At 67.6% G+C, this 57,671-nt stretch carries 44 protein-coding genes and 2 tRNA genes (2 of these 46 cut by a window edge); 20 read left to right on the top strand and 26 right to left on the bottom strand.

What is annotated here, in order from left to right; all coding sequences use genetic code 11:
• On the top strand, positions 1-189 hold the 3' portion of the coding sequence (locus J3A66_RS09470; RefSeq protein WP_031394022.1) for a hypothetical protein. 102 nt of this gene lie to the left of the window's left edge; only the last 189 of its 291 coding nucleotides appear in the window; the start codon falls outside the window, past its left edge; the stop codon is at positions 187-189.
• Between the two features lie 100 nt (positions 190-289).
• Here the strand turns inward: J3A66_RS09470 and J3A66_RS09475 are convergent, their stop codons facing one another.
• From J3A66_RS09475 to hisS, 4 genes are all read right to left on the bottom strand, one after another.
• Positions 290-1,522 (bottom strand): DUF4167 domain-containing protein, encoded by a 1,233-nt coding sequence (locus tag J3A66_RS09475; protein WP_209568472.1) that lies wholly within the window; start codon positions 1,520-1,522, stop codon positions 290-292.
• A 260-nt stretch (positions 1,523-1,782) separates the two neighbouring features.
• Positions 1,783-2,634, bottom strand: coding sequence for a peptide chain release factor N(5)-glutamine methyltransferase (prmC, locus tag J3A66_RS09480; RefSeq protein ID WP_209568475.1), 852 nt, complete (start codon positions 2,632-2,634; stop codon positions 1,783-1,785).
• A gap of 117 nt (positions 2,635-2,751) precedes the next feature.
• A complete protein-coding gene (prfA, locus tag J3A66_RS09485) occupies positions 2,752-3,825 on the bottom strand; it encodes a peptide chain release factor 1 (RefSeq protein WP_107045050.1) in 1,074 nt (357 codons plus the stop codon).
• Between the two features lie 106 nt (positions 3,826-3,931).
• Complete coding sequence (hisS, locus tag J3A66_RS09490) at positions 3,932-5,176, bottom strand: histidine--tRNA ligase (protein WP_107045049.1); 1,245 nt, start codon at positions 5,174-5,176, stop codon at positions 3,932-3,934.
• 49 nt (positions 5,177-5,225) lie between these two features.
• Here hisS and J3A66_RS09495 point away from each other — a divergent pair, with 49 nt between their 5' ends.
• The 3 genes from J3A66_RS09495 (at position 5,226) to ppa (ending at position 8,670) form a co-directional block, all read left to right on the top strand.
• On the top strand, positions 5,226-5,876 hold the full coding sequence (locus J3A66_RS09495) for a DUF1345 domain-containing protein (RefSeq protein WP_037531656.1): 651 nt from the start codon (positions 5,226-5,228) through the stop codon (positions 5,874-5,876).
• A 224-nt stretch (positions 5,877-6,100) separates the two neighbouring features.
• Positions 6,101-8,014: a M61 family metallopeptidase gene (locus J3A66_RS09500; protein WP_107931320.1), complete on the top strand. Its 1,914-nt coding sequence runs from the start codon at positions 6,101-6,103 to the stop codon at positions 8,012-8,014.
• Between the two features lie 77 nt (positions 8,015-8,091).
• On the top strand, positions 8,092-8,670 hold the full coding sequence (ppa, locus tag J3A66_RS09505) for an inorganic diphosphatase (protein ID WP_031393175.1): 579 nt from the start codon (positions 8,092-8,094) through the stop codon (positions 8,668-8,670).
• Between the two features lie 125 nt (positions 8,671-8,795).
• On the opposite strand, the gene egtD is transcribed toward ppa, so the two are convergent.
• The 4 genes from egtD to J3A66_RS09525 form a co-directional block, all read right to left on the bottom strand.
• The gene (egtD, locus tag J3A66_RS09510) at positions 8,796-9,773 is read right to left on the bottom strand and encodes an L-histidine N(alpha)-methyltransferase (RefSeq protein WP_192141161.1); all 978 of its coding nucleotides are present in this window, start codon (positions 9,771-9,773) and stop codon (positions 8,796-8,798) included.
• Positions 9,773-11,050 carry an ergothioneine biosynthesis protein EgtB gene (egtB, locus tag J3A66_RS09515; RefSeq protein ID WP_209568477.1) on the bottom strand — a complete coding sequence of 426 codons (1,278 nt, stop codon included), beginning with the start codon at positions 11,048-11,050 and terminating at the stop codon, positions 9,773-9,775. The genes egtD and egtB overlap by 1 nt, the downstream gene beginning before the upstream one ends.
• A gap of 67 nt (positions 11,051-11,117) precedes the next feature.
• The gene (locus tag J3A66_RS09520; protein WP_031395689.1) at positions 11,118-11,684 is read right to left on the bottom strand and encodes a cob(I)yrinic acid a,c-diamide adenosyltransferase; all 567 of its coding nucleotides are present in this window, start codon (positions 11,682-11,684) and stop codon (positions 11,118-11,120) included.
• 19 nt (positions 11,685-11,703) lie between these two features.
• Complete coding sequence (locus J3A66_RS09525) at positions 11,704-11,931, bottom strand: twin transmembrane helix small protein (RefSeq protein WP_031395690.1); 228 nt, start codon at positions 11,929-11,931, stop codon at positions 11,704-11,706.
• A 137-nt stretch (positions 11,932-12,068) separates the two neighbouring features.
• On the opposite strand from J3A66_RS09525, the gene J3A66_RS09530 reads away from it, so the two are divergent.
• Positions 12,069-13,544 carry a S41 family peptidase gene (locus tag J3A66_RS09530; RefSeq protein WP_244180484.1) on the top strand — a complete coding sequence of 492 codons (1,476 nt, stop codon included), beginning with the start codon at positions 12,069-12,071 and terminating at the stop codon, positions 13,542-13,544.
• A gap of 224 nt (positions 13,545-13,768) precedes the next feature.
• Here J3A66_RS09530 and gluQRS read toward each other — a convergent pair whose 3' ends face one another.
• The gene (gluQRS, locus tag J3A66_RS09535; protein WP_348634025.1) at positions 13,769-14,644 is read right to left on the bottom strand and encodes a tRNA glutamyl-Q(34) synthetase GluQRS; all 876 of its coding nucleotides are present in this window, start codon (positions 14,642-14,644) and stop codon (positions 13,769-13,771) included.
• 89 nt (positions 14,645-14,733) lie between these two features.
• Between gluQRS and J3A66_RS09540 the strand changes: the two genes are divergently transcribed.
• The 3 genes from J3A66_RS09540 (at position 14,734) to ppc (ending at position 18,514) form a co-directional block, all read left to right on the top strand.
• Positions 14,734-15,300, top strand: coding sequence for an HNH endonuclease (locus J3A66_RS09540; protein WP_031440448.1), 567 nt, complete (start codon positions 14,734-14,736; stop codon positions 15,298-15,300).
• Between the two features lie 37 nt (positions 15,301-15,337).
• Positions 15,338-15,715: an EF-hand domain-containing protein gene (locus J3A66_RS09545; RefSeq protein ID WP_056409745.1), complete on the top strand. Its 378-nt coding sequence runs from the start codon at positions 15,338-15,340 to the stop codon at positions 15,713-15,715.
• Positions 15,716-15,820: 105 nt separating this feature from the next.
• Complete coding sequence (ppc, locus tag J3A66_RS09550; RefSeq protein WP_209568481.1) at positions 15,821-18,514, top strand: phosphoenolpyruvate carboxylase; 2,694 nt, start codon at positions 15,821-15,823, stop codon at positions 18,512-18,514.
• A gap of 94 nt (positions 18,515-18,608) precedes the next feature.
• On the opposite strand, the gene J3A66_RS09555 is transcribed toward ppc, so the two are convergent.
• The 3 genes from J3A66_RS09555 to J3A66_RS09565 form a co-directional block, all read right to left on the bottom strand.
• Positions 18,609-19,007 carry an acyl-CoA thioesterase gene (locus J3A66_RS09555; RefSeq protein WP_192069237.1) on the bottom strand — a complete coding sequence of 133 codons (399 nt, stop codon included), beginning with the start codon at positions 19,005-19,007 and terminating at the stop codon, positions 18,609-18,611.
• The gene (locus tag J3A66_RS09560; RefSeq protein WP_209568483.1) at positions 19,004-19,567 is read right to left on the bottom strand and encodes a DedA family protein; all 564 of its coding nucleotides are present in this window, start codon (positions 19,565-19,567) and stop codon (positions 19,004-19,006) included. The genes J3A66_RS09555 and J3A66_RS09560 overlap by 4 nt, the downstream gene beginning before the upstream one ends.
• A gap of 169 nt (positions 19,568-19,736) precedes the next feature.
• A complete protein-coding gene (locus J3A66_RS09565; protein WP_245336758.1) occupies positions 19,737-21,824 on the bottom strand; it encodes a S9 family peptidase in 2,088 nt (695 codons plus the stop codon).
• Positions 21,825-22,072: 248 nt separating this feature from the next.
• Between J3A66_RS09565 and J3A66_RS09570 the strand changes: the two genes are divergently transcribed.
• Positions 22,073-23,884: an aminopeptidase P family protein gene (locus tag J3A66_RS09570; RefSeq protein ID WP_209568487.1), complete on the top strand. Its 1,812-nt coding sequence runs from the start codon at positions 22,073-22,075 to the stop codon at positions 23,882-23,884.
• 5 nt (positions 23,885-23,889) lie between these two features.
• Here the strand turns inward: J3A66_RS09570 and J3A66_RS09575 are convergent, their stop codons facing one another.
• On the bottom strand, positions 23,890-24,039 hold the full coding sequence (locus tag J3A66_RS09575; protein ID WP_168427513.1) for a hypothetical protein: 150 nt from the start codon (positions 24,037-24,039) through the stop codon (positions 23,890-23,892).
• 89 nt (positions 24,040-24,128) lie between these two features.
• On the opposite strand from J3A66_RS09575, the gene J3A66_RS09580 reads away from it, so the two are divergent.
• Positions 24,129-24,203, top strand: a tRNA-Thr gene (locus J3A66_RS09580).
• A gap of 188 nt (positions 24,204-24,391) precedes the next feature.
• Positions 24,392-26,377 (top strand): beta-N-acetylglucosaminidase domain-containing protein, encoded by a 1,986-nt coding sequence (locus tag J3A66_RS09585; protein WP_245336767.1) that lies wholly within the window; start codon positions 24,392-24,394, stop codon positions 26,375-26,377.
• 25 nt (positions 26,378-26,402) lie between these two features.
• Here J3A66_RS09585 and mdoH read toward each other — a convergent pair whose 3' ends face one another.
• From mdoH to J3A66_RS09600, 3 genes are all read right to left on the bottom strand, one after another.
• Positions 26,403-28,271, bottom strand: a complete 1,869-nt coding sequence (gene mdoH / locus J3A66_RS09590; RefSeq protein ID WP_209568490.1) for a glucans biosynthesis glucosyltransferase MdoH — start codon at positions 28,269-28,271, stop codon at positions 26,403-26,405.
• A 3-nt stretch (positions 28,272-28,274) separates the two neighbouring features.
• A complete protein-coding gene (locus J3A66_RS09595; RefSeq protein WP_209568492.1) occupies positions 28,275-29,822 on the bottom strand; it encodes a glucan biosynthesis protein in 1,548 nt (515 codons plus the stop codon).
• 113 nt (positions 29,823-29,935) lie between these two features.
• Positions 29,936-30,511 (bottom strand): helix-turn-helix domain-containing protein, encoded by a 576-nt coding sequence (locus J3A66_RS09600; protein ID WP_330219045.1) that lies wholly within the window; start codon positions 30,509-30,511, stop codon positions 29,936-29,938.
• Positions 30,512-30,639: 128 nt separating this feature from the next.
• On the opposite strand from J3A66_RS09600, the gene J3A66_RS09605 reads away from it, so the two are divergent.
• From J3A66_RS09605 to J3A66_RS09615, 3 genes are read left to right on the top strand one after another with little or no spacing between them, the layout of a single operon-like run.
• The gene (locus J3A66_RS09605) at positions 30,640-31,842 is read left to right on the top strand and encodes an efflux RND transporter periplasmic adaptor subunit (RefSeq protein WP_031395481.1); all 1,203 of its coding nucleotides are present in this window, start codon (positions 30,640-30,642) and stop codon (positions 31,840-31,842) included.
• A 6-nt stretch (positions 31,843-31,848) separates the two neighbouring features.
• Complete coding sequence (locus J3A66_RS09610; RefSeq protein WP_209568494.1) at positions 31,849-35,046, top strand: efflux RND transporter permease subunit; 3,198 nt, start codon at positions 31,849-31,851, stop codon at positions 35,044-35,046.
• Positions 35,047-35,050: 4 nt separating this feature from the next.
• Positions 35,051-36,544 carry an efflux transporter outer membrane subunit gene (locus J3A66_RS09615; RefSeq protein ID WP_183937543.1) on the top strand — a complete coding sequence of 498 codons (1,494 nt, stop codon included), beginning with the start codon at positions 35,051-35,053 and terminating at the stop codon, positions 36,542-36,544.
• A 59-nt stretch (positions 36,545-36,603) separates the two neighbouring features.
• On the opposite strand, the gene J3A66_RS09620 is transcribed toward J3A66_RS09615, so the two are convergent.
• A complete protein-coding gene (locus J3A66_RS09620; protein ID WP_056672933.1) occupies positions 36,604-37,227 on the bottom strand; it encodes an NAD(P)H-dependent oxidoreductase in 624 nt (207 codons plus the stop codon).
• 121 nt (positions 37,228-37,348) lie between these two features.
• Here J3A66_RS09620 and J3A66_RS09625 point away from each other — a divergent pair, with 121 nt between their 5' ends.
• The 3 genes from J3A66_RS09625 to J3A66_RS09635 all read left to right on the top strand — a co-directional run bounded on the left by J3A66_RS09625 (position 37,349) and on the right by J3A66_RS09635 (position 41,585).
• Positions 37,349-39,538, top strand: a complete 2,190-nt coding sequence (locus tag J3A66_RS09625; protein WP_209568496.1) for a PBP1A family penicillin-binding protein — start codon at positions 37,349-37,351, stop codon at positions 39,536-39,538.
• A gap of 116 nt (positions 39,539-39,654) precedes the next feature.
• On the top strand, positions 39,655-40,656 hold the full coding sequence (locus J3A66_RS09630) for a beta-eliminating lyase-related protein (RefSeq protein ID WP_209568498.1): 1,002 nt from the start codon (positions 39,655-39,657) through the stop codon (positions 40,654-40,656).
• Entirely contained in the window at positions 40,653-41,585 is a 933-nt protein-coding gene (locus tag J3A66_RS09635) for an EamA family transporter (RefSeq protein ID WP_209568500.1), read from the top strand. Before J3A66_RS09630 ends, J3A66_RS09635 begins: the two co-directional genes overlap by 4 nt.
• Here the strand turns inward: J3A66_RS09635 and J3A66_RS09640 are convergent.
• Positions 41,498-42,334, bottom strand: a complete 837-nt coding sequence (locus J3A66_RS09640) for an NAD(P)-dependent oxidoreductase (protein ID WP_183937546.1) — start codon at positions 42,332-42,334, stop codon at positions 41,498-41,500. The genes J3A66_RS09635 and J3A66_RS09640 overlap by 88 nt on opposite strands.
• Complete coding sequence (locus tag J3A66_RS09645) at positions 42,331-44,073, bottom strand: M28 family metallopeptidase (protein ID WP_209568502.1); 1,743 nt, start codon at positions 44,071-44,073, stop codon at positions 42,331-42,333. Before J3A66_RS09645 ends, J3A66_RS09640 begins: the two co-directional genes overlap by 4 nt.
• 119 nt (positions 44,074-44,192) lie before the next feature.
• Here J3A66_RS09645 and pepN point away from each other — a divergent pair, with 119 nt between their 5' ends.
• On the top strand, positions 44,193-46,805 hold the full coding sequence (gene pepN, locus J3A66_RS09650) for an aminopeptidase N (protein WP_209568504.1): 2,613 nt from the start codon (positions 44,193-44,195) through the stop codon (positions 46,803-46,805).
• Between the two features lie 34 nt (positions 46,806-46,839).
• On the opposite strand, the gene J3A66_RS09655 is transcribed toward pepN, so the two are convergent.
• The 7 genes from J3A66_RS09655 to J3A66_RS09685 all read right to left on the bottom strand — a co-directional run bounded on the left by J3A66_RS09655 (position 46,840) and on the right by J3A66_RS09685 (position 56,734).
• Complete coding sequence (locus tag J3A66_RS09655) at positions 46,840-47,184, bottom strand: tRNA-binding protein (RefSeq protein ID WP_209568506.1); 345 nt, start codon at positions 47,182-47,184, stop codon at positions 46,840-46,842.
• 2 nt (positions 47,185-47,186) lie between these two features.
• The gene (locus J3A66_RS09660; RefSeq protein ID WP_031396481.1) at positions 47,187-47,861 is read right to left on the bottom strand and encodes a glutathione S-transferase family protein; all 675 of its coding nucleotides are present in this window, start codon (positions 47,859-47,861) and stop codon (positions 47,187-47,189) included.
• Between the two features lie 323 nt (positions 47,862-48,184).
• On the bottom strand, positions 48,185-52,699 hold the full coding sequence (gene gltB / locus J3A66_RS09665; protein ID WP_166746678.1) for a glutamate synthase large subunit: 4,515 nt from the start codon (positions 52,697-52,699) through the stop codon (positions 48,185-48,187).
• A 2-nt stretch (positions 52,700-52,701) separates the two neighbouring features.
• Positions 52,702-53,283 carry a DUF2059 domain-containing protein gene (locus tag J3A66_RS09670; RefSeq protein ID WP_209568508.1) on the bottom strand — a complete coding sequence of 194 codons (582 nt, stop codon included), beginning with the start codon at positions 53,281-53,283 and terminating at the stop codon, positions 52,702-52,704.
• The gene (locus J3A66_RS09675; protein WP_209568510.1) at positions 53,280-54,722 is read right to left on the bottom strand and encodes an NAD(P)-dependent oxidoreductase; all 1,443 of its coding nucleotides are present in this window, start codon (positions 54,720-54,722) and stop codon (positions 53,280-53,282) included. Before J3A66_RS09675 ends, J3A66_RS09670 begins: the two co-directional genes overlap by 4 nt.
• A 152-nt stretch (positions 54,723-54,874) precedes the next feature.
• Positions 54,875-55,684, bottom strand: a complete 810-nt coding sequence (locus J3A66_RS09680) for an undecaprenyl-diphosphate phosphatase (RefSeq protein WP_031441542.1) — start codon at positions 55,682-55,684, stop codon at positions 54,875-54,877.
• A 72-nt stretch (positions 55,685-55,756) separates the two neighbouring features.
• A complete protein-coding gene (locus tag J3A66_RS09685) occupies positions 55,757-56,734 on the bottom strand; it encodes a complex I NDUFA9 subunit family protein (RefSeq protein ID WP_209568512.1) in 978 nt (325 codons plus the stop codon).
• Positions 56,735-56,836: 102 nt separating this feature from the next.
• Between J3A66_RS09685 and J3A66_RS09690 the strand changes: the two genes are divergently transcribed.
• Positions 56,837-56,923, top strand: a tRNA-Leu gene (locus J3A66_RS09690).
• A gap of 582 nt (positions 56,924-57,505) precedes the next feature.
• Positions 57,506-57,671, top strand: the start of a protein-coding gene (locus J3A66_RS09695) for a MucR family transcriptional regulator (RefSeq protein WP_031394198.1). 326 nt of this gene lie beyond the right edge of the window; 166 of the gene's 492 nt are visible here — the first part of the coding sequence; it begins with the start codon at positions 57,506-57,508; its stop codon lies beyond the right edge, outside the window.

The raw sequence follows: 57,671 nt of genomic DNA on the forward strand, positions 1-57,671 counted from the left end.
GCGGCGGCGATCTGCGCCGCGGGCGTCATCGTCGCGATGGCGCATCTTCAGGGGGCGCTGCACCTCGTGACGATGCTCGCGATTCTTGGTGGGGTCGGCGGATCGGTGATCATGGCCGGGTTGTTGATGGGGCTCGTCTTCCTGAGTTCGGGCAGCGGCCATGACGAGGACGTGACTCGGATCGACTAGCCGTCCGGGCGATGCGCGCGGCCGAGCGATGACACGAAAAAGGCCGGTACCGCAGCGTCGCGATACCGGCCTTTTTCGATTTTGCCGTCTGGCGCGACGGTCAGCCCGCCTCGACCTCGTCGGTGGCGACGCGGACGCGACGGCGGCGCGGCTTTTCCGCGGCTGCGCCGTCCGCCGAGGCGTCGGCGGCCGGTGCGGGTGCCGACGCCGAAATGCCGAGCGATGGCGGCAGGCGATCTGCGTCGAATGCCGCGGGTGCGGCATCGTCCGTGGCGACCGGCGCGTCGAGACTGCGGTCGCGACGCGGGCGACCACGACGGCGGGGCTGCTCCTCGCCCGAACCGTCCGACGCGGGCGCCGGGGCGCTCGCGGTCGCGACGTCGACCGGCTCGACCATGGACTGCGGCGCGGACGACCGGTCATCGGGCGTGGCGGCGTCGGGCGTGACCGGTGTTACGCTGCGGGCGGCGACCTCTTCCATGCGCTCGCCCTGCTGCTCGGACTCGGCCTGGACCGGCCGCGCGGCGCGTGGCGTGCGACGGATGGTGTCGCGGCGCGGGGCATCGCGATAGTCGTCACGGCCCTGGTTTTCGCGGGGCTGGCTCTCGCGCTGCTGGGCCTGCTCGTCACCGGGCTGCTCGTCGCGCGACTGCGTCGTCCGCGGGCCGCGGGCCTCGCCACGCTGACCGTCGTTACGCTGACCATCGCTGCGCTGACCCTCGTTGCGGTTCGCTTCGTAGCGTGGGCGATCGTCGCGCTGCGAGCGGTCGTCACGGCCCTGGTTTTCCCGGCCCTGGTTCTCACGGGGCGCGCGGGCGTTGGAATACTGGCCATTGGACTGGCCGCCATTCGCCATCGCCGCCTGATCGCCGGATCCCTGCTGGCCGTGCTGCTGCCCATGCTGCTGCCCGTTTTGCTGGCTGCCCTGCTGCTCGCCCGAGCGGATCGGTTCGCCCTCGTCGCCATAATCGTCGTCGCCGTCGAGATCGAACGGCTGCTGGCGACGCGGCTGCTGCTGCGCCTGGGGCTGGCTCTCTTCGAAGCGCGCGCGGGTCTCGCTCAGCACGCGGAAATAATGATCCGCGAACTGGAGATAATATTCGATGTTGACGCGGTCGCCCTGCATCTGCGCGTCGCGCGCCAGGTTCTTGTACTTCTCGTACAATTGGCTCGCGTTGCCGCGCGCGCGGCTGTCGATGCGGTTGCCGGTGTCGCGGCCACCCTGGCCACCCCCACCGCCGCCGCCCTGACGTTGACCGCCACCGCCGCCACCGCCGCCATTATTATTGTTGCCACGACCGCGACGGCGGCCGGCTTGCCGGTTGTTGATCAAGCTTGTGTCCTCAGTCGTCGAACCAAAATCTGGTCGTGCTCCGAAATGCGGTGCAAACCCCCCGCCGCGCACCGATGACGATGCGTCGGACTTGCCAGGGCCGCCGGACTGCAGCGACTTTAAGGCGAAGGATGCGGGTCAACGCTCAAAAACGACCAAGTTGTCGAGATTGCGTGCCCCTGCCCACGTGATAGCGGCCCGGAAGGGCCTCCCACAAGCGAAATATGCGGCGGCAGGCCATAATCGTCAAGTCGCGCCGGTCATCGCGCGAGCAGGACGCGCGGGTTTCCGCCATAATCATGATGTAGCGCAACGTGCAGCCCCGCCGCCTCGAGCAGCGCCGAGACCGGTCCCGCCTGCGTCGCGCCGATCTCGATCACCGCCGCGCCGCCGGGTGCGATCAGCGCGGGGAGCTGCGTCGCGAGGATCCGGTAATCGTCGAGCCCGTCCGCACCTGCGAACAGCGCCGCGTGCGGTTCGTGATCGCGGACCTCGGGCGGCAGCGTCTCGGCGGTACCGATATAGGGCGGGTTGGCGAGGATCAGGTCGAACCGCCCCTCGATCGCGTCCGCCCAGTTACCGCGCAAAAACTGCGCACGGTCCGCCATCCCCAGCGCCGCCGCATTGGCGCGCGCATAGCCGAGCGCCTCCGCCGAAAAGTCGATGCCGAGACCGCGCGCGGGCCATTCGTCGAGCGCGGCGAGCAGCAGCGTGCCGGGGCCGGTGCCGAGATCGAGGATGGTCGCGGGCGCACCGCCGGCAAAATGCGCCTGCGCGGCGATCAGCAGCGTCTCGCTGTCGGCGCGGGGCACCAGCGCCCCCGGCCCGACCGCGAGATCGATCGACCAGAAGCCGCGCGTGCCGGTGATATAGGCGATCGGCTCATGCCGCAGACGGCGCTCGACCAGCGCCGCGAAACCGGCGGGAACGGCGTAGCGGTCGGGATCGAGCAGGATCGCGTTCCGCTCGACGCCCAGCGCGTGCGCCATCAGCAGTTCGGCGTCGAGGCGGGGGGTGGCGGAGAAGGCGAAGCGCGCGGCCGCCGTGGCGAGGGCCTGACTTACCCCCCCGCCCGCTTGCGGGAGGGGGTTGGGGGGTGGGCTCGCGCTCACCGCGGTCGCACCGTCGGCGATGTGTCGAACAACTCCAGTGCCCCGCCCGTTTGGAACCGGCCGCGCGCCCACCCCCCGGCCCCCTCCCGCTTGCGGGAGGGGGGGAAGAAGGCAACCTCAGCCATCCAGCTGCGCCAGCCGGTCCGCCTCGTCCTGCGACACCAGCGCACCGATCAGCTCGCCCATATCGCCCGCGACGATTTCCGGCAGGCGGTGCAGCGTCAGGTTGATGCGGTGATCGGTCACGCGGCCTTGCGGGAAATTATACGTCCGGATCCGCTCCGATCGATCGCCCGACCCGACCATCGATTTGCGCGCGCCCGCGCGCTCGGCATGCAGCCGGTCGCGCTCCGCCTCGTAGAGCCGCGTCCGCAGCACGCGCAAAGCCTTGGCCTTGTTCTTGTGCTGCGACTTCTCGTCCTGCTGGATCACCGTCAGCCCGGTCGGGATGTGCACGATCCGCACGGCAGAGTCGGTCGTGTTGACCGACTGACCGCCCGGCCCGGACGAGCGATAGACGTCGATGCGCAGGTCCTTGTCGTCGATCTTGACGTCGACCTCCTCAGCCTCGGGCAGCACCGCGACGGTCGCCGCCGAGGTGTGGATCCGGCCGCCCGCCTCGGTCGCGGGCACGCGCTGGACGCGGTGGACGCCGCTCTCGAACTTCAGCTTCGCGAACACGCCCTGCCCCGTGACGCTGGCGACGACTTCCTTGAAGCCGCCCGCGTCCGACGACGATCCCGAGATCATCTCGACCCGCCAGCCCTGCGATTCGGCATAACGCTGGTACATCCGGAACAGGTCGCCAGCGAACAGCGCCGCCTCGTCGCCGCCGGTCCCGGCGCGCACCTCGAGCATCGCCGAGCGCTCGTCCGCGGAATCGCGCGGCAGTAACGCGAGCGCGAGCTTGCGGTCCGCGGTCTCGAGCAGCGTGCGATTCTCGTGCAATTCCTCCGACGCCATCGCGCGCAGTTCGTCATCGGCATCCTCGGCCATGAAGGCGAGGCTTTCGGCCTCCTGCCGCAGCCGTCGCACCTCGGTGGCGGCCTGCGCGACGGGTTCGAGCTCGGCATATTCCTTCGACACCGCGACGAAGCGATCCGACGGCAGGTCGCCGGTCGACATCAGCGCCTGCAACTCGTCCCGCCGCGCCTCGATTGCGCGGATGCGGTCCGGGGAGATCTGGGTCATGCGGACGCTCCCTCCTGCGTCATCCCAGCGAACGCTGGGATCCAGGGTGACCGGGCGCAGCCTTCATGGCGCTGGATCCCGGCCTGCGCCGGGATGACGGGGAGGCTCAACGCAGCGCCTCCGCCAGATCGGCGAACGCGACCTCGGTCTGCGTGCCGGTCGCGAGCGCTTTCACCGCGCCCACGCCCTTGGCGAGCTCGTCATCGCCAAGGATGATCGCGAACCGCGCGCCGAGCGCATCCGCCTTCGCCATCCGCGCCTTCATCTTGCCCTTGTACGCCATCTCGACCGCCACGCCCGCACGGCGCAGATCCGCGACGATGCCGGTCGCGCGTGCTTCGGCCGCGGCACCCATCGGCACGACCACCGCGTCGATCCCCGCCGCCGCCGGCTCGTCGAGCAACATCGCCAGCCGTTCGACGCCCGCGGCCCAGCCGACACCCGCCGTCTCGGGCCCGCCCAGCGACCCGATCAACCCGTCATAGCGCCCGCCGGCCAGCACCGTCCCCTGCGATCCCAGCCGATCGGTCACGAACTCGAACGCGGTGTGGCGGTAATAATCGAGCCCGCGCACCAGCCGCGCATTGCGCTCCCACGCGACGCCCGCGGCATCGAGCCCCGCAGTCACCGCGTCGAAGAACGCGCGCGCCTCGGGCGTCAGATACGCGTCGATATCGGGCGCGCTGTCCGCGATCGGGCGGTCCTTCGGGTCCTTCGAATCGAGGATCCGCATCGGGTTCTTCTCGAGCCGGGTCAGGCTGTCTTCGGAGAGCTCGCCGCGATGCGCCTCGAAATGCGCGACCAGCGCCGCGCGCCATGCCTCGCGCGTCTCGGCATCGCCCAAAGTGTTCAGCTGCAACGTCACGCCGTCGGCAATGCCGAGTTCGCGCAGCAACTGGTCCGCCAGCACCAGCAGCTCGACATCCGCCGCGGGTTCCGCCGCGCCGATCACCTCGGCGTCGATCTGGTGGAACTGCCGGAACCGCCCCTTTTGCGGGCGTTCGTAGCGGAACACCGGGCCGCTCGTCGTGATTTTCAGCGGCGCGAACTGCTGCCAGCCCTCGGTCAGATAGGCACGCGCGATGCCCGCGGTGAATTCGGGCCGCAGCGTCAGCGAATCTCCGCCGCGATCCTCGAACGTGTACATCTCCTTCGACACGACGTCGGTCGTCTCGCCGAGCGAGCGCGCGAACACCGCGGTGGATTCGAACACCGGGATGTCGATCCGCTGAAAGCAATAGAGCGCGCGCACGCGTTCGAAGGTGCTGAGAACATGCGCGAAACGGCGCTGCTCGTCGCCGAAGATGTCCTGAGTGCCGCGGATGCGACGCGGGGTTTCTGTTCTGGCCATGATGCGCGCGTATCTAGGCGACGTGCCCGCGAAGCGCTAGCGCCGTCACATGAGCAACGACGTCCGCTATTGGGGGCTCGGCCGGCGCATCGCCCCGCCGCGCTTCGTGCTGTTTGCATGCGTCTTCGCGATCGGCCTCGTCGCGCTGATCCCCCGACTGGGGCTGGGCCGCGGCACGATGGCGGCGTTCGATATCGCCGCGGTCCTGTTCCTCGCCACCGTCGCGACCTTGTTCGGCAACGCCACCGCGGAGCGGATGCGGCGCTATGCGGACGAGAACGACGCCAACCGCGCGGTGCTGCTCGCGTTCAGCGGGACGATCCTGATCGTCGTGCTCGTCGCGGTGGCGAAGGAATTGCAGGGCAAGACCGATCTCGTCGCGGTCCTGATCTCGGTCACGACCCTGGTGCTCGCCTGGCTGTTCTCGAACATGGTCTACACGCTGCATTACGCGCATCTGTTCTACAGCGACGCCGCGGATGGCAGCGACGCGGGCGGGCTGGACTTCCCCTCCTGCGCCGAGCCCGATTACTGGGACTTCGCCTATTTCGCCTTCACGCTCGGCATGACCTTCCAGACCTCCGACGTCGAGATCACGTCGCGGCGCGTGCGCAAGGTCGCATTGGGCCAGTGCATGGCCGCGTTCGTCTTCAACATCGGCGTGCTCGCCTTCACCATCAACGTGCTCGGCAGCAGCTGACCCTGCCCCTTCCGTCATCCTGACGAAAGTCAGGATCCAGAGCCATAAACACCACCGCCCGTAACCCTGGATCCTGACGTTCGTCAGGATGACGGCGCATGTGGCAAAGCGCGACGCACCAAACGCCTGCGACGCGAAACTATACCCCCCGGCAAAGGGCTGGACGACTGCCCTTTCTGCCGCTTACACCTTGACCATCGTCTCTCTGCCGGAAGGCCTTTTCCTTGATCCGCAAGCTTCTCGTCGCATCCCTGCTCGCGTCTGCACTTCCCGCGGTCGCGCAAGTCCCCGCCGGCAACACCGCACCACAGCCGGTGCCGTTCGTCGACACGATCCCCGCCGCACAGGACACGCCCTATCCCGGCACGATCCTGCTCGACATCGACGCGACCGATACCGAGCGCGGCATCTTCCGCGTCAAGGAGACGATCCCCGTCGCCAAATCGGGCAAGATGGCGCTGCTTTTCCCGAAATGGCTGCCCGGCAACCATGCGCCACGCGGCGAGATCGAGAAGCTCGCCGGGCTGGTGATCCGCGCGAACGGCCGGATCCTGCCCTGGACGCGCGATCCGGTCGACGTCTACGCCTTCCACATCGACGTCCCCGCGGGCACCAAACAGCTCGACGCGACCTTCCAGTTCATCTCCGCGACCAAGGCGGACCAGGGCCGTGTCGTCATGACCCCGACGATGATCAGCCTCCAGCCGAACTCGGTCAGCCTCTATCCCGCCGGCTATTATACGCGTCAGATCCCGGTGAAGATGACCGTCACCTACCCGACCGGCTGGACCGCCGCGGGTGCGGTCCCCGCCAAGGTCTCGGGCGCGACCTATGCCTATGACCGGACCAATTACGAGATCCTCGTCGATTCGCCGATCCTCGCGGGCAAATACGGCAAGGTCTGGCCTTTGAGCCCGAAGGTCGACCTCAACGTCTTCGCCGACACCCCCGACCAGCTCGCCGCCAAGCCCGAACAGATCGACGCGCACAAGCGGCTCGTCGACCAGGCCGCGCGCACCTTCGGCGCCGAGCATTATGATCACTACGAGTTCCTGCTCTCGATCACCGACCAGCTCGGCGGGATCGGGCTCGAACATCATCGCAGCTCGGAAAACGGCGTCCGCCCCGGCTATTTCACCGAATGGGAGACGGGCGCGTCGGCGCGCAACCTGTTGCCGCACGAATTCACGCACAGCTGGGACGGCAAGTTCCGCCGCGGCGCCGACCTGTGGACCCCCGATTTCCGCACGCCGATGCGCAACTCGCTGCTCTGGGTCTATGAGGGCCAGACGCAGTTCTGGGGCTATGTGCTCCAGGCGCGCTCGGGTCTGGTCAGCAAGCAGGACACGCTCGACGGCTATGCCTCGATTCTGGGCACCTACGACACCGCGCAGGGTCGCCAGTGGCGCCCGCTGATCGACACCACCAACGATCCGGTCATCTCGTCGCGCCGTCCCAAGGGCTGGACCAGCTGGCAGCGGTCGGAGGATTACTACAATGAAGGGCTGATGGTCTGGATGGAGGTCGACGCGATGCTCCGCCAGAAGTCGGGCGGCACCAAGTCGATCGACGATTTCGCGCGAGCCTTCTTCGGCATCCGCAACGGTGACTATGGCGAGGTCACCTATACGTTCGACGACGTCGCCAAGACGCTCAACGGGATCCTGCCCTATGACTGGGCCGGCTTCCTCAACACGCGGCTGACCGAGACGGGCAAGCCCGCGCCGATCAACGGCTTTGCGATGAACGGCTACAAGCTGGTCTATGGCCCCGTGCAGAGCCCGTATCTGAAGCAGGCGGAGAAGAGCCGCGGCACCGATGTCAGCTATTCGCTGGGCTTGGTGATGAACAAGGACGGCGTCGTGACTGCCTCGATCTGGGACAGCCCCGCGTTCCGCGCCGGGATCGACGTCGGCACCGAAATCGAGGCGGTCAACGGCGAGTCCTACTCGTCGGACCGCATGAAAGCGGCAATTCTGGCGGCCCAGGGCACAAAGCTGCCGATCCGTCTGACTGTAAAAAACAACGAGCGATTCCGCGACGTCTCGCTCGATTACCATGACGGCCCGCGCTATCCGCGGCTCGAGAAGGTCGGTACAGGTGACGGCGGACTGGACAAGTTGCTGATGCCGCGCTGACAGTTCCGATATTTTTCCGGTGCCGGCCGCCTCCCCAAGGGGAAGCGGCCGGCACCGCCATTTCTGAAAGGACCGCCATGCGTATCGACCTCATCCCGACGGGCAAGAACCCGCCCGAAGACCTGAACGTCATCATCGAAGTCCCGACCGGCGGCGAGCCCGTGAAGTACGAGTTCGACAAGGCATCGGGCGCGCTGTTCGTCGACCGCATCCTGCACACGCCGATGCGCTACCCCGCGAACTACGGCTTCGTGCCGCACACGCTCAGCCCCGATGGCGACCCGCTCGACGCGCTCGTGATCGCGCGCTCGCCGTTCATCCCGGGCTGCGTCGTCCGCGCGCGCCCGATCGCGGTGCTCAACCTCGAGGACGAGGCCGGCGGCGACGAGAAGCTCGTCTGCGTCCCCGTCAACGACGTGTTCCCCTATTATTCGAACGTCGGCGGCCGTGCCGACGTGCCCGAGATCGTGTTCGAGCAGATCGAGCATTTCTTCACCCACTATAAGGACCTCGAGAAGAAGAAGTGGGTCCGCGTCGGCAAGTGGGGCGATGCCGAGGAAGCCAAGCGCATCACGATCGAGGCGATCGAGCGCTACGAAGAGGCCAAGAAGCAGGGCGACGAGCCCATGAACGCGGACGACGCCGCAGGCCGCTGATCACAAGCGACCGAAGTCGAAGCGGCGCGCACCCGGCGCGCCCTTCGACTGCGCTCAGGGCGAACGGGGCCGCGAAACACCAAACCCCGTTCGTGCTGAGCGAAGTCGAAGCACCTGCCCCGCCCTTACGGCGCCGGCCGCTCCGCCTGCGCTTCCGCCAGATACAGCGAGAACAACCCCGCCGGATCGGTCCACTCGCGGATCGGCGTCCACCCGCCCGACCGCAACAGGATCCGCGCATCGCGTGACCCGTATTTGTGGCTGTTCTCGGTGTGGATCGTCTCGCCCGCGGCGATATCGAACGGCCGCCCCTCGATCGTGAATGCGGCGTCGCGCTGCGCCTCGAGATGCATCTCGATCCGCGCGCGGTCATCGTTCCACACCGCCTTGTGCCGGAACGCCTCGACCGGCACGTCGGCGTCGAGCTCGCGGTTGATCCGCTCGAGCAGGTTCATGTTGAACGCCGCGGTCACGCCCTGCGCATCGTCATAGGCGGGGACCAGCACCGCCGGATCCTTGATCCGGTCCATCCCGATCAGCAGCATCGCGCCAATCCCGAGCGACGCGCGCATCGCCTTCAACAGGTCGACCGCCATCAGCGGGATCATGTTACCGATCGTCGACCCCGGAAAGAAGCCGAGCTTGGGCGTGTCCGCGATCGTCTTCGGCAATGCCAGCGGCCGCATGAAATCCGCCTCGAACGGCAGGACCAGCAGCTCGGGGAACTGCGCCGCGAGCACGCGCGACGATTCGCGCAGGAAATCGCCCGAGATATCGATCGGCACATAGACCGACGGCGCCACCGCGCTCAGCAGGATCGGCGTCTTGCTCGACGACCCCGACCCGAATTCGACCACCGCACGTCCTGCACCGGCAATCTCGGCGACCTCGGGACAGGCGGTCTCGAGGATCGAGCGCTCGGTCCGCGTCGGATAATATTCGGGCAGGTCGGTGATCGCCTCGAACAGCTCCGACCCGCGCCGGTCATAGAACCAGCGCGCCGGAATCGCGCGCGGCCGCCGTTCCAGCCCGGCGAGCACGTCCGCCCGGAAGGCGGGATCGGCCAGGCTCTGCTCGCCGTCTTCGATTTCACGCTTCAACATCAGATATCCTTGGCGAGCCGGACGCCGGTGAACTGCCAGCGCTGGTGCGGGTAGAAGAAATTGCGGTAGCTCGCGCGCGCATGGCCGCGCGGCGTCGCGCAGCTCCCGCCGCGCAGCACGAACTGTCCGCTCATGAACTTGCCGTTATACTCGCCGACCGCACCCTCGACCGCGCGGAAGCCGGGATAGGGCCGATAGGCGCTCCCCGTCCATTCCCAGACGTCGCCGAAAAAGGCCGGGTCGCCGGCGCGTGCCGGCCGCGGCTCGACCGGGCCCGCCGCATCCATCTGATTGCCGCCATCGCCGGCATAGTCCGCCGCGACGGCCTCCCATTCGGCCTCGGTCGGCAGCCGCGCGCCCGCCCAGCTGGCATAGGCGTCCGCCTCGTAGAAACTGACATGCGTCACCGGCGCGGCGGGATCGATCGCGCGCCGCCCGTCGAGCCCGAACCGCGTCCAGCCCCCGTCGCGTTCTTCCCAGTACATCGGCGCGACGATGCCCTCCGCCTTCACCCAGGCCCAGCCATCGGCGAGCCAGTGGCGCGGCTCGCTATAGCCGCCATCGGCAATGAACGCCGCCCATTCGCCATTGGTCACCGTCCGGTCGGCGACCGCGTGGCGCGCGAGCAGCGTGTCGTGCCGCGGCGTCTCGCAATCGAACGCGAAGCCGTCGCCGTCATGCCCCATCCGCGCGATCCCGGCGTCGCGTTCGATCCAGCCGATCGCGCCCGGCATCTCGACCGGCACCTTGCGCGGCGCAGCCCAGACTGCGGGCTCGAGGGGATTTTCCGAAAACAAATGGAGGATGTCGGTCACCAGCAATTCCTGGTGCTGCTCCTCGTGATGGCAGCCGAGCGCCACGAGCTCGCGCGCCGCCTCGGGCAGATCGGGCAGAGCCGCGACCAGCGCCGCATCGACATGCGCGCGGTAGGCGCGGACCTCGTCGAGCGTCGGCCGCGTGGTCATCCCGCGCCGGTCGCGCGCATGCCGCCGGCCCTCCGCCTCGTAATAGCTGTTGAACAGGAACGGGAAGCGTTCGTCGTGCAGCCGGTAGCCGGCGACATGATCGCGCAGCACGAACGTCTCGAAGAACCAGCTGGTATGCGCCAGATGCCATTTGGTCGGCGACGCGTCGGGCATCGACTGCACCGTCGCATCCGCATCCGACAGCGGCGCGGCCAGCGCGATCGACAGATCGCGCACGGCAGCGAAGCGCCGACCGAGCGCGTCCGTGTCAGGCAGGGTCGTGGGATTATGGGTGGGGACGGGGTTCGGCATCGACTGTCCTCGTGCGGGCGATGCACGCGGCACGGCCCCTTATAAAAGGATGCAGCGATACGGAGCGCTATCCGCGCGTTGCCCCCGGTCGCCAAAGAACGTCGCTCGCCCCGTTTTGGTTCACCGCACGCGCGGCGACGAACAGGAAATCCGACAGGCGGTTAACATACGCTAATGCCAATGGATTGATCGGGTCGTCGACCGCGACCACCGCGCGCTCGGCGCGGCGCGTGATCGCGCGCGCCAGATGCAGCGCCGCGGCGCCCGGCGATCCACCCGGCAGGATGAAGCTGGTCAGCGGCGCCATCTGCGCGGTCATCGCGTCGATCTCGCCTTCGAGCCGCTCGACCTGCGAACCGATGATCCGCAGCGTCATTTCCGACGGCGCGAAATCCTCACCCGGCGTCGCGATGTCCGCGCCGAGATCGAACAGGTCGTTCTGGATCCGCTCGAGCGCTCGGCCAAGCGGATGATCGCCCAGCGCCACCGCGGCCACGCCGATCGCGCTGTTCGCCTCGTCGACATCGCCGATCGCCTGCATCCGCGGGCACGCCTTGGACACGCGCGACCCGTCGACCAGCCCCGTGGTCCCCGCGTCGCCGGTCCGCGTGTAGATCTTGTTCAGCTTTACCATGACGTTACGCCCTTCGGGCTCAGGTCCGGCCCGCGGCGAACAGGATCAGCACGACGATCAGGATCGCGATCGCCTGGAAGAAGATGCGCTGCTGCATCATCCGGTTCGATTTCAGCGACGCGGCGCTCGGCCCCCCGTCCTTCACCTGCGCCGACTGGTCCTGCAGGAACGTCACCACCCCGCGCACCAGAGCAACGAGCGTCGCGATCATCGCCGCGATCAGGAGGATGACGAGGAAGGTGTTCATGACGACAATCTAGGCATGCGCGCCCCGCCCCGCAATGGCCGTTCCGCCGGTCGTCGGACAAGCCTCGAAACGGGCGGAATTCTACGCTGACAGCCTCGATCTTCCCGGCTAGCATCGTGACAAATGGGGGAATGAGTATGCGTAACGGACGGATCGGCGCCAGCCTGGCGATGCTGGCTATGTTGAGTGCGTGCGGCGGAGACTCCGGCGCGGTGTCGGGATCGACCGGCGGTACGCCCGGGGTGTCCACCCCGACCACCGGCACGACCACCCCGACGACCGTCGCGGGGTGCAGCCTGCGCGAGCGGCAGGACTGGGCAGCGGCGCAGCTGCGCGAATGGTATCTGTTCCCCGAGACGCTGCCCGCCAGCCTCGACCCGACACCCTATACGACCGTCGACGCCTATATCGACGCGCTGACCGCGACCGCGCGCGGCCAGCGCCGCGACCGCTATTTCACCTATCTGACGTCGATCAAGGAGGAGGACGCCTATTATGAGGCCGGTTCCAATGCCGGCTTCGGCTTCCGTCTCGGCATCGATGGCAGCGGGCGCCGTGCCTATGTCATCGAATCCTTCGAAGGCGGCGCCGCGTTGGCGGCGCAGGTCGATCGCGGTGCCGAAATCGTCGCGATCGGGACCAACGCCAACACGCTGCGGACCGTCAGCGCGATCTTCGCCGCAGAGGGTAGCGCGGGCGTCTCGACCGCGCTCGGCCCGGACACGGTCGGCACCAGCCGCGTGCTGCAGATCCGCGACGCGCAGGGCACGCGCGACATCACGCTGACGAAGACCGATTTTGCGCTGCTCCCGGTCTCGAGCCGCTACGGCGCAAAGGTCATCGCCGATGGCGGGCGCAACTATGGGTATATCAACCTCCGGACGTTCATCTCGACCGCCGACCCCGCGCTGCGCGCCGCCTTTGCCAGTTTCCGCGCGCAGAACGTCACCGATATCGTCATCGACCTGCGCTATAATGGCGGCGGGCTGATCTCGATCGCGGAGCTGATGACCGACCTGCTCGGTCGCAACCGCGCGACCTCCGAAGTCTCGAGCTACACGACCTTCCGCACCGAAAAATCCGCCAACAACACGACGCGCTTCTTCGCGCCGCAGCCCGAATCGATCGCGCCGACGCGCGTCGCGTTCATCGGCACGGGCGGGACCGCCTCGGCGAGCGAACTCGTCATCAACGCGATGATCCCGTATCTGCACAGCGCTGCCGGGCTGATCGGCACGAACACCTATGGCAAGCCCGTCGGCCAGATCGGGCTCGACCGCGCCGCCTGCGACGACCGTCTGCGCGTGGTCGCGCTGTCGACGCAGAACGCCGCACGCCAGGGCGCCTATTATGACGGGCTGGCCGGCACGGTCGAGGCGAGCTGCCGGGCCGAGGACGATATCCGCTATCCGCTCGGCGACCCGCGCGAAGCCTCGACGCGGCAGGCGATCGACTTCCTCGCCGGCCGCAGCTGCCTGCCCGTCACCGCGACCGCGGCGACCGCGTCGGCCCGCACCAGCACGCCCACGCCGACGACCGACCTCCCCACGCGCGCGCTGCTCATCCCCGACCACCCCACCACCCCGCAACGCGAAGTCCCCGGCCTCTATTGACCCGCCCGGCGCGACGGGGCCGGGTCACCCCACCCACCCCGTCACCCTGACGAAAGTCAGGGCCCAGAGCCAAACACGCCGCACCCCGTAACCCTGGATCCTGACCTGCGTCAGGATGACGAGGGGCATGGCCAGCGCCCCACCGCCCCACCCGTCATCCTGACGAAAGTCAGGATCCAGAGCCGAACACGCCGCCCCCCGGTAACCCTGGATCCTGACTTTCGTCAGGATGACGGCACGTGGGGAGCATCCCGGTGAGCATCCCCCGCCAGCATCGCCCGCACCCCCGCCGCGACCGCCAACCCATCCTCCCCCCGTTCGCGCATGGCCGCGAGCGAGGGCGCGCCGGTGCGCTTGGCCAGCCGCGCACCATCCGCCCCCAGCATCAGCGGATGATGATGATAGCGCGGCGTCGGCAGCCCCAGCAGCGCCTGCAACAGCCGGTGCACGTCGGTCGCCGCGAACAGGTCGTCGCCGCGCACCACGTCGGTGACGCCCTGCGCCGCATCGTCGAGCGTCACCGCGAGATGATAGCTGGCGGGCGCATCCTTGCGCGCGAGCACCACATCGCCCTGCGCCGCCGGATCGGCACGCACCGTCCCCGCGCGCGCATCCGCCCAGTCGAGCGGTCCCGTCACGCTGAGCGCCGCTACCATGTCGAGCCGCCAGCAATGCGCCTCCCCCATCCGCGCCGCGACCTCCGCGGGCGCCAGCCGCCGGCACGTCCCCGGATAGACCGCGGCGTCTCCGGCATGCGGCGCCGACAGGCTCGCCGCGATCTCCGCGCGCGTGCAGAAACACGGATAGAGCAGCCCGCGCGCGTTCAATCCGTCGAGTGCCGCCTGATAGGATGCGAGCCGCGCCGACTGGTGGGACAGATCGTCCCAGTCCAGCCCCAGCCAGCGCAGATCCTCCACGATCCCCGCGACATGCTCGGGCCGGCTGCGGCCCATGTCGATATCCTCGATCCGCAGCAGGAACCGCCCGCCCCGCGCCCGCGCAAAGTCGTGCGCGCGGATCGCCGACAGCGCATGGCCAAGGTGCAGCCGCCCGGTCGGACTGGGCGCGAACCGCGTCGTGACGAATTCCGCGCTGTTCACTGGACTTGACCCCATGTCCCGCGCCGTGCTGTCATGACCCTGTCATGCCGGTGCGCGAAAGCGCGTCCGGGACTTTTGTGGGAGGAGCCGTGTTTCACCCCGACCTGATACGCCACCCGGATGGATGTCCGGCGCTCGTGCTCAACGCCGATTATACGCCGCTCTCCTATTATCCGCTCAGCGTCTGGCCCTGGCAGACTGCCGTGAAGGCCGTCTTCCTCGATCGCGTCGATATCGTCGCCAATTACGAACGCGAGGTGCGCAGCGCGAGCTTCGCGCTCAAGCTCCCCTCGGTGATCGCGCTCAAGCAATTCGTCAAACCGTCGCAATTTCCCGCCTTCACCCGTTTCAACCTGTTCCTGCGCGACAAGTTCACCTGCCAATATTGCGGCAAGCTGCGCGATCTCACCTTCGACCATGTCATTCCCCGCGCGCAAGGCGGGCGGACCACCTGGGAAAATGTCGTCACCGCCTGTGCGCCGTGCAACCTCAAAAAGGGCGGGCGCACCCCGCGTCAGGCGGCGATGCCGCTCCATCTCGAGCCGATCCGCCCGACCAACTGGCATCTGCACGAACATGGCCGCAGCTTCCCGCCGAATTATTTGCACGAAACCTGGCATGATTGGCTCTACTGGGACATTGAACTCGAAGCGTGACCGTCCGGCCGCGCAGCACTGTGCGGGAGACGGGTCGATGCGGGTGATGATGGGTGTGATCGCGGCAGGACTGATCGTCGCGGGTTGCGGCGACAAGGACGCGCAGCGCGCAGAGGCGGATGCCGGCGCGGTCGGCTTCGTGCCCCCCTCGGTCACCTCGCGGCTCGATTTCGGCGCCAGCATGGAACGCCGCTTCCGCACGCTCGACCGCAATGCCGATGATCGCATCACCAAGGACGAGCTGCCCTCCCCCAATGCACGGATCAAGGCGTTCGACCGCAACAAGGACGGCGTGATCACCGAGGTCGAGTGGAGCGAAGGCACGCTGCGATGGTTCGACCGGATGGACCTGAACCACGACGGCACCGTCACCTCCGAAGAGCGCGCCGAAGCCCGCAAGCGCGAGGGGCGATGATCGTCAGTAATTTTATGTCCTGACCGCACGCCTTCAGGCGCGGATTTCATCGCCGATTGCGGGTTCGGCGGTTGACCTGATCCCTGTCGCAGCGCAGCAAGGCGCATGGCCAGTCTTCCCGCAATCGCGAACAATTCCGACATCCGTTTCCTCGGCACGCTGCTCGGCGACGTCATCCGCAGCTATGGCGGACCGCGTCTGTTCGAGGCGACCGAGACGATCCGCAAGGCCTCGGTCGAGCGTCACCGTGGCCTCGCCGAGGGCCGGACCGACGATCACGCCGCGGTCGATCTCAGCCTCGAAAAGCTCAGCCTCGACGAGACGCTCGATTTCGTCCGCGGCTTCATGCTGTTCTCGATGCTCGCCAATCTGGCCGAGGACCGGCAGGGGATCGCGGCCGAACACGGCGCCGACCTCGCCTCCGCGATCGCGCAGCTCGAAGCCGAGGGGATCGACCGGACGCAGGTCCGCGCGCTGCTCGACCATGCGCTGATCGTCCCCGTGCTCACCGCGCACCCGACCGAGGTGCGGCGCAAGAGCATGATCGACCACCGCAACCGCATCGCCGAGCTGCTCGCGCTGCGCGATGCGGGTCGCGACACCACCCCCGATGGCGACCGGGTCGACGACGCGATCCTGCGCCAGATCGCATTGCTGTGGCAGACGCGCGTGCTGCGCCGCGACCGGCTCTACGTCACCGACGAGGTCGATACCGCGCTCAGCTATCTGCGCGACGTCTTCCTCCCCACCTTGCCCGCGCTCTACCAGCGCTGGGACCGCGCGCTCGGCGAACGCACGCCAAGCTTCCTCAAGCCCGGCAGCTGGATCGGCGGCGACCGCGACGGCAACCCCTATGTCACCGCCGATTCGCTCAAGACCGCGCTCGCCCGCGCGAGCGAGGCGGTGCTCGGCTATTATTGCCAGGCGGTCCACGCGCTCGGTGCCGAGCTGTCGATCTCGACCGAGCATGCCGTCGCCGACCCCGCGGTCGAGGCGCTGGCTGCGGCAAGCGGCGACGACGCCACCAGCCGCGCCGACGAACCCTATCGCCGCGCCTTGTCGGGGATCTATGCGCGCCTCGCCGCGACGCAGCAGAAACTGACCGGCAAGGCCGCGCCGCGCCCCGGCCGCCTCACCGGCGCGCCCTATGCAAGCCCCGCCGATCTGCGCGCCGATCTCGTTACGCTCGCCCACGGGCTCGGCACCGCGCTCAAGACCGGCGGCGCGCTCGGCCGGCTGATCCGCGCGGTCGAGACGTTCGGCTTCCACCTCGCCACGCTCGACCTGCGCCAGAACAGCGCAGTCCATGAACGCGTCGTCGCCGAACTGCTCAAGGTGTCGGGCGTCGAGCCGGACTATCTCGCGCTCGACGAGGCGGCGCGCGTCGCGCTGCTCCGCCGCGAACTCGCCAATGCGCGCCCGCTCACCACCCGCTTTGCCGCGTATAGCGATGAGACCGCGGGCGAACTCGCGATCCTCCAGGCCGCCGCCGACGCGCATGCCGCCTATGGCCCCGCCTGCATCACCAACTACATCGTCTCGATGGCGCAGTCGGTCAGCGACCTGCTCGAGGTGAATTTGCTGCTGAAGGAGGTCGGGCTCTACCGCCCCGGCGACACACCGACCGCCGCGATCATGGCGGTGCCGCTGTTCGAGACGATCGGCGATCTCGAGGCCGCGCCCGCGGTCATGACCGCCTGGTTCGCGCTGCCCGAGATCGCGACGATCGCCAAGGCGCGCGGTCATCAGGAGGTGATGATCGGCTATTCGGACAGCAACAAGGATGGCGGCTACCTCACCTCCACCTGGCAATTGTCCAAGGCCTCGACCGCGCTCAGGCCCGTGTTCGAACAGGCGGGCGTCGGCATGCAGCTGTTCCACGGCCGCGGCGGCGCGGTCGGGCGCGGCGGCGGCTCCGCCTTCGCGGCGATCCGCGCACAGCCCGTCGGCACCGTGCAGGGCCGCATCCGCATCACCGAACAGGGCGAGGTGATCGCCGCCAAATACGGCACGCGCGACGCGGCGATGACCAATCTCGAGGCGATCGCCTCGGCCACGTTGCTCGCCAGCCTCGAACCCGAACGCCTGTCGAACGCCGACACCACGCGCTTCTGCGCCGCGATGGACTGGCTCAGCGACACCGCGTTCCACAGCTATCGCGACCTCGTCTACGGCACGGTCGGTGGCGACGAGCGCGGCTTTCGCACCTTTTTCCGCCAGATGACGCCGATCGCCGAGATCGCCGGGCTCAAGATCGGCAGCCGTCCCGCCAGCCGCACCAAGTCCGACCGGATCGAGGATCTGCGCGCCATCCCCTGGGTGTTCAGCTGGGCGCAGGCGCGCGTCATGCTTCCCGGCTGGTACGGCGTCGGCCAGGCGCTCGCCGGGTTCGAGGACAAGGCGCTGCTGCGCGACATGGCGCAGGGCTGGCCGCTCTTCGCCTCCGCGCTCGCCAATCTGGAGATGGTGCTGGCCAAGTCGGACATGGCGATCGCCGCACGCTATGCCGGGCTGGTCGAGGATCCGGCGCTGCGCGATACCGTCTTCGGCCGGATCCGCGACGGCTGGCAGCAGACGCATGACGGGCTGCTCGACGCGACCGGCCAGTCGCGCCTGCTCGAGAAGCACCCTGCGCTCGAGGCGTCGATCCGCCTCCGCCTGCCCTATATCGAGCCGCTCAACCTGCTTCAGATCGAACTGATCAAACGCCGCCGCGCCGGCGAAGAGGATGCGCGCATCGGCGAAGGCATCCTCCTGTCGATCAACGCGATCGCCACCGGCCTGAGAAACTCAGGCTAATCTCCCTCTCCCCCGGGGGAGAGGGAAGGGGCCCGCGGCCCTTGCCGCGGGAAGGGTGAGGGCAAGTGAGGCCAAAACCCTCACCCCAAACCCCTCAGTCCGCCGCACCAAAAAACGGCGCCGCTATCTCCGGCCGCACGCGTAGCAACCGCCCGCTCGCCCGGTCGAGCAGCGCCCAGGTCGTCACCGCGTCCAGCTTCACGCGCCCGTCGTCGCCGACGAACCGCACATGCCGGTCGAACCGCGCGCCCTTCGGCCCGCCCTCGACCCAGGTCTCGCCGGTCACCGTCTCGCCCGCGACCACGCTGCCGCGATAGTCGATCTCGTGCCGCGTCACGACCCAGACATAGGCGGCCTTGTGCTCGGCGGGCGCCACCGCCTCCCAATGCGCGGTCGCGATCCGCTGGATCCACTGGACCCAGACCGCATTGTTGACGTGCCCCAGCTCGTCGATATCCGCCTCGGCCGCGGTGATCGTCATCGTGAAGGTCATGCGCTGCGCTCCCGCCATTTCCGCCACGCGAACCAGCCGCCGCCGACCGCCAGCAGCGCCGCGGCGCCGAGCAGGATCAGCCGCCCGGTGCCGATCCGCCCCAGCATCTCCTCGATGACGTTGCCGAACGCATAGCCGATCGCGCTGAACGCACAGCCCCACACGATCGCCGCGGCGAGGTTCACCGCCAGGAACAGGCGCTGCGAAATCCGGCTCGTCCCGATCGCGATCGGGCTGACGGTGCGAATCCCGTAGACGAAGCGATAGGCGAAGATGAACCGCCGCGGATAGCGTTCGAGCAGGTCGATCGCGCGCGCATAGGCCGACCGCCGCCGGATCGCCGCAACGGGGCGCGACTCGCGGAAATACCGCCCGCCCGCAAAGAACAGCTGGTCCGCGACGAACGACCCGATCACCGCCGCCGCCATCGCGCCCGCCAGCGACACCAGCCCCTGATGCGCCAGCACCCCGCCCGTCACGACCGCCGCCTCCCCCTCGACCCCTGCCCCGAGGAAGATCGCCAAGACGCCATAGCGCGCCACCAACGCCTCGATCGTCACGCGGCAGGCAGTCCTTGTTCACGCGAAGGCGCGAAGGCGCAAAGATAGGTGGTTCGCGCAGAGGCGCAGAGGACGCTGAGAATGGTGTGCATCTTCTCTCTGCGTCCTCCGCGTCTCCGCGCGAAAACTCTAAATCTTCGCGCCTTCGCGCCTTCGCGCGAAACAAGAATCACCCAGCCACGCCCAATTGCCACAGCACGAACGCATGCTCCTCCGCCGCCTCGCGCAGCGACTCGAACCGGCCCGACTTGCCGCCATGCCCCGCGCCCATGTTCGTCTTGAGCAACAGCACATTGTCGTCGGTCTTCATCAGCCGCAGCTTGGCCGCCCATTTCGCCGGCTCCCAATAGGTCACGCGCGGATCGTTGAGCCCGCCGCTGATGAACATCGGCGGATAGGCCTGCGCCTTGACGTTGTCGTACGGCGAATAGGAACGGATCAGCGCGAACGCCGCCGGATCCTCGATCGGATTGCCCCATTCGGGCCATTCCCCCGGCGTCAGCGGCAATTCGGCATCGAGCATCGTGTTGAGCACGTCGACGAACGGCACGTCGGCGATCACCGGGCCCCAGAGCGCGGGGTCGGAATTGACCACCGCGCCCATCAGCTCGCCACCCGCAGACCGCCCCGCGATCGCGATCCGCCCCGCAGACGTCCACTTTGCGTCGACCAGCGCCTTTGCCACGTCGACGAAATCGTTGAACGTGTTCTCGCGCTTCTCCAGCTTGCCGTCGAGATACCATTGCTGGCCAAGGTCATCGCCGCCGCGGATGTGCGCGATCGCATAGGCAAAGCCGCGATCAAGCAGGCTCATGCGCCCGGTCGAGAAGCCCGGCGGGATCGCATAGCCGTAAGCGCCATAGGCATAGAGGAACACAGGCGCCGACCCGTCGCGCACGAACCCCGCCGGATAGACGATCGACACCGGAATCTCGGTGCCGTCCCGCGCGGTGATCTTCAGCCGCTCGGTCGCGTATTTCGCCGCGTCGTAACCGCTCGGGATCTCCTGCACCTTGAGCATCGTCCGCTCACCGGTGTCGACGTCATAGTCGTACACCGTCCCCGGCGTGACCATCGACTCATAGCCGAGCCGCAGCACGGTCATGTCATATTCGGGATTATCGCCGAGCCCGGCGACATAGCTCGCCTCGGGAAACTCGATCCGTTTCCCCTCGGTCGGCGTCTCGTACCGGTGGATCGCGATCTGATCGAGCCCGTCCTCGCGCCCGTCGACCACGAAGAAGTCCTGATAGCACTCCACCCCGGTCATGTAGAAGGTCGGGCTGGCCGGGATCAGCTCGGTCCACGCGCCCGGCTCCTCGACCAGCGCGGTGCACAGGCGGAAGTTGGGATCGACGTCGTTGGTGTGGATGAACAGCGTCCCGTCATGCTCGTCGACGTCATATTCGCGGCCCACTTTCCGCGCCGAGACGAGGATCGGCACCGCCAGCGGCTCGTGCGCGGGCAGCAGGTAGATTTCGCTCGTCACATGGTCGCTCGTCGCGATCACGATCCACTTGCGCGAACTCGTCTCGCCGACGCCGACGCGGAAGCCCTCGTCCTCCTCGTGGAACAGCACGACGTCGTCGCTGATCGGCGTGCCCAGCCGGTGGAACCGCGCATTGTCGGTCCGCCACTGCTCGTTCGCCAGACCGTAGAGGAAGCCCGCATCGTCCGCGGTCCAGACGATCTCGCTGAGCATCCCGGGGATGACGTCGGGCAGGTGCTCGCCGGTGTTCAGGTCCTTGACCCGGACCTCGAACCGCTCGCTCCCGTTATCGTCGATCGCATAGGCGAGATAGCGCCCGTCATTGCTGACCGAGAACGCGCCGAGCCGGAAATATTCATGCCCCTCGGCCAGCGCCGGCTCGTCGAGCAGCAGCTCGTCGTCACCGCCCGCGACGGGCTTGCGCCACCATTTCTTGTACTGGCCGCCGGTCTCGTAGGCGGTCCAGTAGAGCCAGTCGCCGTCCTTTTGCGGGACCGAGGATTCGTCCTCCTTGATCCGCGCCTTCATCTCTTCGTACAACGTGTCGGTCAGCGCCTTGTGCGGCGCCATCTGCGCCTCGAAATAGGCGTTCTCGGCGGCGAGATACGCCAGCACGTCCGCGTCATCGACCTCGGGATAGTTGGGATCCTTCAGCCACGCATAGGGATCCTCGATCGTCACGCCATGCGCGGTGAAGCTGTGCGGCCGCTGCTCGGCACGCGGCGGTACGGATGGGGTCTCGGGCGAAGAGATGGCAGGGGAATTCATGGTCATCCCCCCTGTTACCGCCCCGACGACCGGAAGCCAACGCACCACGCCCGCTCCCCCGCAAGCAAACCCCGCTGTCCTACACGCCGCGTTTCTGTCACAACACGAACCATGCCCTGTCCCGGCCCCAATCGCCCGCACACGCCCCCGCCCGCGCGGCACCCGACCGGCACGCTGCCCCTGACAAAGCCGCATATTTTGCTGCCAGCGTCTCAACATTCACAACATTCAGATCGACGAAAGCCCCGATGACCCGATCCAGCCCGACCCGACTCGCTGCCCTGCGCGCCCATCTCGCCGCCGCCGGCCTCGACGGCTTCGTCGTGCCGCTGACCGACGAGCATATGAGCGAATATGTCGGCGGTTATGCACAGCGGCTCGGCTGGCTGACCGGGTTCCAGGGCTCGGCGGGCAGCGCCGCGGTGCTCGCCGACCGCGCCGCGATCTTCACCGATGGCCGCTACACGCTCCAGGTCCGCGAACAGGTCGATGGCGATCACTGGGACTACGCCCCCGTGCCGCAGACCAGTGTCGCCGCCTGGCTCGGCACCCACGTCACCGAGGGCGCGCGGATCGGCTATGACGCGTGGCTGCACACCAGCGCCTGGGTCGCCGAAGCCAGCGCGGTGCTCGCCGATCGCGGGGCTGAGCTCGTCGCGGTCGACGCCAACCCGATCGACGCGATCTGGACCGACCGCCCCGCGCCATCGCCCGCCAGGATCACCATTCAGCCCGACGCGTTCGCCGGCGCCTCGTCCGCCGAGAAGCGCGCGCGGATCGCCGACTGGCTCGCCGAACAGCGCGCCGACGCGGTCGTGCTGTCCGCGCTCGACTCGATCGCCTGGACGCTCAACATCCGCGGCGACGACGTCAGCCACACCCCCGTCGCGCTCAGCTATGCGATCGTCGGCGCGGACGGCACCACCGACCTGTTCGTCGCACCCGAAAAGCTCGACGACACCGTCCGCCAGCATCTCGGCAACGCGGTCCGCGTCCATGACCGCGCCGCGTTCCAGCCCGCGCTGCGCGACTTCGCAGGCAAGCGCGTCGCCGCCGACCCCGAACGCGCGGTCGCCGCGATTTCCGACGCACTGACCGCCGGCGGGGCCAAGGTGCTCGCGCTGCGCGATCCCGTCGTGATCGCCAAGGCGCTCAAGAACCCGGTCGAGATCGCCGGCCACCGCGCCGCCTCGGTGCGCGACGGCGCCGCGCTCGCGCGCTTCCTGCGCTGGGTCGAGACCGACTGCGCCGACGGCAGCCAGACCGAATTGTCCGCCACCGCGAAGCTGCTCGCCTTCCGCGAGGCGACCGGGCTGCTGAAGGACACGTCGTTCGACACGATCTCCGCGACCGGCGCGCACGGCGCCAGCCCGCACTACCACTGCACCGAGGAGTCGAACGTCCCCCTCGAGCCCGGCCAGCTCTATCTGGTCGATTCGGGCGGGCAATATGCCGACGGCACCACCGACGTGACGCGCGTCATGCCGATCGGCGCGCTGGCACCCGAACAGGGCAAGGAGATCCGCGACCGCTTCACCCGCGTGCTCAAGGGCCATATCGCGATTGCGACCGCGGTCTTCCCCGACGGCACGCTTGGCGGCCAGATCGACGCCTTCGCCCGCCGTCCGCTCTGGGAGGCCGGCCTCGATTTCGCGCACGGCACCGGCCACGGCATCGGCGCCTATCTGGCGGTGCACGAGGGGCCACAGCGGATCGCCTCGCCCAACTACCCCGGCGGCGCGGCGATGGAGCCGCTGCGTGCCGGCATGATGCTCTCGAACGAGCCCGGCTATTACAAGGCGGGCGAATACGGCATCCGGATCGAGAATCTGCTGCTGATCGAACCGCGCACGATTCCCGGCGCGGACCGCGCGATGCTCGGTTTCGAGACGCTGACCTTCTGCCCGATCGAGCGCACGCTGATCGAGCCGTCGCTGCTCACCCACCCCGAGCTCGCGTGGCTGAACGCCTATCACGCGGAGGTGCTGGACACGCTCTCGCCCGAAATGACCGGCGACGACCTCGCCTGGCTTCAGGCAAAATGCGCGCCGATCGGCTGACCGCCTCAGTCCACAGGCGGCTCATCCGTAGGGGGAGCCGCGGCGGGCTCGGCCGCCGCGGCACGCGCCTGCGCCTTGCGACGGCGCAGATTCTCGCGCAGCGCGGCGGCCATGCGGGCCGCTTTTTCCGCCGCCTTTTCATCGTTCGATTGCATAATAACGCTCTACATCGTCGCGCGACGCCTTGACAATCGTCCCGCCCTCGTCTCTTAGCCCCACTCCGCCGACAGCGATGTCGACGAGTGCTGCCGTAGCTCAGTGGTAGAGCGCATCCTTGGTAAGGCTGAGGTCGTGAGTTCAATCCTCACCGGCAGCACCAGCTTTTTTCATCCGACCGCCGCGTGGACCCGACGTCCCGCCGGCCCCGCGATAGCGGGCCTTGAGGTCGGTTACCCCATCCTGACCAAAGTCTGTCGGCAATGGCCGCCATGGCGGCGACGCCTTGCCGTGACGCCGTCCTGTGCCTAAACCGCTCCCATAATACCAATGAAATACCGGAGAGCTGTTATGACGCGACGCATGGCCATGACGGGGACGTACGCGGCACTGATCGCAGCGGGATTGGCGACTACGGTTTCCGCGCAGGGTGCCGCGCAGCCGGTGACGATGCCCGCCATCTTCCCCGCGCCGACGTCGGTCGCGCTGCGGACCGGCACGATAACGCTTGGCCGATCGGTGGTGCTCGTCGCCCCCGCCGACACCGACGGTGACAGCGTCGCGCTGGTCCGCGAGATCCTGCGCGCCGCCGGCGTCACGACGATCACGACCGCACGGCGGCTGCCCGCCGCCCCCGATCGCCCGCACATCCTGCTCGGCACCGGCGACACCGCGATCGTCCGCGACGCGCTGGCCCGCGCCGGTACCGTCCGCGACACGCATCCCGAAGGCTATACGATCGCCACGCTCGCAGCCGGCAACAGCGGCATCATCACGCTGGCGGGCCAGGACGCGGACGGACTGTTCCATGCCGTTCAGACGTTCCGCCAGCTCGCGGCACGCCCGGTCCTCCCCGCGCTGGTGATCCAGGATCATCCCGCGATGCCGATGCGCGGCACGATCGAGGGCTTTTACGGCAAGCCCTGGACGATGGCGGACCGGACGAAGCATCTCGACTTCCTCGCCACGGTCAAGGCGAACACCTATGTCTACAGCCCCAAGGACGATCCCTATGCGCGCGATCGCTGGCGCGAGGCCTATCCCGCGGCGACGTTGTCCGCGCTCGGCACGCTGGTCGCGACCGCACGGCGCAACCATGTCGACTTCGTCTATGCGGTCTCGCCGGGCCCGTCGGTGTGCTTCTCAGACCCCGCCGATGCTCAGGCGCTCGAACACAAGTTCGCCGCGCTGCGATCGATCGGCGTCCACAGCTTCTACGTCGCGCTCGACGACATCGAATATACCAAATGGAACTGCGAGCGGGACAAGGCCAGTTTCGGACCATCGGGCGCCGAAGCCGCAGGCATCGCGCAATCGCGCCTGCTGAACGCGGTTCAGACGGATCTGCTTGCGAAGGACGCGTCGTCGCGGCCGCTGATCATGGTGCCGACCGAATATTACGACGCGAAGGAAACCCCGTACAAGGCGGCGCTGCGCAAATATCTCGACCCCCGCGTCGTGGTGCAGTGGACCGGCACCGATGTCGTCCCGCCAGCGATCTCGATCGCCGATGCGAAGACCGCGACCAAGGCTTTCGGGCGCAAGACGCTGCTGTGGGACAATTATCCGGTCAACGACTATGCGCAGACCACCGGGCGGCTGCTGCTCGCGCCCTATGCGCGGCGCGAGGCGGGGCTGGCGGGCGAATTGACGGGGATTCTGTCGAACCCGATGAACCAGGAAGCGCCAAGCCGCGTCGCGGTGACCGGCGTTGCTGCGTTCGGCTGGAACGACAAGGACTATGACGCGGACCGCACCTGGCAGTTCGCCGCCCGCGAGCTGGCGGGCGGCGATCCGCGCGCGACCGCGGCGCTGCTGAGCTTCTTCGACACGCAGCATCTGGCCCCGACCTTCGGCAGCCAGCCCTGGCAGCCCCAGGCGCCCAGGCTCAAGGCCGAGCTCGACGCCGTCCGCCTCGCGCTGGCGGAGGGCGACGCGGCGGCCCGCAGTCTCGCGCTCGCGGATCTGGCCAGGGCAGCGGACACGCTGGCTGCCGCGCCCGACACGATCCGCTCGGGCACAATCGACCCGGGCTTTGCGGACCAGGCACGCCCCTGGCTCGATGCGATGCAGCTCTGGGGCCGCGCGTTGCAGATGACCGCCGCCGGCCTCGACGCCGCGAACCGCGAGGGCGCCGCCGCCCCCGGCTATTTCGCCGAAGCGCGGCGTCTCGCCGCACAGGCCGCGGCCGTCCAGACCATCCCCGGTGCGACGCGGTTCGACGGTGCGATCCGGGTCGCCGACGGCGTGCTCGACCGGTTCGTCGCGGATGCCCCGACGCTGATCGCCGCCGCATCCGCCCCAGCCGTTTCGGCCTCCGCCGAAGCCGTGCGGTAGCGTCGGCGGCGCCGCGCGTCGCGCGTCAGTGCGCGATCGCGTGGAGCGCCGACGCCTCTGTCGCGGGCAGCTGGTCGATGCCGCTGGCGGGCACCTGGAACAGGCCGCGCGCGTCAGCGCGGCTCCCCGCCGCGTTGCTCGCGCTCCATTTGGCGAGCCACGGCGACAGCAACAGCCCCAGCGTCACCGGCGCCAGCCACAGCGCGGTGATCGGAACGGCGGGCGAGATCAGGAGCAGGGCGACCCCCGCCGCCAGATGCCAGCGATAGCGCGGCACGACATCCGCGATCGACAGCCCGTCGCGATCCCTGTTCTGCGGGCTCCAGCCCGAGGGCTGGCCGCGGGAGATGCTGATCAGGTCCATCGTCTGCGTCAGCATGATGACCGGCGCGGACAGCATCGACAGCGGGATCTCGGCAATGGCCGACACGATGATTGCCCGCGCGCCCCCGAACGCCGCGCGCCGGCTCCGGTCGGACACCGCCCAGATGATCCCGAGCAATTTGGGACCGAACAGCAGGATGACCGTCAGCGCCAGCACGCGCGCCGAGGTCGTCGCCTCGACCAGCTTGCTTTCGCCGGCAAAGGCCTGCGCGATGGTCGTCAGGATCAGGACCAGCCAGGCGGGCGACGTCATGTACGCCGACGCCCCGATCGCCAGCTGCAGCCGGTTGACCGGATGGAACCCATCCGACCCCAGCAGTTTCAGATGCTGGATATTGCCCTGCGCCCAGCGTCGGTCGCGCACCGCCATGTCGATCAGCGTCGGGGGAAACTCCTCATAGCTGTCGTCGATCATGATCAGGTGGACCGCCCAGCCGCGCCGCCGCAGCAACGCCGCCTCGACCATGTCGTGGCTCATGATCGCGCCGCCGAACGGCGGGCCGCCGGGCAGCACGGGCAGGCCGCAGCTTTCGGCAAAGGCCCGGGTGCGGATGATCGCATTATGCCCCCAGAAGCTCGCCTCCGACCCCGACCACCAGACCAGACCGGCGGTCGAGATCGGACCGTACAACCGGCTGTTGAACTGCATCCAGCGCTGGAACAGCGTGGTCGCGCCGCGGATCGTCGGCACGGTCTGCAACAGGCCGACCGAGGGGCGGCGCTCCATCACCTGCGCCATGCCGATCATCGCGTCGCCGCTCATCAGGCTGTCCGCGTCGAGCACCAGCATGTGATCATAGCCGCCGCCGAAGCGCCGGACCCAGTCGGCGACATTGCCCGGCTTGCGCGCGACATTGTCGGTCCGGCGGCGATAATAAAGCGGAACGCGCGATCCGGGGGCGAGCACCTCCCAGGCCGCGACCTCCTGCGCGCCCGACTCTTCGCCCGAATCGCTCAGCACGAAGAAGGCGAAGCTCCCCGCCTCGCCCGCAGCCTCGATCGCATGCATCATTCGCGCGATCCGGCCGAACACCGCGTCGACGTCCTCGTTATGGACCGGGATCAGCACCGCGGTCTGCCCGGTCAGCGGCTGGCGGTTCTGCGGCACCGGCACGAAGCCGGGATGCATCCGCGTCATCAGCAGGACGAACCCGATCAGCGCATTGAGAAACCCGAACGCGATCCACGCGAACAGCGGGAAGAACAGCACGAGCAGCGCGACGTCCCACAGGTCGATGCCGTCGCCGAGCAACGAATCCTGGACAGCCGCCGAGGCGGTGGTGGCGAGCAGCATCGTCAGCAGGAACAGGAGCAGTCGCCGCGACGACATGCCCTCGGGCGAGGTCAGCGTGTCCGAGCCGTTGGACGGTCCGGCCAGCGGGTCGGGTGTCGGCCCGCCGCCGGTGCCGCGCGCCCGGAAATTCTGCAGCGGCATGTCGATCGGGACGTCGGCGGGCAATCGTGCCGGAAGTGCGGGATGACCGGGGCGGCCCGGGCTGTCCACGGTCATGGCTCAACCCACCTGCGTCAGCACGGTTTCGCTGAGCGACTGCCCGCCGCGCTTCAGGAACAGCCGGACATCGGCGAGGACGCCGCGTTCGGGGGCGACATCGAGCGTGACGCGCCAGCGGTTCGGCTGGCCGACGACCGGATAGGCGGCGCTGGCGAGGACCCGGCCACGGCTCACATCGGCCTGCACCGTCACCCCGCTCGACCGGTCGAGCCCGGCGAGCGTCGCACCAACGAAATCCACGACGACCTTCCGTGCGTCCGGCGTCGGCTCGGCGCCCGGCCGGCCGGCCGAGCCACGCCAGTTCTCGACCGCATGCGCGGGCTGCGCGACCGAGGGATCGCGCGACGACCAGGTCAGCCGATAGTCGAACTGCATCGTCTTGCCCGCGGTCGCCGGCGCGGCGGGCACCCAGAAAGCGGCGATATTGTCGACCGTCTCGCTCGCGGTCGGGAAGGCGTACAGCGTCACCGCCCCCTTGCCCCAGTCGCCCTTCGGCTCGATCCACAGGTTTGCTCGGCGATCGTAGAAGGCACCGTCGTCCTGGTAATGATCGAACGCCCGGTCGCGCTGGATCAGGCCGAAGCCGCGCGGATTGTCGTCCTGGAAGCTGTCGAGCGTGGGGGTCGCGGGATTGGCGAGCGGACGCCAGATCCGCTCGCCGGCACCGGTCGCCATCGCCAGCCCGTCTGAATCATGGATTTCGGGGCGCCAGTCGATCGCCGCGGCGCGGTTGCCCTCGCCATACCAGAACATGCTCGTCGCCGGCGCGATGCCGAGCCGCGCGACGTCCTTGCGCAGCGTGATCGTCGACGAGACATCCTGCACGACGCCGCCATCGGTCCCGTCGGTGTAGCGGCACACGAACCGGTACGCGCCGGTCACGCTGGGCCCGTCGAGGAGCGCATAGACGGTATAGCTCTGCGCGCCCGTCGCCTCGATCCAGAAGGCGGTGAAGGCGGGAAACTCCTCCTTGCCGTCGATCCCGGTGTCGATCGCGATACCGCGCGCGGACAGGCCATATTGATCCTGCGAACCGGCGGTGCGGAAGTAAGAGGCGCCGATGAACGCCATCCAGTCGCTCTTGCCGTCGCTCGACACCGCGCGGAAGCCGGCGATGCCGAGTGCGGCGTGATGCCCGGATTCGGTCTTGAAGAGATCCGCGGCAAAATCGACCGCACGCGCCTGCCCGCGTTCGACGACATGGATCGCGACCGGCGTCGGCGCATAGCGGCCGAGCGGGAACAGGCGGATGCCCCCCGCCAGCGTGCGCTCGGGCCGATAGCTGATCGAGCCGACCGCATCATAATCGATTGCCTCAGCCGCCGCGACCTTGGCCGGCGCACGGTAGGGCGTGCGTGCCAGCGCGGCGGCGCGCTGTTGCAGCGCCTCCCAGGAAAACGACTCGGGCTTGCCCAGCGCGGGGGCGGACGACGCCGCGGCGCCGCGCTTGCGGGGAGTGCCCGACCCCGTCTGTGCCAGTGCCGCCGCCGGCCACAGGCCCGTGGCCGCAAGGGCCATCATGATGTCGCGTCGTGTCGTTTCGGTCATGGACCGCTTATCCGACTTCGCGCGCCGCAGTGCAACAATCGGTAATGCGCCGCGCCGCCGCCCGCCCGCCAAACGGGGCCGCCTGCCCCGTCGTCAGGACGCCGTGTTGTGTCTCACAGCGCGTGGAGCGCCGCGAGGATCATGCGCCCGGTGACCTCTGCGGTCTCGGTCTCGGACAGCCGCGGACAGGACAAGGTCCGGTGCCCCAGCCCGAACATGCACGCCAGCACCAGCTCCTCCGCGCCGTCGAGCGCATTTGCCGACAGCGCGGGATTGGCGACGCAGGCGAGATCGCGCACCACCGTGCGAAACCCGGCGCAGAGCGAGCCGATCGTGTCCGCGACCTCGCCGTTGCGATGCGCTTCTGCCATGATATCAAACGACAGCGCCTCATCCCCCTTGGCGAGCGACCGCCGCGCGAGCTCGACAAATCCGCGCTCGATCGACAGCCGCCCCGTCGACACGTCGTCGGTCAGCTTGCGCAGGTCTGAGAGTTTGGCCTCGGCATCCTCGAGGATCAGCGCCTGGATCAGCGCGTTCTTGCCGGTGAACAGGCGATAGATCTGGCCGACGCTGACGTCCGCAGCGGCAGCCAGTTCGGCCATCGACGTCTGATGGAATCCCTGAGTCGCATAAAGATGCCGGGCCGCATCAACGATGTGCGAACGCGCCGACTTCTCATGTTGCACTGCACTCAAAATTCCACTCCGGACGACGTTTTAACTTGACCCGGCGTTTGCACGTCCATAGCGGCGGCGCAAGCGGAATGAACGTTCATTCCGGTGAACTCTTCTGCACGGACGTCGGGATGCTCAACATGCAGCGATTGAATCTCAAGGGATCGGTGGCCCTGGCCGCGCTGGCGCTGATGGCGGCGTGCAGCAAGGAAGAGGCCCCCCCGCCCCCGCCGACGCCCACGGTCGGTGTCGTGACGGTCGCGCAGGAGGCGGTGACGCTGACCACCGAGCTGCCGGGGCGGATTGCCGCGGTTGAGACGTCCGAAGTGCGCCCGCAGGTATCGGGCGTCATCCGCCGTCGCCTGTTCACCGAAGGCGCGATGGTCCGTTCGGGCCAGGTCCTGTACGAGATCGAGGACGCCCCCTATCGCGCCGCGCTCGGCACCGCGCAGGGCCAGCTTGGCGCCGCGCAGTCGCAGATCAATGCGACCCGACTCCAGGCGCAGCGTTACGGCCAGCTCGTCGCGCTGAACGCGGTCAGCAAGCAGGAGGCGGACAACGCCACCGCCTCCGCGCAACAGGCACGTGCCAATGTTGCAGCGCAGCGTGCAGCGGTCGAAGCCGCACGCGTGAACCTCAATTTCACCCGCATCAAGGCGCCGATCTCGGGGCGTATCGGCCGGTCGATCTTCACCGCCGGCGCGCTCGTCCAGACCGGTCAGACCGACGCGCTCGCGACGATCCAGCGGACCGACACCGTCTATGTCGACGTCACCCAGTCGGCAGCGCAGCTGCTCGATTTGAAGGCGGCGATGGCCTCGGGCGGCGTGACGCGTGGCGACGGCACCGCGCGCGTCCAGCTGATCCTGCCCAATGGCCAGACCTATCCGATCGAGGGTCGCCTGCAGTTCGCCGAAGTCACCGTCGACCCCGCGACGGGCGCGGTCACGCTGCGCGCCAGCTTCCCCAATCCCAACGGGCTGCTGCTGCCGGGCATGTATGTCCGCGCCAAGCTGGTCGAGGGTATCCGCAGCCAGGCGATCATGGCCCCGCAGGAAGGCATCACGCGCGATCCGCGTGGCAAGGCGACCGCGATGGTCGTCACCGCGCAGAACAAGGTCGAGCAGCGCAATGTCGTCACCGACCGCGTGATCGGCGACAAGTGGATCGTCACCAGCGGGCTCAAGCCCGGCGACAAGCTGATCGTCGAGGGGCTGCTCAACCTGCGCCCCGGCACGACCGTCAAGCCCGCCGCCCCGCAGCAGGTCGGCAAGGCCGGTGGCAAGGACGCCGCCGGGAATGCCACGGCTGGTGGTGCCGCCTCCACGCAGGCCGGGAAGTAACGCCTCATGTCACGCTATTTCATCGATCGACCCATCTTCGCATGGGTCATCGCGATCATCCTCATGCTGGCCGGCGTACTGGCGATCCGGTCGCTGCCGATCGCACAGTTCCCCGAGATCGCCGCGCCCAAGGTGACGGTCGCGACGTCCTATCCGGGCGCCGACGCACAGACGCTCGAGAACACGACGACGCAGATCATCGAGCAGCAGATGAAGGGGATCGACAACCTTCGCTACTTTGCCTCGACCAGCGACGGCGCGGGCAATCTCGCGATCACGCTGACCTTCGAACAGGGCACCGACGCGGACATCGCGCAGGTCCAGGTGCAGAACAAGCTGCAACAGGCGACCCCGCTCCTGCCGCAGGAAGTGCAGCAGGCCGGGCTTCGCGTGACCAAGGCGACCGCCAACTTCCTGCTCGTGATCGCCGCCTATTCGCAGGACGGCAGCCATGACCAGGTCGATCTCGGCGATCTGATCGCATCCAAGCTTCAGGATCCGCTCAGCCGGATCAAGGGCGTCGGCGACACGCAGGTGTTCGGCGCGCAATATTCGATGCGGATCTGGGTCGATCCGTTCAAGATGTCGAACCTCGGCGTCACCGTCACCGACATCACCTCGGCAATCACCGCGCAGAACGCGCAGGTTTCCGCCGGTCAGGTCGGCAGCCTTCCCGCGGTCAAGGGCCAGGCCCTGAACGCCACCGTCACCGCGCAGTCGCGGCTGCAGACTCCGGAACAGTTCCGCCAGATCATCATCCGCTCGGCCACCGGCGGCGCCACCGTGCGCCTCGCCGATGTCGCCCGGGTCGAAATGGGCTCGGAAAACTACAGCTTCCAGGCGCGCTACAACGGCAAGCAGGCAGCAGGCTTCGGCGTGAAGCTGGCGCCGGGTGCCAACGCGCTCGACACCGTCACGCTGGTGAAGGCCGAGGTCGAGAAGATCGCCAAGCAGTTCCCGGCCGACGTCAAGATCGCCTATCCGGTCGACAATTCGACGTTCGTGCGGCTGTCGGTCGAACAGGTGGTCCACACGCTGATCGAGGCGATCATCCTCGTCTTCCTCGTGATGTTCCTCTTCCTCCAGAACTTCCGCGCCACGCTCATCCCGACGATCGCGGTGCCGGTCGTGCTGCTCGGCTCGCTCGCCGTGCTTCAGGTCGCGGGCTTCACGATCAACACGCTGACGCTGTTCGGCATGGTGCTGGCGATCGGCCTGCTCGTCGATGACGCGATCGTCGTCGTCGAGAATGTCGAACGCCTGATCCAGGAAGAGGGGCTGAGTCCCAAGGAAGCCGCCAAGAAATCGATGGACGAGATCAGCGGCGCGCTGGTCGGCATCGGTCTCGTGCTGTCCGCGGTGTTCCTGCCGATGGCGTTCTTCAGCGGCTCGACCGGCGTGATCTTCCGCCAGTTCTCGATCACGATCGTCTCGTCGATGGTGCTTTCGGTGCTGGTCGCGCTGATCCTGACGCCCGCACTCTGCGCCACCATCCTGAAGCCGTCCAAGCAGGATCACGGCGACAAGAAGGGCTTTTTCGGCTGGTTCAACCGGACCTTCGATCGCGGCGTCGACCGATATGGCAAGGGCCTGCGCCGCGTCGAAAAGGGCTGGGTACGGACGATGATCGTCTATGCGGTCATCGTCGGCGCGATGCTGTTCGTCTTCCTGCGACTGCCCTCGGGCTTCCTGCCCGAAGAGGATCAGGGGCTGATGTTCGCGCAGGTGTCGATGCCCACGGGCACGACGATGGAAGAGACCGCGCGGACGATGGACAAGCTGCGCGACCACTTCCTGGTCGACGAAAAGGCCAACATCGCGGGCATCTTCACGATCAGCGGCTTCGGCTTTGTCGGCCAGGGCCAGAATGTCGGCCTCGCCTTTATCCAGCTCAAGCCGTGGGAGGATCGCGAAGGCGACGCGAACACCGTCGCCGCAGTCGCCCAGCGCGCCAACCAGGCCCTCGCCGGGATCCGCGCGGGCATGGTGATCGGCTTCGTACCGCCCGCCGTGCAGGAACTGGGCAACGCCAACGGCTTCGACTTCATGCTGAAGGACAATGCCGGCGTCGGCCACGACAAGCTGCTCGAGGCCCGCAACATGCTGCTCGGCATGGCGAGCCAGGACAAGCGCCTGATGCAGGTCCGTCCGAACGGCCTGGAGGATGCGCCACAGCTCAAACTGAATGTCGACCAGGCCCAGGCAGGCGCGCTCGGGCTGAGTCAGGCGGACATCAACACCACCGTCAGCACCGCGTTCGGCGGATCGTACATCAACGACTTCATCGACCGCGGTCGCGTGAAGAAGGTGTTCGTCCAGGCCGATGCGCCGTTCCGCAAGTCGCCTGCCGATCTCGGCAACTTCTATGTCCGCGGCGCGACCAACGCGATGACGCCGATGTCATCCTTCTCGACGACCGACTGGACCTACGGCCCCGCACGTCTCGAACGCTATAACGGCGTCGCCTCGTTCGAGATCATGGGGTCGCCCGCACCCGGCGTCAGCAGCGGCACCGCGATCAAGGCGATGGAGGAGATGGCGGCCAAGCTGCCCCCCGGCATCGGCTATGAGTGGACCGGCCTCAGCTATGAGGAACAGCTTTCGGGCGGGCAGTCGACCTATGTCTATGCGCTGTCGCTGCTGATCGTGTTCCTCTGCCTTGCCGCACTGTACGAGAGCTGGTCGATCCCGATCGCCGTGCTTCTCGTCGTGCCGCTCGGCGTGCTCGGTGCGGTGCTCGCGGCGACGGTCGCGGGGCTCAACAACGACATCTATCTCCAGGTCGGGCTGATCACGACGATCGGCGTGGCGGCGAAGAACGCGATCCTGATCGTCGAGTTCGCCGAGGAGAAGATGGGTGACGGGATGAATGCGGCCGATGCCGCGGTCGAGGCCGCCAAGCTGCGTCTTCGCCCGATCCTGATGACCTCGTTCGCGTTCATCTTCGGTGTTCTCCCGCTCGCGCTGTCGAGCGGTGCGGGCGCCGGCGGCCAGAATGCGATCGGCTGGGCGGTGGTCGGCGGCATGCTGTCCGCGACCGTGCTCGCGATCTTCTTCGTGCCGCTGTTCTTCCTGCTCGTGAAGCGCGTCTTCAAGCAGGACAAGCCCGGCCAGCAGGACGGAGACCGCCACCGTGATGACACACGTGACGACACCCGTGACGGCGACACGACGCCCCACGACCAGCGGCCGCAGGAGGCCTGATCCGATGTTCTCGCGCAAAATCGCTCTGACGTTCGCCGCCGGGCTCACGCTCGCCGGCTGCAACTTGGCCCCGAAATATGTCCGGCCCGAGCTTCCGGTGGCTCCGTCCACGCCGACCGGACCGGCTTATGCGGCGACCGATGCGGCGGGTGCGATCGTGCCCGCCGACACCGCATGGGAGGCGTTCTTCACCGACGACCGCCTGCGCCGCGTCATTCGCACCGCGCTCGACAACAACCGCGACGTCCGCATCGCGGTTGCCAATGTCGCGCAGGCGCGGGCGCAATATCGCGTCCAGCGCGCCGACCTGTTCCCGACGCTGGGTGCGACGGGCAGTGCGACCTATCAGAAGTCCCCCTTCGGCGCCGTCGGTGGCGGTACGGGCGGCACCACGGGTGGCGGCACGGGCGGTACTGGAGGCGGCACCGGCGGCGGCGGCACCGGTGCCGGGGCGGTCGCCGGCGGCGGCCGCTTCGATATCTATTCGGCCAATCTCGGCGTCTCGGCCTGGGAGATCGATCTGTTCGGCCGGGTCCGCAATCTGACCCAGGCGCAGCAACAGGCCTATTTCGCCGCGGAGGAAAACCGCAACGCCGCTCAGGTGTCGCTAATCGCGGAAACCGCGACAGCCTGGCTGACGATGGCGGCGGACCAGGATCGCCTGAAGATCGCGCAGGATACCGAACGCGCCTTCGGGGAAACGCTCAAGCTGACGCAGGATCGGTTCCGCATCGGTATCGCGTCCGAACTCGAAGTGCGCCAGGCGCGGACGACCTATGACCAGGCGCGCTCCGACATCGCCGACGCGACGACGCTCATCGCGCAGGACCAGAATGCGCTGAACCTGCTCGCAGGCACGACGCTGAGTGCCGACCTGCTGCCGGCCCGGATGCCGGAGAAGACGCCGACGCTCGAAAACCTGCCCGCCAACCTGTCCTCCGAAGTCCTGCTGCGCCGCCCCGACGTCGCGGCCGCCGAGCATCAGCTGATCGCGGCGAACGCCAATATCGGTGCGGCGCGCGCGGCGTTCTTCCCCAATATCTCGCTGACCGCGTCGCTTGGCACGCTGAGCCTCGGCCTGTCGAACCTGTTCGGCAAGGGCAGCGAATCCTGGTCGGTCGCGCCGTCGATCACGCAGCCGATCTTCGACTTCGGTCGCAACAAGGGTAATCTGGACTACGCCAAGGCCTCGCGCGACGCGATGCTCGCAACCTATGAGAAGAGCGTGCAGACCGGCTTCCGCGAGGTTGCCGATGCGCTCGCCCGGCGCGGCACGATCAACGGCCAGCTCGAGGCGCAGACGTCGCTGCGCGACAATGCGGCGGGCGCGTTCAACCTGTCGCAACTGCGCTTCCGCGCGGGGATCGATCCGTTCCTCAACACGCTCGATTCACAGCGGTCGCTCTACACCGCGCAGCAGAGCCTGCTGGCGACCCGGCTGGTCCGCGACACCAACGCGGTCGAGCTCTATCGCGCGCTCGGCGGCGGGCTGCGGTAAGACCGGTCCGCCGCGTCATCTGGGGCCAGACCCGGGTGACGCGGCGGTGCGACGCGTGCTTAGTTTGCCGGTTCGGACAGCGGCGCGAACCGAGCGACCTGCCGGCCGACCAGCCGAAGCTGCTCGAGGACCGCGGGATCGCTCGCCCCGCCCTCGGCATCGAATTTCGTCACCTGCGTGTTGATTGCTGCGGCAAACGGCGTCGGCCAGCCGCGCAAGGCATGGACGATCGAGCGCAGCGCCGCGATCGTGCTGCCCGTCGCCTGCCAGCCATAGGCGGTCGCGATCAGCCCGACCGGCATGTCCGCCAGATAGGGCCGGTCGGGATCACGCGCGGTTTCCTCGAGCAGGTCGAGCGCGTTCTTCACCACGCCCGAGATGCTGCCATGATAGCCTGGGCTGGCGATGATCACCGCCGATGCCGCGCGCACCGCCGCGACGAAGGCACGCTCGTCCTCAGTCCGCTCGGTCGCCTTGGGATCGTAAAGCGGCAGCCGGGCCATGTCCGCACCGCCGAACATCTGTGTCCGGTATCCGTGTCGCTCGACCGAATCGAGCGCGATCCGCAATGCGCGCTCGGTCGACGACACGCCGCCGATCGTCCCGCCAATGCCGACGACAAGCGGCAGGGAGGGCGATAGAGAGTCGGTAGCTGCCACGGTGTCACCCTGTTCGAACGTCATCGATACGCTCTTCCCCGTTTCGCCCGGTGATGACAACAGGCCAATGCTGTCGCTCAGCGCATGTACACGTTAAGCGTGCGCATAGGCTTGTCCGAACTGTCATAGAACGATAACACACCAGATGCCCGACCGCTGGAACGATCCGATGCGCCCCGATCCCTTCGACCCCGCCCGATCCGGCTCCGGCATGTCCGGCGAACGCGAGCCCTATGCCTATGAACGCGAGCGGTTGATCACCGAGCGCGAACGCCTGCGCGAGAAATATGAGCGCGAGCGACTGGGCCAGGATCCGGGCGGCGATTACGATCCCCGCCAGGACGATGGCTACCCCCAGCCCGCGACACCGCGGCGCAGGCGGGGCGGGATCGGCCGGTGGGTCGTACGCGGCACCGGTATCGGCATCATCCTGCTGGTGATCGCGATCATCTGGCTGGCGATCACCGCGCCTTTGTCGAAATCGCTGCAGCCGCCGACCCCGCCCTCGATCACGCTCACCGCCGATGACGGCACGCCGATCGCCCGACGCGGCGCGATCATCGGCAAGCCGGTCGACGCGGCGACGCTGCCGCCGCACGTGCGCGAGGCGTTCCTCGCGATCGAGGACCGCCGCTTCTATTCGCACTGGGGTATCGACCCGCGCGGGATCGCGCGCGCGGCTTGGGCGAATCTCGGGTCGGGCGGGGTGCGTCAGGGCGGCAGCACGATCACGCAACAGCTCGCGAAGAACGCGTTCCTCGATTCGGACCGCACCGCGACGCGCAAGATCCGGGAGGCGATGATCGCCGTCTGGCTCGAGGCATGGCTGTCGAAGGACGAGATTCTCTCGCGCTATCTGTCGAACGTGTATTTCGGCGACAACACCTATGGGATCAGCGCGGCCGCCAAACATTATTTCGGCCGGACACCCGCGGCGCTGAACGTCGGCCAGGCAGCGATGCTCGCCGGGCTGGTCAAGGCGCCGTCGCGACTTGCCCCGACCTCCAACCTCGAGGGTGCGCGCAAGCGTGAAGCCGTCGTCGTCGGCGCGATGGTCGCCGCAGGCTTCCTTACCGAAGCGGAGGGCGATGCGGTCCGCCCGCAACGCGTGCTGTCGAACCGCCCGACGCAACTTCCCAACGGCACCTATTTCGCCGACTGGATCTTGCCCGAGGCGCGCGACCAGGCGGGCGAGGTGAAGACCGAGACGACCGTCCGGACCACGCTCGATCCGCGGCTGCAACGTGCCGCCGAACGAACCGTCGCGCGCGCCGGACTGCGCGAGGCGCAGGTCGCGCTGGTGGCGATGCGCCCCGATGGCCGCGTCGTCGCGATGGTCGGCGGCAAGGACTACCGCAAGAGCCCGTTCAACCGCGCGACGCAGGCGCGGCGCCAGCCCGGCTCGACGTTCAAGCTGTTCGTCTATCTCGCCGCGATGCGCGCGGGGATGACACCCGATTCGACGATCGAGGACCGCCCGGTGACGATCGGCGACTGGACGCCCAAGAACAGCGACGGGCGCTATCAGGGGACGATCACGCTGCGCCAGGCATTTGCCCGATCGTCCAACGTTGCCGCCGCCAGGCTGACGCAAGAAGTCGGCGTCCGGGCGGTGATCAAGGCGGCGCGCGACCTGGGCATTTCCACGCCCATTCCGAACGAGGCGACGATCGGTCTCGGCACCTCGACCGTGTCGCTGCTCGAACTGACCGCCGCCTATGCCGCGATCGCGCGCGAGACCTATCCGGTGCAGCCGCGCGGGCTGGCCGATGTTCGGGAAAAGGGCTGGTATCAGTCGCTGACCGGGGGTTCGACCGCCCTGCCGCCGAAGATCCATGACGAGATGCTCGACTTGCTCGCCGCCTCGATCCGCAACGGAACCGGGCGGAGCGCCAACCTGACGGTCGATGCGTTCGGCAAGACCGGGACGACGTCGGACAACAAGGATGCGCTGTTCGTCGGCTTCGCGCGCGACCTAGTGGTCGGCGTATGGGTCGGCAACGATGACAACAGCTCGAATCCCGGCCTGTCTGGCGGCGGCATCCCCGCGCGGATCTGGCGCGACTTCATGCAGTCCGCGCTGGGCATCGCCCCCGTCGCCGCCCCCGCGCCGCCGGTCGAGGAGATCGACCCCGATGCACTGCCCCCCGAAGACGGGGACAACAGCGTCCTGCCGCTCGGTGGCGAGATCGAGGGGCTCGGCTTCAACCTGAAGATGGGCGAGGACGGGACGATCTCGGTCGGCCCCGCACGCCGCGATCGCCCTGAGGATGGGCCACCACGCGACGATCGCCGGCCGCCCGAGGAGGAACCGGGGTTTGACGAGGGGCAGTAGTTCGATCCCCCGCCGTCATCCTGACGAAAGTCAGGCGCCGGGATAACGACGTAGAAGGGGGCGACCCAGGCGAAGCGCCCGTTGACGCCATCACCGCATCGCAGCATGTCCTGACGATGCGCTTTTTCTCCGACAACGCCGCCAGGATCCACCCACAGGTCATGGCCGCGATCGCCGCCGCCGACACGCTCGACACCGCCTATGCGGGTGATCAATGGAGCCAGCAGCTCGACGGCCGCCTGTCGGCGCTGTTCGAAACCGAGGTCGCGGTGCTGTGGGTGCCTACCGGCACCGCCGCCAACTGCCTCGCGCTCGCCGCGCTGTGCCCGCCGCATGGCGGCATCGTCTGCCACCGCGACGCGCATATCCAGAATGACGAGGGCGGCGCGCCCGAATTCTACACGCACGGTGCCAAGCTGTTCCTCGCCGATGGGGACGGCGCGAAGCTGACGCCCGCGACGATCCGCACCGTCCTCGACGCGATCCCCGACGACGTCCACCGCGTCCAGCCGCACGCGATCTCGATCACCAACGCCACCGAATATGGCCGGGTTTACCTTCCCCACGAGGTCGCCGAGATCGGCGCGCTCGCGCGTGAGCGCGGGCTCGGCTTCCACATGGACGGCGCGCGTTTTGCGAACGCGATGGTCCATGCGGGATGCTCGCCCGCCGACATGACGTGGCGCGCGGGCGTCGACGCGCTCAGTTTCGGGTTCGTCAAGAACGGCGCGATGAGCGCGGAGGCGCTGGTGTTCTTCAAGCCCGAGCTCGCCGCCGTCACCCAGTATCGCCGCAAGCGCGCGGGCCTGCTCCTGTCGAAGGGGCGGTATCTGGCCGCACAGATCCTCGCGATGCTCGAGAACGACCTCTGGCTCGCCAATGGCAAGGCCGCGAACCAGGCTGCCACGCGACTGGCCGCGGCCGCGGGCGACCGCCTCGTCCATTCGGTCGAGGCCAACGAGGTCTTTCTCCGCGCGACCCCCGACGAGGCCGCCGCGCTCCGCGCGCAGGGGTTCGATTTCTATGACTGGGCGGCAGGCGAGATCCGGCTGGTGACCGCGTGGGACACGCCGGTCGGTCCGGTCGACCAGCTCGCGGACGCGATCCGGGCGTTATGACCGGGCCGTCCGGTTCGCCGCAACCCCCGATCCAGTCGACGCGTGCAGCGGTGCTGGTCCCGTTCGGGATCGTCACGCTGATCTGGGGGTCGACCTGGCTTGTCATCCGCGACCAGATCGCGGTGGTGCCGCCGAGCTGGTCGATCAGCTACCGCTTCCTCATCGCCGGCATCGCGATGGCGATCTATGCGCGGGTAAAGCGCGAAAGCCTCGTGCTCGACGCCCGCGGCTACGCCTTTGCCGCGGTCATCGGTACCGCGCTGTTCGCGTTCAATTTCAACTTCGTCTACCGCGCCGAGCATTATGTGACGTCGGGGCTGGTCGCGGTGGTGTTCGCGTTGCTGCTCGTCCCCAACGCGGTGTTCGGCCGCATCTTCCTGGGGCAGAAGCTCGGGCGACAATTGATGCTCGGGTGCGGCGTCGCGATGGCGGGCGTCGCATTGCTGTTCGTCAACGAGGCGCGGGTCGATCCGCATGGTCCGCATTCCGCGACCATCGGCATCGCCCTGACGCTGGGCGGCGTCCTCGCCGCGTCGATCGCCAATGTCATGCAGGGCAGCGCGTTTGCCAAACGTTATCCGATGGCCCCGATGCTGGCGATCGCGATGCTGATCGGTGCGACGCTCGACGCGACCTTCGCCTGGATCACGACCGGGCCACCGGTGTTCGAGCTGCGGCTGGGCTATATCGCCGGGATCCTCTATCTCGGCATCTTCGCCTCCGCGCTCGCCTTCCCGCTCTACTTCAACGTCATCCGCGCGATCGGGCCTGCCAAGGCGGCCTATTCGGGGGTGATCGTGCCGGTCATCGCGATGATCTTATCGACGATCTTCGAGCATTATCACTGGTCGACGCTGGCGGTGGCCGGTGCGGTGCTCGCCGGTGCCGGGCTCGTCATCGCGCTCAGCGCCCGCAGACCCGCCCGGTAATCCGGCCAGGTCGGCGTCCAGCGCAGGACGCGCTTCGCCTTGCCGTTCGCGACCCGCCGGTTCTCGGCGTAGAAACCACGGCCCATGGCCGACAGCTGCTCGATCGTCACGAACGGCGGCGCGGGCAGGCCGAGCAGCGCCGCGGCGAAGGCGACGACGTCGTTCTGCGACGCGGGGACGTCGTCCGCCAGATTATAGGCGCCCGGCGGCGCATCGAACGCCGCGATCACGCCCGCGCCGATATCGTCGACATGTGCGCGACTGAACACCTGTCCCGGCTGGTCGATCCGGTGCGCCTTGCCCTCACGCACGCGGTCGAGCGGCGACCGCCCGGGGCCGTAGATGCCGGGCAGGCGAAAGGTCCGCGCACCGATCGCGAGCCAGTCGGCATCCGCCGCGGCGCGCGCACTCCGGCGTCCGCCGCCGATCGGCGCGGTCTCGTCGACCCAGGCACCACCGGCATCGCCGTAGACGCCGGTCGACGACAGATAGCCGAGCCAGGCGCGCGTCCGCAGCAGCGCCGATCCGTAGCGCGCCAGAACGGGGTCGGCGTCATGCTCGGGCGGGACCGAGGACAGGATATGCGTCGCCGCGGCGATCTCCGTCATGACCGCGGCGGCGTCGTCGAACCGGATCGTGCCGTCGCGACCGTCGCGCGACGTGCCGACGACATGCCACCCGTCCCCGGCCAGGCGGCGTGCGATCCGCGACGCGGTATAGCCGAGGCCGAAGACGAGCAGCCGGCTCATTTCGCGGCCGCCGCCCGGCCCATCGGCCCCTTGTAGAGCGTGCCGAAATAATCGCCCGCATTCCAGACCGGCCGCTCCGCGCCATCGGCGATCTCACGCGCGATCCGGTAGTTCGCATCGACGAACCGCACGCCCTGATCCCACAGGATCGGCTGCGACAGATCGTCAGACGGCTTGTGATAATTGTTCGCCATGAAATAGGCGACCGCGGCCTTGCCCGGCCCCTTCTGCCCCGGCCACAGGAACACCGCCGGGATCCCCTTTTGCACGAAGCGGAAATGATCCGAGCGGACGAAGATTCCCTCTTCGGGCATCGGATCGGGCGACAGGCCGACACCGATCGCCGCGACCGCCTTCTGGACAATCGGGCCGAGCGTCGATCGATCCGCGCCGAACACCACCATGTCCTCGAACTTGTAGGTCAGGATCGGCATGTCGAGGTTCACGTCCGCGACGATATTGGCGAGCGGCACGGTCGGATGGTTGGTGAAATAATCGCTGCCGACCAGCCCCTTTTCCTCGCCCGTGACCGCGAGGAAGATCAGCGTGCGCTTCGAGCCCTTGCCGCTGGTCGTGAATCGCTTGGCTTCCTCGATCAGGCTGGCGATGCCGATCGCATTGTCGAGCGCGCCGTTGTTGAGCGCATCGCCGTCCTTCGCGCCGTTCGCGGGCCGGGTGATGCCGATGTGATCGAGATGCGCGGACAGCACGACGACCTCCTTGCCGAGCACCGGATCGGTGCCGGGAATGACGCCGACGACGTTGCTGCTTGCCGCCGGCGCGAAGCTCGTCTTGGTCGCGACCGTCAGCGTGCCTGCAAGCGGCGCCGACTTGAACTTCGCATTGTCCGACCGCGCCTGCTTGGCGATCGCCTTCCATGAGGCGCCGAACAGCTTGGTCGCGCCTGTGACGCTCAGCGTGCCGAGCGACGGCGCGCCGGGCGCGTCGACCTTGCCGGTGCCGTCGAGGTTGGCCCAGGTCATCCGGGCGGCGTCGTAGAATTGCGCCGATCGCGCGAACGGGCGGGCCTTGGCGGTCCGCGGGCTTTCGAGCGTGATCACGCCGACCGCCCCCTTGCTTTCGGCGGTCCGGGCCTTGGTGCCGCCGGATCCGAAAAAGGCACGTTCCTCGCCGCTGAACCGCGCCGGCGCACCGCCGAAATAGGCGACGATCTTGCCGCGGACGTCGACGCCGGCATAGTCGTTCTGGCCGTATTGCGGGGCGTCGATGCCATAGCCGACGAACACGATCGGCGCCGAAACCGCGGTATCGGCCTTCGCACCGTTGGCGGCGGGTACATAATCTGCCGCAAACACCAGCAGCTGCGCGGCGCCAGACTGCGGCGTCCAGGTGAAGCTGCCCTTGTCCGCGGCCTTGTAGCTCACCAGCGGCACGCGCTGCAGATAGCCGGCATCGTCACCGCCCGGCCGCAGACCGGCGGCATAGAATTGCGCCGCAACATATTGCGCGGCGATGTCGAACTCGGGGCTGCCCGCCTCGCGCCCCTTCATCGCATCGGAGGCGAGGAACAGGACGTGCGCCTTCATCGCCGCCTGATCCGCCGGCAGCGGCGCTGCGAGCCGTGCATTGAGGATCGCCGGATCGGGCTTTGCGGCCGGGGTGGCCCCCGATGCGGGTGCCGGTGTCGGCGCGGCGGCTTTCGGTTGCGGGGCCGACGTCTGCGCCAGCGTCGCCGTGGAGAGGGCGAGCACCGAGAGCGCGCCGATGAACCGATACATGCCGAAATCCTCGCAAGACGAACGTGTTGCAGCCGGGTAGCACGCCGGCCGCGACACGCAAGCACAGCCCGGCAAGCTTTGGCTGGCGGAGCCCGCGACGGCCCCTATATTCGACGTCTATGCTCGACATCCAACACAGCCTCGCCCAGCCCGACATCGCTGCCCCGGTCGCCATTCGCCGGGTCGATTATACGGCGCCGGCCTGGCTGGTGCCGACGACACGGCTGGAGTTCACGCTCGATCCGTCCGCGACACGTGTCATCGCGACGCTGTCCGTCACCCGCAACGGTGACCACCGCGATCCGCTGAAGCTCGATGGGGCAGGCCAGCGCCCGCTGTCGATCATGGTTGACGGCGTCGCGGTCAACGACTGGCATTTCGAGGGCGAGCAGCTGGTGATCCCCCTGTCGGGTGACGCGCATGTCGTCGAGACCGAGGTCGAGATCGCCCCCGACCGCAACACCCAGCTGATGGGGCTCTATGCCTCGGGCGGCAATCTGTGCACGCAGTGCGAGGCGGAGGGGTTTCGGCGCATCACCTATTTCCCCGACCGCCCCGACGTGCTCAGCCGCTATTCGGTGCGGATGACGGCGGACAAGGCGCGCTTCCCCGTGCTGCTGGCGAACGGCGACCCCGTCGCACAGGGCGATCTCGCCGATGGCCGCCACTGGGCGGAATGGAACGACCCCTTCCCCAAGCCCTCCTATCTCTTCGCGATCGTCGCCGGGGATCTCGCGGTCAATTCGGGCCGTTTCACGACGATGTCGGGGCGCGAGGTGTCGCTCGGCATCTGGGTGCGCAAGGCGGACCTCGCCAAGACCGATCATGCGCTCGAGGCGCTGGCGCTCTCCATGGCCTGGGACGAGGCGACCTATGGCCGCGAATATGATCTCGACGTGTTCAACATCGTCGCGGTCGACGACTTCAATTTCGGCGCGATGGAGAACAAGGGCCTCAACATCTTCAACTCGCGCTACATCCTGGCCGACCCCGATACCGCGACCGATTATGACTATGACGCGATCGCCGCGGTTGTCGCGCATGAATATTTCCACAACTGGTCGGGCAACCGGATCACCTGCCGCGACTGGTTCCAGCTGTCACTGAAGGAGGGCTTCACGGTCTATCGCGATCAGGGCTTCTCCGCCGACCAGGGCAGCCGCGCGGTCAAGCGGATCGAGGACGTCCGCGGCCTGCGCGCGTCGCAGTTTCCCGAGGATTCAGGACCGCTCGCGCATCCCGTCCGCCCCGAATCCTACCAGGAGATCTCGAACTTCTACACCGCGACCATCTACAACAAGGGCGCCGAGCTGATCCGCATGATGGCAGCGATCCTCGGACCGAAGAACTTCCGGGCGGGGACCGATCTGTATTTCGACCGCTTCGACGGCACCGCCGCGACCTGCGAGGATTTCGTCGCGAGCATGGAAGAGGCGAGCGGGATCGATCTGACGCAGTTCCGCCTCTGGTATTCGCAGGCAGGCACTCCGCGCCTCTCGGCAAGCCTGTCGCATGATCCCGTGGCGCGGCGCGCGACGCTGACGCTGGCACAGCATGTGCCCGCCACGCCGGGCCAGCCGGACAAGGCGCCGATGGTCCTGCCGCTCGCGATCAAGCTGTTCGGTGCCGACACGGGCACCGCGCTGATCGACGAACGGCTCGTCCTGCTCGACGGGCCGGGCGAGACGATCCGGTTCGAGGGGATCGACGAACGCCCGGTCCTGTCGATAAACCGCGGCTTTTCCGCGCCGGTCGTGGTCGAAAGCGATCGCAGCGCGGCGGACCTCGCCTTTCTCAGCGCGCATGACGACGATCCCTTCGCGCGGTACGAGGCGATGCAGCAGCTGATGCTCGAGACGCTCGTGGCCAGCGCGAGCACGGGTCGGGCGGAGCATGACGGTGTGATCGCCGCGGTCGCCCGGACGCTGGAGGATCCCGATCTCGACCCCGCCTTCATCGCCGAAGCGGTGATGCTGCCGTCCGAGAGCTTTATCGGCGACCAGATGCGGATCGTCGATCCCGACGCCATCTTCCGCGCACGCGACGGCCTGCGTCGCGATCTCGGCACGCAGCTCGAACGCCAGTGGCGCCAGGCGCATGCGCGCGCCGGTTCGGCACCCTTTGCCTATACGCCGGAGGGCAAGGGCCTGCGCCGGCTGCGCTCGGTCGCGCTCGCCTATATCATGGCGAGCGACGCACCCGACGCTGCCGAACTGGCACTCGCGCAGTTCGAGGGGGCGGACAACATGACCGACCGCCAGGGCGCGCTGACCGCGCTCGTCAGTTCGACCGCGGCACAGCGCGACGCGGCGCTCGACCGCTTCTACGCGCGCTACAGCAGCAATCCGCTGGTGCTCGACAAGTGGTTCCAGACCCAGGCCCAGTCGTCACGCGACGATACAGGCACGGTCGTCGCGGCGCTCGCGCGCCATCCCGACTTCACGCTGACCAATCCGAACCGCGCGCGCGCGCTCATCGGCGCGTTCGCGGCGAACCAGCGCGCCTTCCATGCGATCGACGGCAGCGGCTATCGCTTCCTCGCGGATCATCTGATTGCGCTCGACCGGCTCAATCCGCAGACGGCGGCAAAGCTCCTGCCGCCGCTCGGTCGCTGGCGCCGGTTCGACGCCAAACGCGCCGGGCTGATGCGTGCGGAACTCGAGCGGATTCTGAACACGCCCGGACTGTCGCGCGACATGGTCGAGCAGAGCTCGAAAAGCCTCGAGGGCTAGGCGCCGGGCCGTATTCGGCCCGGACGGCGGCGCGTCAGAAGAGACGGCCGCCGTTCGGAACGGGCTCGGACGGTGCGATCAGCACGACCTTGCCGTCGGCATCGGGAAAGCCGAGCGTCAGCACCTCGGACATCATCGGCCCGATCTGCCGCGGCGGGAAATTGATCACCGCGGCGACCTGGCGGCCGACGAGCGTCTCGGGCGAATAATGGTCGGTGATCTGGGCCGAGGATCGCTTGGTCCCGATCGTGTCACCGAAATCGATCGTCAGCTTGAACGCAGGCTTGCGGGCCTCGGGAAATGGCTCGACCGCGATGATCGTGCCGACCCGGATATCCACCCTGGCGAAATCGTCGAACGCGATCACGGGCTCGGCCATCGTCAGAAATCCACATTGTCGTAATGCGCGGGCGGCGCGATCAATTCCATGCGCTCGCTGAGCAAGGGACGAAAGCTCGGCCGGCTCTTGAACCCGCGATACCAGCGTGCCGTCTGGTCGTGCCCCTTCCAGTCGATCCCGCCGAGATAATCCGTGACCGAGATCTGCGCCGCGGCGGCCAGATCAACGAGGCTCATCGTCGCGCCGCCCAGCCAGTTGCGGTGATCGAGCAGGTAATCGGTGTAATCCAGATGTCCCACCGCCGCCTTCATCGCCTCGCGCAGGCCCTTGGCATCAGGTGCGGCGCGGTGCGCGAGGCGCTTGACCATCCGCTCGTGGAGCAGCGGGCCGGTCACGTCGCGATAGAAATGCGTGTCGAACCACGTCACCAGCCGGCGGATCTCCGCGCGGTTGGTCGCGGTGCCGTTGATCATCGCCGACTTCTCGACGGTTTCTTCGAAAAATTCGCAGATCGCCATCGAATCGATCAGCGGTGCCACGCCGCGCGACGCATCAACCATCACCGGCGTCTGCCCCGCGGGGTTCATGTCCATGAACTCGTCACGCCGCTCCCAGGGCGATTCGCGGACGAGCTCGTAGCCGATGCCCTTCTCGCCCAGCAGCAAGCGCACCTTTCGCGAGAAGGGACATAAGGGGAATTGATAAAGCTGCCACATAGCGTCCGTTTAGGCGGCATCGGGCGGGTGTGTCACTAGCGCGGGTTTGCTGGTGAGTAAGAAGATTGGGTTCGCGTGGAGACGCGGAGGCGCGGAGGTGTCGCGCTCGCTATGAGCGAAGCTCGTTCATCACCGATCGCGATCAAGAAGAAGCAGAGGGAATCTAGCTCCGCGTCTCCGCGTCTCCGCGTGAACCCCCTTCTTTCCCCCTCCCCGGCGAAGGCCGGGGCCCAGTTGGGACGCGCAGATAACGAAGCGCGGTGCTCCGTTACTGCGACCTTTCCAACTGGGCCCCGGCCTTCGCCGGGGTGGTGGAAGCACCGCTATTCCGCCGCGACCAGCTCCGCGCTGTCATCCAGCGGATGCGGCAGGCGCGTCAGCATTTCCTTCGGGACGATCTGCCAGAAATGCGGTGCCACCCGGTCCCAGTCCTCGAGCAGGCCCTTCGACCATTTGCTGTCGGTCGTATCCGCATGATCGCGCACCAGGTCGAGCAGGACATCCGCCCAGTGGAGCGACTTGACCCGGTCCCAGGTGATGTTCTCGGGGTTGGCACGCTTTGCGAACAGGCCCTCGGGATCATAGACGAACGCCATCCCGCCGGTCATCCCCGCGCCGAAGTTCGCCCCCACCGCGCCGAGCACGACCGCGATTCCGTTGGTCATGTATTCGCAGCCGTTCGCGCCACAGCCCTCGACGACCACGGTTGCACCCGAGTTGCGGACTGCGAACCGCTCGCCCGCCTGCCCCGCCGCGAACAGCCGGCCGCTGGTCGCGCCATAGAGCACGGTGTTGCCGATGATCGTGTTGTCCTGGCTGGCGAGCGGCGAACTCACCGCGGGCCGGACGATGATCGTCCCCCCCGACAGTCCCTTACCGACATAGTCGTTCGAATCGCCGAACACCTCGAGCGTGATCCCCTTGCAGAGGAACGCGCCGAGCGACTGGCCCGCCGAGCCCCGCAACCGGATCGTGACGTGATCGTCGGCGAGCGTCGACATGCCGAACTTGCGCGTGATCTCGCTGGACAGCCGCGTCCCCACCGCGCGGTGCGTGTTGCGCACCGAATAGGTCAGCTGCATCTTCTCGCCGCGCGAGAACACCGCGGCGGCATCCTTGATGATCTGCGCGTCGAGGCTGTCGGGCACTTCGTTGCGGAAGGTCGAGAGCGAGAAACGCCGCTCGGCATCCGACGCATCGACCTTGGCAAGGATCGGGTTGAGATCGAGATCGTCGAGATGCTCGGCACCGCGGCTGACCTGCCGCAACAGCTCGGTCCGGCCGATCACGTCGTCGAGGCTCTTCACGCCCAGCCGCGCGAGGATGTCGCGGACTTCCTCGGCGATGAACGTCATCAGGTTGATGACCTTCTCGGGCGTGCCGACGAACTTCTGCCTGAGCGCGTCATTCTGCGTGCAGATACCGACCGGGCAGGTGTTCGAATGACACTGGCGGACCATGATGCAGCCCATCGCCACCAGCGACAGCGTGCCAATCCCGAACTCCTCCGCGCCGAGGATCGCGGCGATCACGATGTCGCGTCCGGTCTTGAGCCCGCCATCGGTGCGCAGCCGCACGCGTCCGCGCAGGCCGTTGAGCGTCAGCACCTGGTTGACCTCGGACAGCCCCATTTCCCACGGCGTGCCCGCATATTTGATCGACGTCTGCGGCGACGCGCCGGTGCCGCCGACATGCCCCGCGATCAGGATCACGTCGGCATGCGCCTTCGCGACGCCCGCCGCCACGGTGCCGATTCCCGCCGAGCTGACGAGCTTCACACAGACGCGCGCGCGCGGATTGATCTGCTTCAGGTCATAGATGAGCTGCGCCAGATCCTCGATCGAGTAGATGTCGTGATGCGGCGGCGGCGAGATCAACGTCACGCCGGGCGTCGCATGACGCAGCTTGGCGATGAACTCGGTCACCTTGAAGCCGGGCAGCTGGCCGCCCTCGCCGGGCTTGGCGCCTTGCGCCACCTTGACCTCGATCTCCTCGCACGCGTTCAGATATTCCGCGGTCACGCCGAACCGGCCGCTCGCGATCTGCTTGATCGTCGAGTTCGCATTGTCGCCGTTCGCGTACGGCACGAAGCGCGACTTGTCCTCGCCGCCCTCGCCCGACACCGCTTTCGCGCCGATCCGGTTCATCGCGATCGCCAACGTCTCGTGCGCCTCGGGGGATAGCGCGCCGAGCGACATGCCCGGCGTCACGAACCGCTTGCGGATCTCGGTGATCGCCTCGACCTGGTCGACGGGCACGCCCTCGGCCGGGAAGTTGAACTGGAGCAGGTCGCGCAGATACACCGGCGGCAGGTCCGACACCCCGCGCGAGAATTGGAGGTAGCTCGTATAGCTGTCGGTCGCGACCGCCGTCTGGAGCAGATGCATCAGCTGCGCCGAATAGGCATGCGTCTCGCCGGTGTGGCGCTGGCGATAGAAGCCGCCGATCGGCAGCGTCGCGACCGCCGGATCGAACGCCGCTTCGTGGCGATCGGTCGCGTTGACGTGAAGCGAGGCATAGCCCTCGCCGCTGATCTTCGCGGGCATGCCGGGGAAAAGGTCGTTCACCAGGCTGCGCGACAGGCCGACCGCCTCGAAATTATAGCCGCCACGGTAGGACGAGATGACCGCGATGCCCATCTTCGACATGATCTTGAGCAGCCCCTCCTCGACCGCGACGCGGTGGCGGCGGAGGCATTCGGCGAGATCGAGATCACCGAACAGTCCGCGGCTCTGGCGATCGACGATCGCGGCCTCGGCCAGATACGCGTTCACGGTGGTCGCGCCGACGCCGATCAGCACCGCATAATAATGCGTGTCGAGACATTCCGCGGTGCGCACATTGATTGACGCATAGGAGCGCAGGCCGCGACGGACGAGATGCGTGTGCACCGCCGCTACCGCGAGCACCCCGGCGATGCCGACCCGGTCCTCGCCAATCGCCTCGTCGGTCAGGAACAGCTCGCTCTTGCCCTGGCGGACCGCCTGCTCGGCCTCGTTGCGGATCCGCTGGATCGCCGCGCGCAGCTTCTCCGGGCCGCCGCCCGCATCGAAGGTGCAGTCGATCTCGGCGACCGCGCCGCCGAAATGCGCCTTCAGCCGCGCCCAATGCTCACCGGTAAGCACGGGTGAATCGAGCACCAGCACGCGCTCGCGCTGGTCGCGCACGTCGAGGATGTTGGCGAGATTGCCGAACCGCGTCTTGAGCGACATCACGTGCCGCTCGCGCAGCGGGTCGATTGGCGGGTTAGTCACTTGGCTGAAATTCTGGCGGAAGAACTGGCTGATCAACCGCGGCTTGTCCGAAATGACCGCGAGCGGCGTATCGTCGCCCATCGATCCGATCGCTTCCTTGGCCGATTCGACCATCGGCGACAGGATAAGCTCCATGTCCTCGATCGTCTGCCCGGCCGCGACCTGACGCCGTGCCAGCTCGGCGCGATCATAGCGGACCACGGCATCCTCGACCGACGGCAGGTCTGCCAGCGTGTGGAACTCGCCGATCATCGCGGCATAGTCGGCCTCGCCGGAGATGCGATCCTTGACCGCGCGGTCCTGCAGCAGCCGCCCTTCGTCGAGGTCGACCGCGATCATCTCGCCCGGCCCGAGCCGCCCCTTGGCGATGATCGTCGATTCGGGGACGACGACCATCCCGCTTTCCGACCCGACGATCAGCAGCCCGTCGACGGTCAACGTATAGCGCAGCGGTCTGAGCGCGTTGCGGTCCATGCCCGCGACGGCCCAGCGGCCATCGGTCATCGCCAGCGCGGCCGGGCCGTCCCATGGCTCCATCACCGACGCCAGATACTGGTACATCGCGCGGTGCTCAGGCGGCATGTCGGGGCTTGCTGCCTCGGGCACCAGCATCAGCTTTGCGGTCGGCGCATCGCGACCCGACCGGCAGATCGCCTCGAACACCGCATCGAGCGCGGCGGTATCGGACGCGCCCGCCGGGATCACCGGCTTGATGTCCTCCGAATTGTCGCCAAAGGCGAGGCTCGCCATCCGGATCTCGTGGGAGAGCATCCAGTTCTTGTTGCCGCGGATCGTGTTGATCTCGCCGTTATGCGCAAGGCAGCGGAACGGCTGCGCCAACCACCATTGCGGGAAGGTGTTGGTCGAATAGCGTTGGTGGAAGATCGCGACGCGGCTCTCGAACCGCTGGTCGCACAAATCGGGATAGAAGACCGACAGCGATTCGGCGAGGAAGAGCCCCTTGTAGATGATCGAGCGGCACGACAGCGAACAGATGTAGAAGCCCTGGATCTGCGCCGCGATCACGCGCTTCTCGATACGCCTGCGGACCAGATACAGCGTCTTTTCGAACTCGGCGGCGTCCTGCTCGTCGGGCAGCGGCCCGGCGATCATGATCTGCTCGATCTCGGGGCGCGTCGCCTGCGCCTTCTGGCCGATCACCGACACGTCGACGGGCACCTGGCGCCAGCCATAGATGGTATAGCCCGCCTCGATGATCGCGCTCTCGACGATCGTCCGGCAATCCTCCTGCGCCCCCAGATCGGTGCGCGGCAGGAAGATCATGCCGACCGCGAGCCGGTTCGGCCGCACCTTGTGCCCCGAGGCGGCGACCGCGTCGTCGAAGAACTTGAGCGGAAGGTCGATGTGAAGCCCAGCGCCATCGCCGGTCTTGCCGTCCGCATCGACCGCGCCGCGGTGCCACACCGCCTTCAGCGCATCGACCGCGGACTGCACGACGCGCCGCGAGGCGCGGCCGTCGGTCGCGGCGACGAGCCCGACGCCGCAGGCATCACCCTCGAACTCGGGGCGGTACATGCCGTGTTCGGCGAGATATTGGCGCTGATCGGTGCTGGAATCGGTCATCGTCACTTCTTCTTTTGCTCGGGCGTGGCAACGTGCTTGGCGAATTCGGCGACATCGGCCTGCATGTGGCGCATCGAGGATTCCATCATCGACCGCTGCCACGCGGCGACGTCAGGATCGGCCATGATCGTCAGCGACTGCTGCATGTACAGGCGTCCGCTCGGCGTCGCGAAGAACGCCTTGATGTCGCGACACTGGGCGACGTCGAAGCGGCGCGCATAGGCACGCGCCATCGCATCGAACATGCCCGGCATGCCGTCGCGCATCAACGTCAGCGTGCGAGTCTGCTGCTGGTTCATGAAGGCGGCAAACTGCGCCTGCATCTGCGGATTTTTAGCCATTGCGCTGCTGAACATCGGGCTCTGCGCCATGCCCTGCTGGAGATTGCCCAACATCGGCGCGATCATGCCCTCGATCATCCGCGCGCGCGATTCGGGCGGCATCAAGACGTCGATCAATTCGCGCGCTGCTGCGAGTCGGGCCGGATCAGGGGCCGCGGCGGCAACAGGCGGTGTCTGCGCATGCGCCGCCGACGGGACTACCGCACCCGCCAGCAACACCGCCCCAAGAAACCCGAGCCTCATGCCGCGACCTTCGCGTTCGCAGCCTTGGTCTTGAGATATTTGTGCATCGTCGCCGCCACGTCGCGGCCGTCGCGGATCGCCCACACGACCAGGCTCGCCCCGCGGACGATGTCGCCCGCCGCGAACACGCCGTCGAGGCTGGTCATCAGCGTCTTGCCGTCGACCAGCACGGTGCCCCAGCGGCTCACCCCCAGTTCGGGCGTCGCGAACAGCGTCGGCAGGTCCTCGGCATCGAAGCCCAGCGCCTTGATGACGAGGTCGGCATCGACCGAATAGTCACCGGCGGGATCGGGTTCGGGCGTGCGGCGACCGCTCGCATCGGCTGCGCCCAGACGCATCTTGCGCACCCTGACGCTCGACACGGCCTCGCCGCCGTCGAAGCTCTGCGGGCCCGACAGCCAGACGAACTCGACGCCCTCCTCCTCGGCATTGGCGACTTCGCGCTGCGACCCCGGCATGTTCGCGCGGTCGCGGCGATAGAGGCACTTCACCGACTTGGCGCCCTGGCGGATCGCGGTGCGGACGCAGTCCATCGCGGTATCGCCGCCGCCGATCACGACGACGTCCTTGCCCTCGGCATTGAGGCTGCCGTCGTCGAAAGCGGGGACTGCATCACCAAACCCCTTGCGGTTCGACGCGACGAGGAAGTCGAGCGCGGCGACCACGCCATTGGAGCCGCCACCGGGGAGGTCCATCGCGCGCGCCTTGTACACGCCGGTCGCGATCAGGATCGCGTCGTGGCGCTGGCGCAGTTCGTCGAGGCTAGCGTCGTCGCCGACCGCAAAACCTTCATGAAACACGATCCCCGCGGTCTTCAGTCGCTCGACCCGACGCATGACGATCGGCTTTTCGAGCTTGAACCCGGGGATGCCATAGGTGAGCAGACCGCCCGCGCGGTCGTAACGATCATAGACGTGCACGTCATAGCCGTGGCCGCGCAGATATTCGGCGGCGCTCAGCCCGGCAGGCCCTGCCCCGATCACGCCGACCGACTGGCCGCGAGACTTGCCGGGGACCAGCGGCTCGACCCAGCCATTCTCCCAGGCGGTGTCGGTGATGAACTTTTCGACCGAGCCGATCGTGACCGCGCCATGGCCCGTGAACTCGATGACGCAATTGCCCTCGCACAGCCGGTCCTGCGGACAGATGCGACCGCAGATCTCGGGCATGGTCGAGGTCGCGTTGCTCAACTCATACGCCTCGCGGAGCCGGCCCTCGGCGGTCAGGCGCAGCCAGTCAGGGATATGGTTGTGGAGCGGACAATGGACCGAGCAATAGGGCACGCCGCATTGCGAACAGCGCCCCGCCTGCTCCTCGGCGGGTTCGACCGCATAGCGCGCAGCGATCTCGCGGAAATCGTCCGCGCGTTCCGCCGCATTACGCTTGTCGGGATAGGATTGCTCCCGCCCGACGAATTTGAGCATCGAATCGTTCGCCATGAATGCCTCCGACAATCGCGTTATTGCGTAGTCGGAGGTTTGTCACGGCAAAAACGCCCATTAAGTCAGCTCTACTGACCTATAAATTACGCCAAATCTCGCAGGCCGGGAGATATATTCACAAATCTCGCGGAATATATCCCGACTCGGACCTATTTCGACAGGAGCCATACCAGCGCGGCGGAGCCCGCGGCGATGCGATACCATGCAAACGGCACAAACCCGTGCTTTGTGACGATCCCGACAAACCATTTGACCACCAGCAACGCGACGACGAACGAAACGAGCGCGCCGATCGCGATCGACAACAGGCCGACACCCTCGCCGCTGGTCAGCGCCGCATGGTTCTTCATCAGTTCGAGCCCGCTCGCCCCCAGCATCGTGGGGATGGCGAGGAAGAAGCTGAACTCGGCGGCGGTGCGCCGCTCGACGCCAAGTGCCAGCGCCCCGAGGATTGTTGCGCCCGAGCGGCTGACGCCAGGGATCATCGCGAGGCACTGGAGCAGGCCGATCCCGACGACGGTGCGCAGCGGGATGTCCGCGACACCGCTGATGTCGCTGCGCGGTGCGAACCGCTCGACCGCGAGAATGGCGAAGCCGCCAACGACCAGCGCGATCGCGACCACCTCGGCATTGCCGAGCAGCGCCTCGATATAATGATGCAGCGCCAGGCCGATCACCGCGGCGGGAATAAAGGCGACCACCAGATTGCGCAGGAACAGCCAGGATTTCGGCTCGCGGCGAATGAGGCCCATGCCCACCGCCCAGAAGGTCCGCCAGTACAGGACTACGATCGCAAGGATCGCGCCGAGCTGGATGACGACGTTGAACACCTCCCAGCGCCCCGCATCATAGCCGAGCAGCCGCGTCGCGAGGATGAGATGGCCTGTCGACGAGACCGGCAGGAATTCGGTGATCCCCTCGACGATGCCGAGAAGGATGACGGTAAGAAGTTCGGACACGCAAAAGCTCCCGCAGCGCGGTGAATCAGGACTGGTCGATCAGTGTCGATGGCGGCTGGACCCGCATCGGGATCAGGCCACGTGGGTCGCCGAATGCATGTCCGCCTGGGTGTCGGCCCGAGTTGCGGCACGGCGGCCGAACCGCCCAGCCTTGCGGAAACGGACGAGCCAGCCCGGCGCGACCGTCGACATCGGCGTCGCCTCGATCCCCATCGCCTTCAACCCGTCGACCCCGGTGACGATATTGTCGCTCTGCAGCATCCGCCACTGATCCTGGGTGATCGGCGCGCCTGGCAGGAACCCGGCCTTGGCGATCAGTGCCCCGGCAAAATCGGGCAATTCGACGATCGACGGTTCGCGGCCGATCGCGGCGGCGATCCAGCGGATCAGGTTGCCCATGGTGATGACGTCGGGCCCGCCGATCTCCAGCGTCTTGCCGCCGAACGTCTCGGGAGCCACGGCCGCGGCGACGATCGCGTCCGCGACATTGCCGACGAACACGGGCTGGAACTTTGCTCCTGCGCGCAGCACGGGCACGACCGGCGCCTTGGCGATCATCCCGGCGAAGCGGTTCACGAACTGATCCTCCTGCCCGAAGATGATCGACGGCCGCAGGATCGTCGCGTTGGGGAAGGCCGCACGGACCGCCGCCTCGCCCTCGCCCTTCGACTTGCCATAGGCCGAGTCCGATGCGGCGTCCGCACCGATCGCCGAGACATGGACCAGCGCGCCGACCCCCGCCGTGGCGGCGGCCTCCGCCACGGTCCGCGCGCCGAGCGCCTGGACGCCGTGGAAATCACCCGCCAGCACCCCGACCAGATTCACGACGATGTCGGCACCCTGCACCGCCTGCGCGATCGTCGCGGGCTTGGTTACGTCGGCGCCGACGAATTGCGTCTGCCCGAGCCCGCCGAGCGGCTTGAGAAAAAACGCCTGCCGCGGATCGCGCTGTGCGATCCGGACCCGCGCACCCGACGCCAGCAGCGCCTGCGCGACATAGCGGCCGACGAAACCTCCGCCCCCGATCAGCGTCACCAGTCTGTCGTTCATCGCCCGTCCGTCCAATTCTTTATGCCTGCCCGCCCTTTGCCCCAGCAAGAGGGTTGTTGACAAGCATCGCAACCCTCCACTAGAGGCGCCCTCCTACCCCGTGCCCGGATGGCGGAATTGGTAGACGCACCAGCTTCAGGTGCTGGCGATCGCAAGGTCGTGGAGGTTCGAGTCCTCTTCCGGGCACCATTCTCGCCGAGCGGGTGAGACGACGGTCAGCGCCTTGGGCGGACCGTCGGGCAGCCGATCGGCAATGCCCCAAGCAATCAGATCTTAGCTCTCACATTACCGACCACCTCGGCAACCGAGGCCCGGTCCGCCGTCAGATCGGCGCTCCAGCGTTAGGCCTGCTGCCCGGGTTCGATGCACTGCTGCGCGCGCGTCCGGCTTGAGCTGGCCGACCTCAGCCGCACGCCGCCCCAGACTTCGGAAGGACTATCAAAGACCGTGAGGGGTTAGGGTCAACCGTCTTTCCTCCGCAGTAGCATTCAGGTCCATGGTACCGGTCCCATATTCATTCCACGGATCAATCAGGCCTGATCTGCATCATAGTTAATGAAGATATCGGACATTATCCCCTATAGTAAGTGGCTGCCCGGACCACTTCGCGATCTTCCTGGAGACTGCATCCAAGCTGGGGAAATTGCGTCTTGAGACCGTGCCGCACGGCTTTTGGAAGAAAATGCATAGCAAATGGCATAATAGGTTCAAATCGGATGTTGATTATAGGGCTCTCTAGGCGTAGGCGTCGATCAAAGACTGGAGCATATCATGTCCGAAGACATTATTGAGCTGAACGCTGTTGAATTGGCGACCGAACTGACGATCGCGTGGCTGACAAACCCCAATACGCGCACGTCCGCCGAAGAGGTTCCGTCGTTCCTCGGCAAGATGCACGACACCGTGTCTGCATTGCTGGGCACGTCGACGGAGGAGC

Source organism: Sphingomonas sp. PvP018 (assembly GCF_017876865.1).
GTDB lineage: Bacteria > Pseudomonadota > Alphaproteobacteria > Sphingomonadales > Sphingomonadaceae > Sphingomonas > Sphingomonas aerolata.

What these genes read in the sequence shown, in the direction of transcription:
- prfA (WP_107045050.1), bottom strand. Translation starts at nt 3,825, where the DNA reads ATGACCCAGATCTCCCCGGACCGCATCCGCGCAATCGAGGCGCGGCGG.
- hisS (WP_107045049.1), bottom strand. Translation starts at nt 5,176, where the DNA reads ATGGCCAGAACAGAAACCCCGCGTCGCATCCGCGGCACTCAGGACATC.
- J3A66_RS09495 (WP_037531656.1), top strand. Translation starts at nt 5,226, where the DNA reads ATGAGCAACGACGTCCGCTATTGGGGGCTCGGCCGGCGCATCGCCCCG.
- ppa (WP_031393175.1), top strand. Translation starts at nt 8,092, where the DNA reads ATGCGTATCGACCTCATCCCGACGGGCAAGAACCCGCCCGAAGACCTG.
- egtD (WP_192141161.1), bottom strand. Translation starts at nt 9,773, where the DNA reads ATGTTGAAGCGTGAAATCGAAGACGGCGAGCAGAGCCTGGCCGATCCC.
- egtB (WP_209568477.1), bottom strand. Translation starts at nt 11,050, where the DNA reads ATGCCGAACCCCGTCCCCACCCATAATCCCACGACCCTGCCTGACACG.
- J3A66_RS09520 (WP_031395689.1), bottom strand. Translation starts at nt 11,684, where the DNA reads ATGGTAAAGCTGAACAAGATCTACACGCGGACCGGCGACGCGGGGACC.
- J3A66_RS09525 (WP_031395690.1), bottom strand. Translation starts at nt 11,931, where the DNA reads ATGAACACCTTCCTCGTCATCCTCCTGATCGCGGCGATGATCGCGACG.
- J3A66_RS09530 (WP_244180484.1), top strand. Translation starts at nt 12,069, where the DNA reads ATGCGTAACGGACGGATCGGCGCCAGCCTGGCGATGCTGGCTATGTTG.
- J3A66_RS09545 (WP_056409745.1), top strand. Translation starts at nt 15,338, where the DNA reads ATGCGGGTGATGATGGGTGTGATCGCGGCAGGACTGATCGTCGCGGGT.
- ppc (WP_209568481.1), top strand. Translation starts at nt 15,821, where the DNA reads ATGGCCAGTCTTCCCGCAATCGCGAACAATTCCGACATCCGTTTCCTC.
- J3A66_RS09555 (WP_192069237.1), bottom strand. Translation starts at nt 19,007, where the DNA reads ATGACCTTCACGATGACGATCACCGCGGCCGAGGCGGATATCGACGAG.
- J3A66_RS09565 (WP_245336758.1), bottom strand. Translation starts at nt 21,824, where the DNA reads ATGAATTCCCCTGCCATCTCTTCGCCCGAGACCCCATCCGTACCGCCG.
- J3A66_RS09570 (WP_209568487.1), top strand. Translation starts at nt 22,073, where the DNA reads ATGACCCGATCCAGCCCGACCCGACTCGCTGCCCTGCGCGCCCATCTC.
- J3A66_RS09575 (WP_168427513.1), bottom strand. Translation starts at nt 24,039, where the DNA reads ATGCAATCGAACGATGAAAAGGCGGCGGAAAAAGCGGCCCGCATGGCC.
- J3A66_RS09585 (WP_245336767.1), top strand. Translation starts at nt 24,392, where the DNA reads ATGACGCGACGCATGGCCATGACGGGGACGTACGCGGCACTGATCGCA.
- mdoH (WP_209568490.1), bottom strand. Translation starts at nt 28,271, where the DNA reads ATGACCGTGGACAGCCCGGGCCGCCCCGGTCATCCCGCACTTCCGGCA.
- J3A66_RS09595 (WP_209568492.1), bottom strand. Translation starts at nt 29,822, where the DNA reads ATGACCGAAACGACACGACGCGACATCATGATGGCCCTTGCGGCCACG.
- J3A66_RS09605 (WP_031395481.1), top strand. Translation starts at nt 30,640, where the DNA reads ATGCAGCGATTGAATCTCAAGGGATCGGTGGCCCTGGCCGCGCTGGCG.
- J3A66_RS09610 (WP_209568494.1), top strand. Translation starts at nt 31,849, where the DNA reads ATGTCACGCTATTTCATCGATCGACCCATCTTCGCATGGGTCATCGCG.
- J3A66_RS09615 (WP_183937543.1), top strand. Translation starts at nt 35,051, where the DNA reads ATGTTCTCGCGCAAAATCGCTCTGACGTTCGCCGCCGGGCTCACGCTC.
- J3A66_RS09620 (WP_056672933.1), bottom strand. Translation starts at nt 37,227, where the DNA reads ATGACGTTCGAACAGGGTGACACCGTGGCAGCTACCGACTCTCTATCG.
- J3A66_RS09625 (WP_209568496.1), top strand. Translation starts at nt 37,349, where the DNA reads ATGCCCGACCGCTGGAACGATCCGATGCGCCCCGATCCCTTCGACCCC.
- J3A66_RS09630 (WP_209568498.1), top strand. Translation starts at nt 39,655, where the DNA reads ATGCGCTTTTTCTCCGACAACGCCGCCAGGATCCACCCACAGGTCATG.
- J3A66_RS09635 (WP_209568500.1), top strand. Translation starts at nt 40,653, where the DNA reads ATGACCGGGCCGTCCGGTTCGCCGCAACCCCCGATCCAGTCGACGCGT.
- J3A66_RS09640 (WP_183937546.1), bottom strand. Translation starts at nt 42,334, where the DNA reads ATGAGCCGGCTGCTCGTCTTCGGCCTCGGCTATACCGCGTCGCGGATC.
- J3A66_RS09645 (WP_209568502.1), bottom strand. Translation starts at nt 44,073, where the DNA reads ATGTATCGGTTCATCGGCGCGCTCTCGGTGCTCGCCCTCTCCACGGCG.
- pepN (WP_209568504.1), top strand. Translation starts at nt 44,193, where the DNA reads ATGCTCGACATCCAACACAGCCTCGCCCAGCCCGACATCGCTGCCCCG.
- J3A66_RS09655 (WP_209568506.1), bottom strand. Translation starts at nt 47,184, where the DNA reads ATGGCCGAGCCCGTGATCGCGTTCGACGATTTCGCCAGGGTGGATATC.
- J3A66_RS09660 (WP_031396481.1), bottom strand. Translation starts at nt 47,861, where the DNA reads ATGTGGCAGCTTTATCAATTCCCCTTATGTCCCTTCTCGCGAAAGGTG.
- gltB (WP_166746678.1), bottom strand. Translation starts at nt 52,699, where the DNA reads ATGACCGATTCCAGCACCGATCAGCGCCAATATCTCGCCGAACACGGC.
- J3A66_RS09670 (WP_209568508.1), bottom strand. Translation starts at nt 53,283, where the DNA reads ATGAGGCTCGGGTTTCTTGGGGCGGTGTTGCTGGCGGGTGCGGTAGTC.
- J3A66_RS09675 (WP_209568510.1), bottom strand. Translation starts at nt 54,722, where the DNA reads ATGGCGAACGATTCGATGCTCAAATTCGTCGGGCGGGAGCAATCCTAT.
- J3A66_RS09685 (WP_209568512.1), bottom strand. Translation starts at nt 56,734, where the DNA reads ATGAACGACAGACTGGTGACGCTGATCGGGGGCGGAGGTTTCGTCGGC.